A 57,671-nucleotide genomic window follows, 5' to 3' on the forward strand; every position below is an offset into this window, starting at 1 on the left:
CCGTTGAGCACATGGTGCGCGAGCGCATTGAGGGTGTTGAATTTTTCGCGGTGAACACCGACGCGCAGGCTCTGCGCAAAACGGCTGTTGGCCAGACTATCCAGATCGGTAGCGGTATTACCAAAGGTCTGGGCGCAGGCGCAAACCCGGAAGTCGGCCGTAACGCGGCGGATGAAGACCGTGAAGCGCTGCGTGCCGCCCTTGACGGCGCCGATATGGTGTTTATCGCAGCCGGCATGGGCGGCGGTACCGGAACCGGTGCTGCGCCAGTGGTGGCTGAAGTTGCAAAAGATTTAGGTATCCTCACCGTTGCCGTGGTGACTAAGCCGTTCAATTTTGAAGGCAAGAAGCGCATGGCGTTCGCTGAGCAGGGCATCACCGAGCTGTCCAAGCATGTGGATTCGCTGATCACCATCCCGAACGACAAGCTGCTGAAGGTTCTCGGCCGCGGCATTTCTCTGCTCGACGCTTTCGGTGCGGCCAACGACGTGCTGAAAGGCGCGGTGCAGGGTATCGCTGAGCTGATCACCCGCCCAGGCCTGATGAACGTCGACTTTGCGGACGTGCGTACAGTGATGTCTGAAATGGGCTACGCCATGATGGGCTCCGGCGTGGCGAGCGGTGAAGACCGTGCGGAAGAAGCGGCTGAAATGGCGATCTCTTCTCCGCTGCTGGAAGATATCGATCTGTCCGGCGCGCGTGGCGTTCTGGTCAACATCACTGCGGGCTTCGACCTGCGTCTGGATGAGTTCGAGACCGTAGGTAACACTATCCGCGCATTTGCTTCGGATAACGCCACCGTGGTTATCGGTACCTCTCTGGACCCGGATATGAACGACGAGCTGCGCGTCACCGTCGTTGCTACCGGTATCGGTATGGACAAACGTCCGGAAATCACCCTGGTCACCAACAAACAGGTGCAGCAGCCGGTGATGGATCGTTACCAGCAGCACGGTATGTCTCCACTGACGCAAGAGCAGAAACCGGCCGCAAAAGTGGTCAACGACAATACGCCGCAGGCCGCGAAAGAGCCAGATTATCTGGATATTCCAGCCTTCCTGCGTAAGCAGGCCGATTAAGAATTGGCTGGAAGTTGGGCATCTGCGCTCTTTGTGCTAAACTGGCCTGCCGAATGTATAGTACACTTCGGTTGGATAGGTAACTTGGCGAGATTATACGATGATCAAACAAAGGACTCTTAAACGTATCGTTCAGGCGACTGGCGTCGGTTTGCATACCGGCAAGAAAGTCACCCTGACGTTACGCCCTGCGCCGGCAAATACCGGGGTCATCTATCGTCGCACCGACTTGAATCCACCGGTTGATTTTCCGGCTGATGCCAAATCTGTGCGTGATACCATGCTCTGTACTTGCCTGGTCAATGAGCATGACGTGCGGATATCGACGGTTGAGCACCTCAATGCCGCGCTGGCTGGCTTGGGTATCGACAACATTATTATTGAAGTCGATGCGCCGGAAGTCCCAATTATGGACGGTAGTGCGGCTCCGTTCGTTTATCTGTTGCTGGATGCCGGCATCGATGAACTGAACTGCGCTAAGAAATTTGTGCGTATCAAAGAGACAGTTCGCGTTGAAGATGGCGATAAATGGGCCGAATTCAAACCGTATAATGGTTTTTCACTGGACTTCACCATTGATTTTAACCATCCGGCGATTGACTCCAGCAGCCAGCGCTACGCAATGAACTTCTCGGCTGATGCGTTTATGCGCCAGATTAGCCGCGCGCGTACCTTCGGTTTTATGCGTGATATCGAATATCTGCAGTCCCGCGGCCTGTGCCTGGGCGGCAGCTTCGATTGTGCCATCGTTGTTGACGATTATCGCGTACTGAACGAAGACGGTTTGCGCTTTGAAGATGAGTTTGTCCGTCACAAAATGCTGGATGCCATTGGCGACCTCTTTATGTGTGGTCACAACATTATCGGCGCATTTACGGCGTACAAATCCGGTCACGCGTTGAATAACAAACTGCTGCAGGCTGTTCTGGCAAAACAGGAAGCCTGGGAGTATGTGACCTTCGAGGACGACGCAGAAATGCCGCTGGCGTTCCGCGCCCCGACGCTGGTTCTGGCATAAGTCAGACCCGGCAGTAAATTCGACTGGTAACCTGGTACTCTCTCCGGCCAGGGAGCCAGTCGTTTTCTTTTTTATATTCCCGCTGAGTCCTGCTTTGATTTTTAACTGCATTTTTTGCGCGTTCGTTCCTTTTTTAAACGTTTTTCCCCCGCCTGAGACCTCATTCCTGCTGCCGTGACGGCGTATTAATGTTAGTATTTGGACGCAAAATATTTCTTAGGGTTGCTACCAACAAAAGGTAACGTAAGTGAGTGGATTGCTGACGCGCTGGCGACAGTTTGGCAGACGGTATTTCTGGCCGCATCTCCTGTTGGGGATGGTCGCGGCTAGCCTCGGCCTGCCTGCGCTTAGCAATGGTCATGAGCATGAGACCGCGTCACCCGCTAAAACGACGTCCAGCAACCATAATCCTGCTAAAGTTAATTTTTCTCAGCTAGCGCTGCTGGAATCTTCCAGTCGTCGGCCCAATTTCACGGTTGATTACTGGCATCAGCACGCCATTCGTACGGTCATTCGCCACCTCTCTTTTGCGATGGCCCCGCAGGCGCTGCCGGTAGCGGAAGAGTCTTCACCGCTTCAGGCGCAGCATCTGGCCCTTCTCGACACGCTTAGCGCGCTGTTGACGCAGGAGAGTAAACCTCCGGCCATTGTTCATCTGGCGGCATATAACCCCTCTATTTCCCACTGCGCGTTTCGCGTCTGTACCTGGATTAGCCAGGTGGCCGGCATACGCGCAGGGCCTCAACGTCTCAGCTAAACCAAAAACGGACCATTCTATTTTTTTGTGACTCCGCACCGCGGGGCGTTTGAGATTTTATTATGCTAATCAAATTATTAACTAAAGTATTCGGTAGTCGTAACGACCGTACGCTGCGTCGTATGCGCAAAGCCGTCAACGTGATCAACGCCATGGAACCGTCCATGGAAAAACTGTCCGACGACGAACTGAAAGGGAAAACCGCTGAGTTCCGCGCTCGCCTGGAAAAAGGCGAAGCCCTGGAGAGCCTGATCCCGGAAGCCTTTGCCGTCGTGCGTGAAGCCAGTAAACGCGTCTTCGGCATGCGTCACTTTGACGTTCAGCTGCTGGGCGGCATGGTTCTCAACGACCGCTGTATTGCAGAAATGCGTACCGGTGAAGGTAAAACGCTGACCGCAACTCTGCCTGCCTATCTGAATGCGCTGACCGGTAAAGGCGTTCACGTGGTGACCGTCAACGACTATCTGGCGCAGCGTGATGCCGAGAACAACCGCCCGCTGTTTGAATTCCTGGGGATGACCGTTGGCATTAACATGTCCGGCCTGCCTGCGCCGGCCAAGCGTGAAGCCTACGCAGCCGATATTACTTACGGTACCAACAACGAATACGGCTTTGACTATCTGCGCGACAATATGGCCTTCAGTCCTGAAGAGCGCGTACAGCGCAAACTGCACTATGCGCTGGTGGATGAAGTCGACTCCATTCTGATCGATGAAGCGCGTACCCCGCTTATTATTTCCGGCCCGGCTGAAGACAGCTCGGAAATGTATAAGAAGGTGAACAAGATCATTCCGCACCTGGTGCGTCAGGATAAAGAAGACTCCGAGACCTTTACCGGCGAAGGGCACTTCTCCGTCGATGAGAAAGCGCGTCAGGTAAACCTGACCGAACGCGGCCTGGTGTTGATTGAAGAGCTGCTGGTGAATGAAGGTATTATGGAAGAAGGCGAGTCGCTGTACTCACCGACCAATATCATGCTGATGCACCACGTGACCGCCGCGCTGCGCGCGCATGTGCTGTTCACCCGCGATGTTGATTACATCGTGAAAGATGGCGAAGTGATCATCGTCGACGAACACACCGGCCGTACGATGCAGGGGCGCCGCTGGTCCGATGGCCTGCACCAGGCCGTTGAAGCGAAAGAAGGCGTTGATATTCAGAACGAGAACCAGACGCTGGCTTCAATTACCTTCCAGAACTATTTCCGCCTGTACGAGAAGCTGGCAGGGATGACCGGTACCGCCGATACCGAAGCGTTTGAATTTAGCTCAATCTATAAGCTGGATACCGTTGTGGTTCCGACCAACCGTCCGATGATTCGTAAAGACATGGCGGACCTGGTCTATATGACCGAAGCGGAAAAAATTCAGGCCATTATCGAAGATATTAAGCAGCGTACCGCCGCGGGTCAGCCGGTGCTGGTGGGTACCATTTCTATCGAAAAATCAGAAGTGGTCTCTAATGAATTAACGAAGGCGGGCATCAAGCACAACGTGCTGAACGCGAAATTCCACGCCAGCGAAGCGGACATCGTTGCGCAGGCGGGCTATCCGTCTGCGGTAACCATTGCGACCAACATGGCCGGCCGTGGTACCGACATTATGCTTGGCGGTAGCTGGCAGGCCGAGGTCGCCCAGCTGGAAGACCCGACTCCAGAACAGATTGCGCAGATCAAAGCCGACTGGCAGGTTCGTCACGATGCGGTACTGGCTGCGGGCGGTTTGCATATCATCGGCACCGAACGCCATGAATCCCGCCGTATTGATAACCAGCTCCGCGGTCGTTCAGGCCGTCAGGGGGACGCCGGTTCTTCCCGTTTCTATCTGTCGATGGAAGATGCCCTGATGCGTATCTTCGCGTCTGACCGCGTGTCCGGCATGATGCGTAAACTGGGTATGAAGCCGGGTGAGGCTATCGAGCATCCGTGGGTGACCAAAGCGATTGCCAACGCGCAGCGTAAAGTCGAGAGCCGCAACTTCGATATTCGTAAGCAGCTGCTGGAATATGACGATGTGGCTAACGATCAGCGTCGCGCTATTTACACCCAGCGTAATGAGCTGCTCGACGTGACCGACGTGAGCGAGACGATTAACAGCATTCGTGAAGACGTATTTAAAGCGACCATCGATGCCCATATTCCTCCGCAGTCTCTGGAAGAGATGTGGGATATTGAAGGCCTGCAGGAGCGTCTGAAAAATGACTTCGACCTCGAGCTGCCGCTCAAAGAGTGGCTGGATAAAGAGCCGGAGCTTCATGAAGAAACGCTGCGTGAGCGCATTCTGCAGAGCGCCATTGAAACCTATCAGCGTAAGGAAGAAGTGGTTGGCGCTGAGATGATGCGTCACTTTGAAAAAGGCGTCATGCTGCAAACGCTGGACTCCCTGTGGAAAGAGCACCTGGCGGCGATGGACTACCTGCGTCAGGGGATCCACCTGCGCGGCTATGCGCAGAAAGATCCGAAGCAGGAATATAAGCGTGAATCTTTCTCCATGTTCGCTTCAATGCTGGAATCCCTGAAATATGAAGTGATCAGTACCCTGAGCAAAGTTCAGGTGCGGATGCCGGAAGAGGTTGAGGCGATGGAGCAGCAGCGTCGTGAAGAAGCTGAGCGTCTGGCGCAGATGCAGCAGCTGAGCCATCAGGACGATGATAGCGCAGCCGCGGCCGCGCTGGCTGAACAAACCGGCGAGCGTAAAGTGGGTCGTAACGATCCTTGCCCGTGCGGTTCTGGCAAAAAATACAAGCAGTGCCACGGTCGCCTGAGCTAAGCTTTTACAATATTGAATACCAGGGCGCAGATATCTGCGCCTTTTTTATGGAATGAAGACAATGAAAACGCTGCAAATTTCAGTGGGTATTATCCGTAATTCGCAAGGGGAGATTTTTATCACTCAGCGGGCCGCCGATGCGCATATGGCGAACAAGCTTGAATTCCCGGGCGGTAAAATTGAAGAGAGCGAGTCGTCCGAACAGGCCTTAGTACGCGAGCTGCAGGAAGAGGTCGGCATTACAGCCAAAGCTTACAGCCTGTTTGATAAGCTGGAGTACCAGTTTCCCGATCGCCATATCACGCTATGGTTCTGGCTGGTGAACAGCTGGGAAGGCGAGCCGTGGGGGAAAGAAGGGCAGCCGGGCCGCTGGATTGCGCAGAGCGCGCTCGTTGCTGAGGATTTTCCGCCGGCAAACGAACCCGTCATTACGAAGTTAATTCAAGGTTCTCTGATCGGGTAGGGGGCGCCTGCATCCGGCAAATCAGGGCGGGCCTGTACATGCCCGCCCGAAATCCGTTACTCTTTTTCTTCGCTCCAGCCGTCGCTATCTGACAGATCGCTGCTGCTTGGGATACGTTTCTCTTCCGCTGCCCATTCGCCTAAATCGATAAGCTGACAGCGTTTGGAGCAGAACGGGCGATGCGGGCTCTGCTCATTCCAGACTACAATTTTGCCGCAGGTTGGGCAGTTGACGGTTATCTCTTCTGACATATTGACTCCTTAACAGCAGGCCAGTTCAAAATCAAAACGCTCCGGCACGATGCCGTGCTCGCTGTCCAGCGGCATAAAGCGGATGGCAAAGCGGCTCTTGTGGCCTGATATTTGGGGGTAGAGCTGGCTGGCAAGATCCAACCGCAGACGCAGCAGATCGGCATCTTCGCCGTTGTCCTGATAAAAACCGTTCAGGCTGGTCTGCTTACGGAAGGGGGCCGAGTTACGGATGAGATCGAGAATGAGCATCAGCGATTGCGTCAGCGGTTCCAGGCTGGCCAGCCACTTACCGACCTGCTCATCGCGATATTCCTGCGGCATATGCAGCCAGATGTGCAGCGTCGGAAGATCGAAGCTACAGCAGCCGCCCGGGATACTCAGGCGTTGGCGTACCAGGGCGATCAGGCGATCCTCTCGCAGGTACTGGCCGATACGCGGCGCCGACATTAACGTACTGCCTGATTGCTTCAGCTGCTGACGCAGTTCGTTGATACGATCCTGATCAACCCCAGGGACTTCCGCCCAGGATTGCAGCTTCCTCTGTTGGCGATCCAGCTCTTTCATCAGATCGGTACGTACTTCACCGCGTTCAAAAACATCTAAAAGATCGCCGATATTGCGGAAAAAATGCAGCGCATCCGCATGGCTGGTAATGGCGGGATGTACGGTCAGCTGCTGGAGCAAAAACTCAATACGCAGCCAGGTGCGCATTTTTTCATTAAGCGGATGTTCAAATAGAACAGGGGTAGACATTACGGTTTTTCCTGTGAGGCGGCCTGCGCTGCCAGCTGTTGATACTTTGCATGCAGGCGGGCGACAGCTGATGCGATGGCATCAGGTGAACCCATATTTTCAATAACATCATCCGCAACGGCAAGGCGCTGTTCGCGCGTTGCCTGAGCGGCAAGAATATGTTCCGCATGTTGCCGACTGACCCGATCGCGAAGCATCGTGCGCGCTATCTGCGTCTCTTTCGGCACATCGACAACAAGGACCCGATCGGCTTTGGCGGACAAACGGTTTTCGACCAGTAAAGGTACAACCCAGAGAATATAAGACGAGGTGGCAAGCTGCATCTGGCGACGCGTTTCCTGCTGAATTTGCGGGTGCAGCAGCGCGTTTAGCCAGTTCTTATCCTCTGCATGAGCGAAAATATGTTCACGCAGAGCGCGACGGTTAAGGGTGCCATCTTTATTCAGGATCTGCGGACCGAAGCGTTGAGCAATCGCGTTTAGCCCCGGAGTACCGGGCTCGACCACCTGGCGCGCGATAATGTCAGCATCAATAACGTTAACCCCGAGGTGTGAGAATGCGTCGGCTACGGTACTTTTACCGCTACCGATGCCGCCTGTTAACGCTACCGTGTATGTCATACACCTCAATCCTGAAACTGACTACATGCACATTTTTCAATAACAGAGCCGTGATTTACGACGCGACGACGCCACTGCGACAGTGGTTTTATCGACGTGATATCAACCAATAAATGGCTGTCACCACGTACCCTGGTTCTTTTTGCGCATGTAAATCAAATGGTTAAAAATGATACGCCTGCGATGGGATATCGCAAATTCGCTTTTGGCTGTTCACCAGGTAAATTTATACGATTGTAGCGTAAAAAAAGTGAAAATCGCAGTCTTGCGCGGCCATGATTCGTGCGTATGATAACGTCACTGGAGTTGTGCTCTCACAATAATGCAATTAACCCCAGGAATTCGCACATGCGTATTGAAGAAGATTTGAAGCTTGGTTTTAAAGACGTTCTTATCCGCCCGAAACGTTCTACCCTCAAAAGCCGTTCTGACGTACAGCTGGAACGTGAATTCACTTTCAAACATTCTGGCCAGACCTGGTCTGGTGTGCCGATCATTGCTGCTAACATGGACACCGTTGGCACGTTTGCCATGGCTAAAGCCCTGGCTTCATTTGGCGTTTTGACCGCCGTACATAAGCATTACAGCGTGGAACAGTGGCAGGCGTTTGTTCAGAGCGTATCGGCAGATGTCGTGCAGCACGTCATGGTCTCTACCGGCACCTCCGATGCGGATTTTGAAAAAACAAAACAGATTCTGAGCCAAAATCCGCAGCTTAGCTTTGTGTGCATTGACGTGGCGAATGGCTATTCAGAGCACTTCGTGCAGTTTGTCGCGAAAGCCCGCGAAGCCTGGCCGCAGAAAACCATTATTGCGGGCAACGTTGTGACCGGCGAAATGTGCGAAGAGCTGATTCTTTCGGGGGCTGATATCGTTAAGGTGGGTATCGGTCCGGGCTCCGTATGTACAACCCGCGTGAAAACCGGCGTCGGCTATCCGCAGCTTTCCGCAGTGATTGAGTGTGCCGATGCGGCGCACGGCCTGGGCGGGCAGATTATCAGCGACGGCGGATGTACTATGCCGGGCGATGTGGCTAAAGCCTTCGGCGGCGGCGCGGATTTCGTGATGCTTGGCGGTATGCTGGCCGGTCACGAAGAGAGCGGCGGTACCGTGGTTGAAGAAAACGGCGAAAAATTCATGCTGTTCTACGGCATGAGCTCGGAGTCGGCGATGACCCGTCACGTTGGCGGCGTAGCCCAGTACCGTGCGGCTGAAGGCAAAACCGTTAAGCTGCCTCTGCGCGGCCCGGTTGAAAACACCGCGCGCGATATTCTTGGCGGCCTGCGTTCCGCATGCACCTACGTAGGTGCTTCGCGGCTGAAAGAACTGACTAAACGCACGACTTTTATTCGCGTACAGGAACAAGAGAACCGCGTGTTCAACAGCCTGTAATGCCGTTCGCTGGCGCGTTTGCGCCAGCGTTATCCCCCCATCCCGCTAATGGCGTCGCCCAGATGAAAAATGGGTAAATACATCGCCACCACCAGCACGCCGACAATCGTTCCGGTCACTACCAACATCATCGGTTCCAGCAAGGTCGCCAGATTATCTGCCTGCTGATGCGTCAGCTCACTATGGTGACGAGCCAGATTTTCCAGCATGGTATCCAGCGAACCCGAGGCTTCACCGGTACGGATCAGTTGTAGGCAAAGCGGCGTAAAGCCTCCGCCGTTGGCGAGCGCCTGCCAGATGGGATCGCCGTGGGTAATTTGCCGGCAAACCTGCTGGAGCCTCTGCCGCCATAGCGGGCAGCTCAGGGTTTCCTCCACGCTTTGCAGACCTTGCAGAAAGCTGATTCCGGCGCTTTGCGTCAATGCGAGTACGGTAAAAATCTGGCTAAGCCGCTGGCCGCATAGCAGTTTGCCAAACACCGGCAGCGTATGGAGCAGCTTCTGACGGTACAGCAGCCAGCCTGGCCGCTGGCAAATCAGCCGGTTGAGTATTGCAGGTAAAATACCCAGGGCAGCGAGCAGTGGCCAACAGCGAGTTAACCCTTCGCCAATGCTTATTACCGCGCGGGTCAGCCACGGCAGCGGGGTGTTGAAGGTTTGATATATAGCAGCGAATTCCGGTAAGACAAAGCACAGCATTCCCATAACCACCAGCAGCGCCAGGGATAAGATAATCAACGGGTAGCGCAGCGCTGTTTTCACTTTTTCGGTGAGGAGCAGCTGCTCTCGCTGCTGCCTGGCCAACTGAGCGCAGCAAAGTTCCAGTTTACCGGTAAGTTCACCGGTGCGAATCATGGCCAGATAGAGCGGAGGGAACGCCTCAGGCCATTTTTCCAGGGAGCCTGAAAGCGAAATGCCCTGCGCCAGATCCTCCGCCAGGGTTTGCAGCAGCGCCTGCCATTGCGCATTGGGCTGCTGCTGCGCCAGCAGTTCCAGCCCCTCGGCCAGGGGGAGACCGGCCTGAAGAAGCGCGGCCAGCTGGCGGATGATTTCGCCACTGTAGCGCGGATGCCAGAGGGCGCTTTGCACGCTACAGCGGCGCAGCGTCAGCGGGATAATTCGCTGCCGCTGCAGAGCCTGCAATGCCTCAGGGCGATTATCCTGCCAGAGCGTTCCCTGGCAGGGAATGCCCTGGAGAGAGAGACCGCGCCAGCGCCACAGTCGTTTAGTCGCCATGCGGTATTCCCAACACGCGAACGACCTCTTCCAGACTTGTCATCCCACGTTCGACGGCCAGACAGCCGCTCTCAAACAGCGTCATCATGCCGGATTCGCGCGCCAGGGACTCGATCTCTCCGGCGCTAAGACCCTGAGTAATCGCCTGCCGTAACGCGGTGGTGACGGGGAGCAGCTCAAATAGCGCCAGGCGACCGTAGTAGCCGTGATAGCAGTGCTGACAGCCCGGAGCCTGCCAGCGAGGAAGCGCCCGTGGCCACAGGCTGTGTGGAACATCGGCCGAACTGCCGGTTTCCCGGCGGCAGTGCGGGCACAGTTTGCGTACCAGGCGTTGAGCAACCACCAGAGAAAGCGCGGATGAGATCATCCAGCGCGCAACGCCCATCTGCTGCAGGCGAACCAGCGTTTCACTGGTTGAATTGGTGTGCAGCGTTGAGAGAACCAGGTGCCCGGTTTGCGCTGCTTTTATCGCAATTTCAGCGGTTTCTGCATCGCGTATCTCTCCGACCATCACGATATCGGGATCCTGGCGTAGCAGGGCGCGCAGTACGCTGTGAAAGGTTAAGCCCGCCCGCGGATTAATCTGCGTCTGATTCATCCCCACGATGGGGATCTCCAGCGGATCTTCAACGCTGCATATATTGACCTCGTCGCGATTCCGCGCCTGCAGCGCACTATACAAAGTGACGGTTTTCCCACTTCCCGTCGGGCCGGTGACCAGCATCAGCCCCTGAGGTTGGTTAAGCGCCGAGCGAAAGGCGGCAAGCTGCTGAGACGATAGCCCCAGCGCTTCGAGGTCCAGCGCTTGTTCGACCTGGTGTAATAAGCGAAGGACGATTTTTTCCCCGCCGCGGCAGGGAAGCGTGGCGATCCGAAACGAGATCGGGCGGTCTGCGAGCGTGAGGGTAAACTGACCGTCCTGCGGTACCCGGTGTTCAGCGATATCCAGATTGCTGAGCACTTTAAGTCGGGCGGTGATGGGGGCGGCGAGTTCCGGCGCAAGCGGCGCAAGAGAATGGAGAACGCCATCTACCCTCAGGCGAATTCTCAGGCGATCGTCACCGGGTTCAATATGAATATCCGATGCGCGCTGGCGCAGGGCCTGTTCCAGAAGGCTATTTACCTGTTCAACGATGCTGGCCGAGGCTTCAACAGGCGGGGTGAGGGTTGATATTCCCGGCGTCTGCAGCCGCTTGTCCATCTGGTCCTGGCTCCAGCACTCGATATCAATCCTTTTCTGCGTCGCGAAACGTAACGCTTCCAGCAGCTCCGGGGCGGGGGCGTCAACCACGGCGATAGCGATGGTGTGTTCATTACTATCGAGCAGTAAGGCCTGATAGCGCTGGCAAAGAGGCATCAATTGTTCAGTTTTCATTGCCGCGCCCTCAGTTAAAACGGAACACGTCTTCACAGGCCTGCTTGAGTGCGCTATCGCCGGTAATGTTGCACACTCGCTGCCAGCCGGTGATGCCGTTAGCGTTATCCCAGGTCGGCGTCAGCGTGACGCTTAAGCCATTAAGGCTTTCCTGCCCGGTGAGCGTGACAACGCCTGTGGCGACGGTCATAGCCGAGACGTAGCGGGTTGTGGCGGGCGAGGGAATACCGTTGCTGCCGCCATCGCAGGTGGTTAATCCGCCGTGCTCCAGCGCGCACAGCTCAATGGCGGTGCGGAACGGGACGAAGGTTTGCAGCATATCGGTAAGCGCCGCTTTTCGCAGATAGTTCTGATAAGCCGGAATGCCGATTGCGCTGAGAATGGCGATGATCCCAATGACCACCATAAGTTCGATGAGGGTAAAGCCGCGTTGTTTGTCCATAAGTTGCTCCTTGTTATCTTCGGGAGCACTTTGCCGGGGTTTGTTTAGCGATACGAGCGGCAGATCGCGCCTGGAGAAGCACGCTTCCAGGCTTTTTTTGCGGGTTGCATTGAGGGATTATTGGCGTGCGAGCCGGCTCGCAAAAGTGCGCCCCGGCATCAACGACGAACCGGGGCAGGGGGATTAGCGGAAGCGCATAGAGAGATCGAGAGCGCGGACGTGCTTGGTCAACGCGCCAACGGAGATGTAATCGACGCCGGTTTCAGCAAATTCACGAATAGTCTCGAATGTGACGTTGCCGGAGACTTCCAGCGCCGCCTGGCCGTTGGTGTGTTTGACCGCTTCGCGCATCAGGTCGGTAGTGAAGTTGTCGAGCATAATGATGTCAGCGCCGGCTTTCAGCGCTTCATCCAGCTCTTCAAGGGTTTCGACTTCCACCTCAACCGGCACATCCGGGTGCAGCCAGAACGCTTTTTCAACCGCCTGCCGTACCGAGCCGGAAGCGAGAATATGGTTCTCTTTAATCAGAAAGGCATCGGAGAGGCCCAGGCGATGATTGCCCCCGCCGCCGCACAGGACCGCATATTTCAGCGCCGTGCGCAGGCCCGGCAGCGTTTTGCGCGTATCGAGCAGTTGAGTTTTGGTGCCTGCCAGCAGGTCGACATAGCGGCGGACTTCGCTGGCCACCCCGGAGAGCGTCTGCACGAAATTGAGTGCGGTACGTTCGCCGGTGAGCAGGATCCGCGAAGGGCCTTCCAGCTCGAATAGCGGCTGATTGGCTTTTACCGCGTCGCCATCGGCAACGTGCCAGGTGAAGTTAACGTCGTCGCCCGCAAGCTGAATAAAGACTTCTTCTACCCAACGTTTACCGCAAAACACGCCGTCTTCACGGGTGATGACGACGGCATGCGAGCGCGCATCCTGCGGCAATAATTGCGCGCTAATATCGTTGTTCGCATCCACTTCACCGCCTAAATCTTCCCGCAGGGATTGAGAGACGGCATCGGTAATATCAAGATTAATACGCTCCAGCAGCGCGTCACGGCGGCGGTCGGGATTGTAGCGACGAGGCGTCATGATAAAGCTCCAGATAGATAAGATTCAGAAGTGGGAAACATGCTAACCTGAACGACGTTTCTGTACCACATCCGCGTCCTTTCGTCGGCGGCGCCAGCGTGAAGTTTTGGCGTTAGCCAGCCGAGCGAGCGTGGGTATGATGCCGGGGATTGTTTGGTCACGGTGCCGCGAATGCATAAGCTAGTAAAAGGAGACTCAACATGCAGTTGAACGGGGGATGGCTGGAAGAGGCGCGTCGGGTTCCTTCGCCGCACCACGATAGCCGCCCGGATAATGAAACCCCCTCTTTGCTGGTGGTGCATAATATAAGCCTGCCGCCCGGCGAATTTGGCGGGCCATGGATTGATGCCCTGTTCAGCGGTACGCTCGATCCCCATGCCCATCCTTTCTTTGCTGAAATCGCGCATCTTCGCGTTTCGGCACACTGTCTGATTCGCCGCGACGGTGAAATCGTGCAGTATGTGCCTTTCGACCAGCGCGCCTGGCACGCGGGGGTTTCCAGCTATCACGGGCGCGAGCGCTGTAATGATTTTTCGATAGGCATTGAGCTGGAAGGGACCGACGAGCTGGCCTATACCGACGCGCAGTATCAGCAGCTGGTTGCCGTTACCCGTCAGCTTATCTCGCGCTATCCGGCGATAGCTGACAATATCACCGGCCATAGCGATATTGCGCCAGTGCGTAAAACGGATCCCGGCCCGGCTTTTGACTGGGTCAAATTTCGCGGTCTGTTAACCCCGTCGTCAGAATAAGGAGATGCCATGACGTTGTTCACTACGCTGTTAGTCCTCATTGCCGAGCGTTTGTTTAAGCTGGGCGAGCACTGGCAGCTCGATCACCGGCTGGAAGTGCTGTTTCGCCGGGTAAAGCATTATTCCCTGCTCACCACCCTACTGATGACGGTCGCGGCGGCGGCGGTCGTGTTTATTATTCAGCGTCTGCTGCAGGGGCAGCTGTTTAACATTCCTCTGCTGGTGTTCTGGATCCTGCTGGGCCTGCTGTGCATCGGCGCGGGCAAAGTCCGTCTGCACTATCACGCCTACCTGAAGGCGGCGGCGCGCGATGATAGCCGCGCCTGCGACGCCATGGCCAGCGAGCTCACCCTGATCCACGGCGTGCCGCCCGGCTGCGACCAGCGTGAATATCTGAGCGAGCTGCAAAACGCGCTGCTGTGGATTAACTACCGCTACTATCTCGCTCCGCTGTTCTGGTTCGTTGTCGGCGGGCCGTGGGGACCGTTAACCCTGATTGCCTACTGTACGCTGCGGGCCTGGCAGACCTGGCTGGCGCGTTATCAGACGCCGCGTCATCGCTTACAGTCGGGTATTGACGGCATTCTGCACGTGGTCGACTGGGTTCCGGTACGTCTGGTCGGCGTGGTGTACGCGCTGGTTGGGCACGGGGAAAAGGCTTTGCCTGCGTGGTTTGCCTCGCTGGGCGACCGCCACTCTTCGCAGTATCAGGTGCTGACGCGCCTGGCGCAGTATTCGCTGGCGCGCGAGCCGCACGTGGATAAAGTGGCGACGCCGAAGGCGGCGGTCTCCATGGCGAAAAAAACATCGCTGGTGGTGGTGGTGATTATGGCGCTGCTGACGATTTACGGTACGCTGATCTAAGCACCTGCCCGCTGGCGGGCAGGTTTCGCTTTTAATCCGTATCTGCTGCCGGGATGCCAAAATCAGGCATCCCGTTTTCCTGCCAGCGAATCCGCTTCAGGCGGGTATGGCGATTCGGATCGTACAGCGGGTCGCCTTCGATTTCGGTGTAGTTGCGCGCGTGGTACACCAGCACATCTTCTCCCTCCGGCGTCTGCGTAAAGCTATTGTGGCCGGGCCCATACTGACGATTCTCATAGCTGGTACGGAACACCGGCTGCGGCGCTTTATACCAGTTTTCCGGCCGCAGCGGGTCGGCGTTAACGTCTATCCACAATAAGCCCATGCAGTAGTTTTCGTCGGTGGCGCTGGCGGAGTAGCTGACGAACAGCTTGTCGCCGTGGAACAGGACCGCCGGGCCTTCGTTCACCAGAAAACCCCGGCACTCCCAGTCAAACTCGGGTTGACTCAGCCTGACCGGCTGACCTTTTAGCGTCCACGGATTTGCCAGTTCAGCCAGATAGAGGTTGGTATTGCCCTTAATTTCAGGATCTTTTTGCGCCCACAGGTACCACCGTTTACCCTGATGGCGGAAGGTGGTGGCATCCAGCGCAAAGGTATCAAGCGGCGTTTTAATCTGGCCTTTTTCCTGCCATTTACCGGTTAACGGGTCGCTGTCCGCGCATTCGAGCGCGAACATGCGGTGCTGGAACATGCCCTGCGCATCCAGATCGTGGGTGTGGCTGGCGGCAAAGTAGATATACCATTTGCCGTCAATCTCATGCAGCTCCGGGGCCCATATGAGCTGGCTCATCGGGCCGCTGTCCGGTTTACGCCAGACGACCACCGGCTGCGCGTGGCGTAAACCTTCAAGGGTTGCTGAGCGGCGGATTTCCAGACGGTCATACTCCGGCACCGAGGCAATAAAGTAGTAGCTATCCTGATGGCGCAGAATATACGGGTCCGCGCGTTGTTCAATAAATGGATTCGGCCAGTTTTTCATTACGCTTTCCTTACCTGTTCGCCGGTTTTCAGTTCCTGATAGTCGTTGAGCTCGCTGTAGTTGATCCGGCGTTTCTCGAGGTCGGACTGAATTAGCCGCATAAATTCGCGGTTTACCTTCAGCATACGCACCACCCCGGCGGTAATCAGATAGCCGATGCCGGGGATAACGCTGAATAACAATACGATACCGTTAATCGCGGAGGCGCTTTGCTGCTTCGCAGCGGCATCGTAACCGTACCAGGAGAGCAGGAAGCCAACCATCGCGCCGGCGATGGCCAGACCGACCTTCAGGAAGAACAGGTTGCCTGAGAAGCTGATGCCGGTGATGCGTTTGCCGGTCTTCCATTCGCCGTAGTCATCCACGTCGGCCATCAGCGACCAGTGCAGCGGCGAGGGGATCTGATGCAGAATGTTCAGCAGGAAATAGAGCACCATAATCATCATGGTGGCGTGCGGGTCGAAGAAGTAGAAGGCGCAGGAGAAAATCGCCAGCACGATGTTGGTCCAGAAAAACACCTGCAGTTTGCACCAGCGGTCGGTCAGGACTTTAGCCAGCATACTGCCGATCATCATGCCGACTACCCCGAGGCTGATAAACAGCGTGGCGAAGTGGGTGCTTTGCTGCATCACCCAGGTGACGTAGTACATGGTGGCGGCCATGCGAATAAAGCCCGGACAAACGTTGCACAGCGTTAGCAGCAGGATGCGAACCCACTGGTCGTTTTTCCAGACGTCTTTCAGATCTTTTTTCAGCTCGTCGTTGGTCTGGACGGCGGGTTTTACGCGCTCACGAACGGTGGCAAAGCAGAACAGGAACATGCACATACCGATAATCGCCAGCACGGTCATCGCCATCTGATAGCCTTTGGCTTTATCCTCACCGCCGAACCAGTCCGCCATCGGCAGCAGCGTCAGGGAGAGCAGGAGCGTGGCGATACCGACCATCACGAAGCGATAGGACTGGCAGGCCACGCGTTCCTTCGGGTCATTCGTAATCACGCTACCCAAGGAGCAGTAGGGGATGTTGATCGCGGTGTAGGTCAGCGAGAGCAGGAAGTAGGTGACGAAAGCATAGATAACCTTGCTATTGTACGACCACTCCGGGGTGGTAAACATCAGCACGCTGAACAGCGCGTACGGGAAGGCAATCCACAGTAGCCATGGGCGAAAGCGCCCGTATTTACTGCGGGTACGGTCGGCCATCGCCCCCATGATCGGATCGGTGACGGCATCAATAACGCGTACGGAAAGCAGCAAAACGCCCACCAGCGCCGGCGCGAGACCAAAAATATCCGTATAAAAATAGTTAACAAACAACATGATGGCGCCGAATATGATATTGCATCCGGCATCACCCATCCCGTAGCCTATTTTTTCTTTAACTGAAAGCTTATTGCCATTCATCGCAGCGATCTCCCCGTGGCGGTATGGAGAGAATTATTAGCCGGGTAATGGACTAATGCGTTGCAGGATAGGGTTAACGATATGGATAAATCGGTTATCAGGGGGAAAGTGTGAAGCAGATAACAATGCGCCGTGTCCGCCCAGCGGCGGGCGGACACAGCTTGTGGAGATACAGGATTATGCTTTAATGGCGCTGGCGGTTTTCTGTTTAAACAGGTAGCCGACGCCGAGAACGGCAATCCATACCGGGATAAGGTAGACGGAAATCGCCATGCCAGGGGTCATCAGCATGATCACCAGCACTCCCGCCATAAACAGCAGGCAGATCCAGTTGCCCAGCGGATAAAGCAGCGCCGGGAAGCGGGTGACCACGCCCTGCTGCTGCTTAGCGCGACGGAACTTCATGTGCGCCAGGCTAATCATCGCCCAGTTGATCACCAGGGCTGAAACCACCAGCGCCATCAGCAGACCAAACGCGGATTCCGGCGCGAAGTAGTTAATCAGTACGCACAGCGCGGTGACCACCGCGGAGACGAGAATGGTGTTAACCGGCACGCCGCGTTTATCGACGCTCATCAGCGCTTTTGGCGCGTTACCCTGCTGGGCCAGACCGAACAGCATCCGACTGTTGCAGTATACGCAGCTGTTGTAAACGGAGAGCGCCGCGGTTAATACCACAATATTCAGCGCATTCGCGACGAAGGTATCGCCCAGTTCGTGGAAAATCAGGACGAACGGGCTGGTATCGGCGGTTACGCGGCTCCACGGCAGCAGCGAAAGCAGAACGGCCAGCGAGCCCACATAGAAAATCAGGATGCGGTAGATGACCTGGTTGGTGGCCTTCGGAATGCTCTGCTCCGGGTTATCCGCTTCGGCTGCGGTAATACCGACCAGCTCCAGCCCGCCGAAAGAGAACATAATAATCGCCATCATCATTACCAGCCCGGTGAAGCCGTGCGGCAGGAAACCGCCCTGCTCCCACAGGTTGCGTACGGTGGCCTGCGGGCCGCCGTTGCCGCTGAACAGCAGCCAGCCGCCGAACAGGATCATCGCCACGACGGCGACGACTTTGATGATCGCGAACCAGAACTCCATCTCGCCGAACACCTTGACGTTCGTCAGGTTGATGGCGTTGATAGCGATAAAGAAAACGGCCGCAGAAACCCAGGTAGGGATTTCCGGCCACCAGAACTGGACGTATTTCCCGACCGCGGTCAGCTCGGCCATCGCGACCAGCACGTAAAGCACCCAGTAGTTCCAGCCGGAAGCGAAGCCTGCAAAGCCGCCCCAGTATTTGTAGGCAAAATGACTAAATGAGCCGGCTACCGGCTCTTCGACGACCATCTCGCCCAGCTGACGCATAATCAGGAAAGCAATAAAACCGGCAATTGCGTAGCCCAGAATAATACCGGGACCCGCGTTTTGGATGACGGATGCGCTACCCAGAAACAAACCGGTACCGATAGCGCCTCCCAGCGCAATAAGCTGAATATGGCGGTTTTTAAGGCCGCGCTTTAGCCGATCGCCATGCTGTTGACCTTCCATCATGAAACCTCGTGTGTGGTTATGGTTATTATGTTTGTCCGCGTCATCCATCAGGTGACTTCTTCGCTGTCCATCCCTGCCTGATAGCATAGTCAGCGAAATTTCACTGAGCCTGCGGCCCGTTTTGCCCCGAGTGATGTAGCGCACATATTGTTGTGTTTGTGTAATTATCAAATTCCGTAGATGTACTTATTTCTTTACGCAAGGCGGAGAGGGAATTCATGAAAAGGCCTTTCGTATCATGGAGAATAGTGATAAGCGCCGCTGAATGCACCTGCTTTATGAAGGGATGATGACGAAGCGAGCAAAAAGACGCCATTTGTAAATCCCACCCCCATGCGCCAGTGCCTACCCATTATTTGTCATCCATGCAAATTTATTGAATTTATATTCACTTCATAAGGCGTTGAATCGGTTCAGATAGCGTAATTTTTCGTTTCTATTACGTTAACACTACCTCTTTGTGAGTAAACACAACATTTGTGCAAGGTTACATTTTTGAAATGTTATTTCTGTAAGGTTGTTAAAACGTGCCGGGTTTAATGATTTCAATCAAAACCTGTATGGACAGAAGGTGAATACTTTGTTACTTTAGCGATACGAACTATGAATTGGTAAGACCAATTGACTCCGGGCTAATGGCAGAGACAGGGAATATGGCCTACAGCAAGATCCGCCAACCAAAACTATCCGATGTGATAGAGCAGCAGCTGGAGTTTTTAATCCTTGAGGGGACGTTGCGCCCCGGTGAAAAACTCCCGCCAGAACGTGAACTGGCAAAACAGTTCGACGTTTCCCGTCCCTCGCTCCGTGAGGCTATTCAACGCCTCGAAGCTAAGGGCTTGTTGCTTCGTCGCCAGGGGGGCGGAACGTTTGTACAAAGCCGCCTGTGGCAGAGCTTCAGCGACCCGCTGGTAGAGCTACTGTCCGACCACCCTGAATCCCAATTTGATCTGCTGGAAACCCGTCACGCGCTTGAAGGCATCGCGGCTTATTACGCGGCGCTGCGCAGCAATGATGAAGACCGCGAACGCATTCGCGAGCTGCATCAGGCCATTGAGCGGGCTCAGCAGTCCGGCGATCTCGACGCCGAATCCGATGCCGTCGTCCAGTATCAAATCGCCGTCACCGAAGCGGCGCACAATGTGGTGCTGCTCCATCTACTACGCTGTATGGAGCCGATGCTGGCCCAGAACGTTCGCCAGAATTTTGAATTGTTGTACGCCCGTCGGGAGATGCTCCCGCAGGTCAGCAATCATCGTACTCGCATTTTTGAGGCGATAATCGCCGGGGAACCGGAGCAGGCGCGTGAAGCGTCGCATCGTCACCTGGCGTTCATTGAGGAAATTTTGCTGGATCGTAGCCGTGAGCAGAGCCGTCGTGAACGCTCACTGCGTCGTTTACAGCAACGAAAAGATGAGAACTCCGGTTCTTAAGCGCCATTTTTAGAGCGCGGCAACTAAACGCAGAACCTGTCTTATTGCATTCTCTGACGAGAATTCAATGGGACAGGTTCCAGATTAATCAACGATTAGATAGATAAGGAATACCCCCCATGTCAGAACGTTTACCAAATGACGTGGATCCGATCGAAACTCGCGACTGGCTACAGGCGATCGAATCGGTCATCCGTGAAGAAGGTGTTGAGCGCGCTCAGTATCTTATTGACCAACTCCTTTCTGAAGCCCGCAAAGGCGGGGTGAAAGTGGCTGCTGGCGCATCGACCGGCGGTTACGTGAACACTATTGCCGTTGAAGATGAGCCGGAATACCCGGGTAATCTGGATCTGGAACGTCGTATCCGTTCTGCGATCCGCTGGAACGCGATTATGACCGTTCTGCGCGCATCGAAAAAAGATCTCGAACTGGGCGGCCACATGGCTTCCTTCCAGTCTTCCGCAACCTTCTATGAAGTGTGCTTTAACCACTTCTTCCGCGCACGCAACGAGCAGGACGGCGGCGACCTGGTTTACTTCCAGGGCCACATCTCTCCGGGCGTCTACGCGCGTGCTTTCCTGGAAGGTCGTCTGACTGAAGAGCAGATGAACAACTTCCGTCAGGAAGTTCACGGTAAAGGTCTGTCCTCTTATCCGCACCCGAAACTGATGCCGGAATTCTGGCAGTTCCCGACTGTCTCTATGGGGCTGGGTCCAATCGGTGCGATTTATCAGGCTAAGTTCCTGAAGTATCTGGAACACCGCGGCCTGAAAGACACTTCCAAACAAACCGTTTACGCTTTCCTCGGCGACGGCGAGATGGACGAGCCGGAATCCAAAGGCGCGATCACCATCGCGACCCGTGAGAAGCTGGACAACCTGGTCTTCGTTATCAACTGTAACCTGCAGCGCCTTGACGGCCCGGTTACCGGTAATGGCAAGATCATTAACGAACTGGAAGGCATCTTTGGCGGTGCTGGCTGGAACGTTATCAAGGTTATCTGGGGCGGACGCTGGGATGAGCTGCTGCGTAAAGATACCAGCGGTAAACTGATCCAGCTGATGGAAGAGACCGTTGACGGTGACTACCAGACCTTCAAATCCAAAGATGGCGCTTACGTGCGTGAGCACTTCTTCGGTAAATATCCGGAAACCGCAGCGCTGGTTGCCGACTGGACTGACGAGCAGATCTGGGCCCTGAACCGCGGCGGTCACGATCCGAAGAAAGTCTACGCTGCGCTGAAAAAAGCACAGGAAACCAAAGGCAAAGCCACCGTAATCCTCGCCCATACCATTAAAGGTTACGGCATGGGTGACACCGCTGAAGGTAAAAACATCGCTCACCAGGTTAAGAAAATGAACATGGACGGCGTTCGCTACGTCCGCGATCGTTTCAACGTGCCGGTTGCCGATGCTGATATCGAAAAACTGCCGTACGTGACCTTCCCGGAAGGTTCTGAAGAGCACACCTATCTGCACGCCCAGCGTCAGAAACTGCATGGCTATCTGCCGAGCCGTCAGCCAAACTTCGATGAGAAGCTGGAGCTGCCGACCCTGGAAGATTTCGGTCCGCTGCTGGAAGAGCAGAATAAAGAGATCTCTACCACTATCGCGTTCGTTCGTGCCCTGAACGTGATGCTGAAGAACAAATCCATCAAAGACCGCCTCGTGCCGATCATCGCCGATGAAGCGCGTACCTTTGGTATGGAAGGCCTGTTCCGTCAGATTGGTATCTACAGCCCGAACGGTCAGCAGTACACTCCGCAGGACCGTGAGCAGGTTGCTTACTACAAAGAAGACGAGAAAGGCCAGATTCTGCAGGAAGGTATCAACGAACTGGGTGCCGGTGCATCCTGGCTGGCTGCTGCGACCTCCTACAGCACCAACAACCTGCCGATGATCCCGTTCTACATCTACTACTCCATGTTCGGGTTCCAGCGTATCGGTGACCTTTGCTGGCAGGCCGGCGACCAGCAGGCTCGCGGCTTCCTGATCGGCGGGACTTCCGGTCGTACCACGCTGAACGGCGAAGGTCTGCAGCACGAAGATGGCCACAGCCACATTCAGTCTCTGACTATCCCGAACTGTATCTCTTACGATCCGTCTTACGCGTACGAAGTTGCGGTCATCATGCACGATGGTCTGGAGCGTATGTACGGTGAGAAACAAGAGAACGTTTACTACTACATCACCACGCTGAACGAAAACTACCACATGCCGGCAATGCCAGCAGGCGCCGAGGAAGGTATCCGTAAAGGTATCTACAAACTCGAAACCGTTGAAGGTAGCAAAGGTAAAGTTCAGCTGCTGGGCTCCGGTTCTATCCTGCGTCACGTCCGTGAAGCAGCGCAGATCCTGGCCAAAGACTACGGCGTAGGCTCTGACGTTTATAGCGTCACCTCCTTCACCGAACTGGCGCGCGATGGCCAGGATTGTGAACGCTGGAACATGCTGCATCCGCTGGAAACGCCGCGCGTTCCGTACATCGCTCAGGTGATGAACGACGCTCCGGCAGTCGCATCTACTGACTATATGAAACTGTTCGCTGAGCAGGTTCGTACTTACGTACCGGCCGATGATTACCGCGTACTGGGTACCGACGGCTTCGGTCGCTCTGACAGCCGTGAAAACCTGCGTCACCACTTCGAAGTTGACGCTTCCTACGTGGTGGTAGCAGCGCTGGGCGAACTGGCTAAACGTGGCGAAATCGATAAGAAAGTGGTTGCGGAAGCCATCACTAAATTCAACATCGATGCAGATAAAGTTAACCCGCGTCTGGCGTAAGAGGTAAAAGAATAATGGCTATCGAAATCAAAGTACCGGACATCGGGGCTGATGAAGTTGAAATCACCGAGATTCTGGTCAAAGTGGGCGACAAAGTTGAAGCTGAACAGTCGCTGATCACCGTAGAAGGCGACAAAGCCTCTATGGAAGTCCCGTCTCCGCAGGCTGGCGTCGTTAAAGAGATCAAAGTCTCCGTCGGCGACAAAACCGAGACCGGTAAACTGATCATGATTTTCGATTCCGCCGATGGTGCAGCAGCAGCTGCACCTGCGCAGGAAGAGAAGAAAGAAGCGGCTCCGGCCGCCGCAGCACCGGCAGCCGCCAGCGCGAAAGAAGTTCATGTACCGGATATCGGCGGTGATGAAGTTGAAGTCACGGAAATCATGGTAAAAGTGGGTGACACCATCGCCGCTGAACAATCCCTGATCACCGTAGAAGGCGATAAAGCCTCTATGGAAGTGCCGGCGCCGTTCGCCGGTACCGTGAAAGAGATCAAGATTAACACCGGCGACAAAGTGTCCACGGGTTCCCTGATCATGATCTTCGAAGTGGCGGGCGCAGCGCCTGCCGCGGCGCCGGCGAAAGCGGAAGCCGCTCCGGCTGCTGCTGCACCGGCAGCTTCAGGTTCTAAAGAAGTTCACGTGCCGGATATCGGCGGCGATGAAGTTGAAGTGACTGAAGTGATGGTGAAAGTGGGCGATAAAATTGCCGCTGAACAGTCACTGATCACCGTTGAAGGCGACAAAGCTTCCATGGAAGTGCCTGCGCCGTTCGCGGGTACCGTGAAAGAGATCAAAATCAGCACCGGCGACAAAGTTTCCACCGGCTCCCTGATTATGGTCTTCGAAGTGGAAGGCGCTGCGCCTGCCGCAGCTCCGGCTGCTCCAGCACCAGCTGCTGCACCGGCTCAGGCTGCTAAACCAGCTGCACCTGCTGCAAAAGCAGAAGGCAAATCTGAGTTCGCTGAAAACGACGCTTACGTTCACGCCACCCCGCTGATTCGTCGCCTGGCGCGCGAGTTCGGTGTAAACCTGGCGAAAGTGAAAGGAACTGGTCGTAAAGGCCGTATCCTGCGCGAAGACGTTCAGGCCTACGTGAAAGAAGCGGTTAAACGCGCTGAAGCCGCGCCTGCTGCTACCGGTGGCGGTATCCCGGGCATGCTGCCGTGGCCGAAAGTGGACTTCAGCAAGTTTGGTGAAGTGGAAGAAGTTGAACTGGGCCGTATCCAGAAGATCTCTGGTGCTAACCTGAGCCGTAACTGGGTGATGATCCCGCACGTTACGCACTTCGACAAAACCGATATCACCGATCTGGAAGCGTTCCGTAAACAGCAGAACGCCGAAGCTGAGAAGCGTAAGCTGGACGTGAAATTCACTCCGGTGGTCTTCATCATGAAAGCCGTTGCCGCGGCGCTTGAGCAGATGCCGCGCTTCAACAGCTCCCTGTCTGAAGATGCACAGCGTCTGACGCTGAAGAAATACATCAATATCGGTGTGGCGGTTGATACCCCGAATGGTCTGGTTGTTCCGGTCTTCAAAGACGTGAACAAGAAGAGCATTACCGAGCTGTCTCGTGAACTGACCGTGATTTCCAAGAAAGCGCGTGATGGTAAGCTGACCGCTGGCGAAATGCAGGGTGGTTGCTTCACTATCTCCAGCATCGGCGGCCTGGGTACCACCCACTTCGCACCGATTGTGAACGCGCCGGAAGTGGCTATCCTCGGCGTGTCCAAGTCCGCGATGGAGCCGGTATGGAATGGCAAAGAGTTCGTGCCGCGTCTGATGATGCCGATCTCTCTGTCCTTCGACCACCGCGTGATCGACGGTGCTGATGGTGCGCGCTTTATCACCATCATCAACAATATGCTGAGCGACATTCGCCGCCTGGTGATGTAAGCAAAAAGCCGGCCTGACGGCCGGCTTTTTTCTGGTAATCTCTTCTGCGTTTTGAAGTTACCAGCAATAAAGGACAAAATCGTTTGCCGTTTGTTGTTTCAAAATTGTTAACAATTTTGTAAAATGCTTGCGGATAGAACGTCCCGGTGGACATGGGCGTAAAAACAATAGCGTCAGACCCGCCGGATACAAATAACAGAGGTCATGATGAGTACTGAAATCAAAACTCAGGTCGTGGTACTTGGGGCAGGCCCCGCAGGTTATTCTGCTGCCTTCCGTTGCGCTGATTTAGGTCTGGAAACCGTCATCGTAGAACGTTACAGCACCCTCGGCGGTGTTTGCCTGAACGTCGGCTGTATCCCTTCTAAAGCACTGCTGCACGTTGCTAAAGTTATCGAAGAAGCGAAAGCGCTGGCCGAACACGGCATCGTTTTCGGTGAACCGAAAACTGACATTGACAAGATTCGCACCTGGAAAGAAAAAGTCATCACTCAGCTGACCGGCGGTCTGGCTGGCATGGCCAAAGGGCGTAAAGTGAAGGTGGTTAACGGTCTGGGTAAATTTACCGGCGCTAACACCCTGGAAGTGGAAGGCGAAAACGGTAAAACCGTCATCAACTTCGACAACGCTATCATCGCGGCGGGCTCCCGTCCGATCGAACTGCCGTTCATTCCGCATGAAGATCCGCGCGTATGGGACTCCACCGATGCGCTGGAGCTGAAAACCGTACCAAAACGCCTGCTGGTTATGGGCGGCGGTATCATCGGTCTGGAAATGGGTACCGTATACCATGCGCTGGGTTCAGAGATTGACGTGGTTGAAATGTTCGACCAGGTTATCCCGGCTGCCGATAAAGACGTGGTGAAAGTCTTCACCAAGCGCATCAGTAAGAAATTCAACCTGATGCTGGAAACCAAAGTGACCGCCGTTGAAGCGAAAGAAGACGGTATCTACGTTTCCATGGAAGGCAAAAAAGCCCCGGCTGAAGCGCAGCGCTACGACGCCGTGCTGGTAGCTATCGGCCGCGTACCGAACGGTAAAAACCTCGATGCCGGTAAAGCAGGCGTTGAAGTTGACGAGCGTGGCTTTATCCGCGTTGATAAACAGCTGCGTACCAACGTGCCGCACATCTTCGCTATCGGCGATATCGTCGGTCAGCCGATGCTGGCGCACAAAGGCGTTCACGAAGGCCACGTTGCTGCCGAAGTTATTGCCGGCATGAAGCACTACTTCGACCCGAAAGTTATCCCGTCCATCGCCTATACCGAGCCGGAAGTTGCGTGGGTTGGTCTGACTGAGAAAGAAGCGAAAGAGAAAGGCATCAGCTACGAAACCGCCACCTTCCCGTGGGCTGCTTCTGGCCGCGCCATCGCTTCCGACTGCGCTGACGGTATGACCAAACTGATTTTCGACAAAGAATCTCACCGCGTTATCGGCGGGGCGATTGTCGGCACCAACGGCGGCGAGCTGCTGGGTGAAATCGGTCTGGCGATCGAAATGGGCTGTGACGCTGAAGACATCGCGCTGACCATCCACGCTCACCCGACTCTGCACGAGTCCGTTGGCCTGGCAGCAGAAGTCTTCGAAGGCAGCATCACCGACCTGCCAAACGCGAAAGCGAAGAAAAAGTAAATTTTTCTTTCAGGCAAAATCCAAAAAGCGGCTCAGTGAGCCGCTTTTTTTATCGGTGATGTTTAGAACTGTGTCGCCGTTAATAAAATTGCATATCTTATTAATACTTGAAAAATAGTTACTCATAAACTTATAGGTAGTTAACTATATGTGAGGTGTGTGATGAAAAAAGTTTTAACGACGACGCTGCTGGCAGCAACGCTGGTCTCGGGTATGGCCTGCGCGGCCGATGCCGCTATTCCCTGGGCTGATAACAGCGGCGGGACCGAAAGCACCCATATTGCGGCGATGGGCCAGGATTTGAATATGCAGCATCAGCAGATAACAAAGACCAGCGAAGGGGTATGGGCGGCGAATTCCGGCAGCATCAGCTCTGATGAAGCGGCGTTGACCAGCACTAAACCGGCTTTTGCGGGTGACCCGTCTCTGATGCCCCATCAGGGCTAAATCAGCACACAGATATGGCCCGGCGGCGTTATCGCACGCCGGGCTTTTTTCTATTGATTGATGGCCTGCCAGGCTGAATCCGGCGAAAACTGCGAAATGGCGCGCGCTTTGCTCTGCGTCTCATCCCCTAAATTAGCCTGATAAACCTCATCATTCTGGTTGACCATAAAGCTCATGATGCCGGTTTTTCCCCATTCCACAGGCCACGCCAGCAGGGCGAAGCCCTGACCCTCGCCATCTTGAATGATGCGAAAACGGTAGCCGTGATAGCCTTCGCCGGGTTCGGCGGGGCTAAACGCGGGCCCTAGCGGGCTGGGCGCTTCGCCGGGAGCGGCAGGCCAGTAGAGGCCGTCTTTCTTACCATCGCTGCTGATAATCCGCTGCGCCCAGGTGTGGTTTAGCCGATAAAAATCCTGCTGGGCATCAACGTAAGCGTGCATCGCCTGAATGGCTGACAGCTCATTGCGGCCAATCGCGCGAGTCAGGATCTCATCTTCAGCAGCGGCCATATCAAAACGCCAGCCGCTCTTATCCTTAATGATGGGGATCGGTAGCCGCCATGCTTCCTGTCCCACCTCCAGCCAGGCGCTATTCTGCTGCTGAACGATACGATGGCTGACTTTCCAGTCGCGCTGAAAGCGAGCGACGGCATCTGGGTCGATGCCCTCCGGCGGTAAAAATTGCTGCCAGCTATCGCCGAGCAGCCCGTTTAGGGCAGATTCATCATGCCTGCCGATTGCCGCAGCCAGCGCACTTGCGGCCTGTTCCGGAGAGGAAAACTGCTGCTGAGCCAGCGCCATGGCGGGCGTCAGGGCCAGCGCCAGCAGCGTCATTTTTAATAATTTTTTCATCTGATTATCCTCAACGGCGGCGCAGTTCACGGTGTTCGGAAAGATGTTCTCTGGCCGCGCTGCGCTGCTCGCTGCTTAAACCCGAGATATGGCGGCTCTGCAGGCCGCGCTCCTGCTGAGACTGCCAGGAGGGAGAGCGAATATCGTTACCGCTCAGGGCGTTGGCGTGCAGATTATTCAGCTTCTGCTGACGTTGTTCGGGCGTTGCGGCCCGGACCTGTTCACGGCGCTGTTGCTGCTGCGCCGTCGGATGCTGAATTTGCGTTTTGACCGCTTCCCGATGCTGCTGTTGTACGGCGCTATTTTTTACCGCCGGCGTGGCGTCATAGCCGCGATAGTTATTGCGCTGGGTCACCTGATGGAGCTGCTGCGACGCGGCCTGGCGCTGGGCATCGCGGGAAGGCGCGTGATTAAGCGCGTTATCCGCAGGCCCGGTACGCTGCTGTAGCTGCGTCATGGCCGCCTGACGCTGCGCGTTGCGATCGGCGGGCTGATGTTGGGTCGCGCTAAGCCCGCCGGGAACATTGGTCTGATGGTAATGCTGCGCAATCGTATTGTTCGGATAGGGAATATTGCCGCGGTAGGCCGGATTATGCTGCCAGCTGGCGTGGTTTCCCGGCAGGTTCTGCCCGGTAATATGGTTGAAATTATTGACGTTGATGTTGATGTTATCGCCGTTGTGCGCGTAGCCGCCGTGATGATCATCATCGTGATGGTGATCGTCATCGTCATGGTGGTGATGATCGTCATCATCCCAGTCGATGCTGCTGAACAGAGCGTAGGTTGTGGCGACGCCGAGGCTATAGCCAAACCCCTTGACGAAGCTGTCGGTAAACTGCTCCCCCGGAGGCGGCGGCAGGTAGACCGGCGGATAGGCGGTGTCAGGCCAGGCGCCGTAAACAACTGAAGGGTTATAGGCCGGCACGTACACCACATTTGGATTGGTTGATTCGATTTTAATCACCTGCGCCGGGGCGGAGGATGTCACGGCGCTGCTGCTGCGGGAAGCGGTGGCCGTGGACGTTGCCGGAGCCGGTGCCGGTGCCGGTGCCGCGGAGCGGGTGGCGGTGATGACTTTCTGCTGCGGCGTGGATTTTAACGTTCCGGTCTGCTGGGCGATGGCGCGTAAGCGCTGCACCGAATCCATGACGTCCTGCGGCTGGGCGAGAAATGCGTTACCCAGGTTTTCCACCCACGGCGCATTTTCTCCCATTAACGCGAGCAGGGAAGGGAAGGCGACCAGCGATTTTACGCTGGGATCCCAGGGCTGATTTGCCACCGCTTGCACCGCCGCGTCGCCCTTCATTGTGGGGTTATCCTGCGACCACTCTACCGCCTGGACAACGTTACTCGGGTAGGTCGAAGCCATCAGCACCTGCGACAGCAGATTGTCCGGATAGAGCGCGATTGGCGCGACCCACTGGTCTATCTGCGCGGGTGTATAGGTCGTGGTCACCGGCTGGGCGGCGGCGGTTGCCTGCGCCGTTTGCGCAACGGCGGGGGGCTCGGGAACCGTTTGCGGCTCCCGGCTTTTGACGTAGAGCGTACCCGCGGCGGCTAATAGCCCGGCGCTACAGAGCAGCGCGAGCAGATGGGGTTTGAAAGGCAGTGTCATGAGAACTCCCGGCACAATAATTGGCCCGTTTTGACAGAGTATTGTCGAAAAGCGGGGGATTGCCTGAGTATAGAGAGCGCGTATTTGCGTTTTTGATTTTAGTTGGGATTTTGCTCAATTATGTGTAACAGAATTAATTTTATATACCGCTAAATTGACAGAAAACCTGCATTATTCTGCCCTTAACGATTCAGCTAATTTTTAATGTTGCTTTTTTGTAAACAGATTAACACCCCGCCAAAATCCTGCTATGCTGCCGACGCGGTATCGGGCATTTACCCTACAAACTGCTGTCTCACAGGAGCGTGAAGAGAATCGCCTACCGCATTTTACAATGAGAGCGAGGAGAACCGTCGTGCTAGAAGAATACCGTAAGCACGTAGCTGAGCGTGCCGCCGAGGGGATTGTACCGAAACCCTTAGATGCAACCCAAATGGCCGCGCTGGTAGAACTGCTGAAAAACCCGCCAGCGGGTGAAGAAGAATTCTTGTTAGACCTGTTAATTAACCGCGTACCGCCGGGCGTCGACGAAGCCGCCTATGTTAAAGCCGGATTCCTTGCCGCGATCGCCAAAGGCGAAGCGACTTCTCCACTGGTTACCCGTGAAAAAGCTGTCGAACTGCTGGGCACCATGCAGGGCGGTTACAACATCCATCCCCTGATTGACGCGCTGGACGACGCAAAACTGGCGCCGATCGCCGCGAAAGCGCTGTCCCACACCCTGCTGATGTTCGACAACTTCTACGATGTAGAAGAGAAAGCCAAGGCGGGCAATGCCTACGCCAAACAGGTTATGCAATCCTGGGCCGACGCTGAGTGGTTCCTGAGCCGTCCTCAACTGGCTGACAAAATCACCGTGACCGTTTTTAAAGTCACCGGCGAAACCAACACCGATGACCTGTCTCCGGCCCCTGACGCCTGGTCCCGCCCGGACATTCCGCTGCACGCGCTGGCAATGCTGAAAAACGCCCGCGAAGGCATCGACCCGGATCAGCCCGGCGCCGTTGGCCCGATTAAACAAATTGAAGCACTGCAGCAAAAAGGTTTCCCGCTGGCGTACGTCGGCGATGTCGTGGGTACCGGCTCATCGCGTAAATCCGCCACCAACTCGGTGCTGTGGTTTATGGGCGACGATATTCCGAACGTGCCGAACAAGCGCGGCGGCGGTCTGGTTCTCGGCGGCAAAATTGCGCCTATCTTCTTTAATACCATGGAAGATGCCGGCGCGCTGCCGATTGAAGTGGACGTAAACAACCTGAACATGGGCGACGTGATCGACGTTTATCCGTTCAAAGGTGAAGTCCGTAACCACGAAACCGGCGAACTGCTGGCGACCTTCGAGCTGAAAACCGACGTGCTGATCGACGAAGTGCGCGCCGGCGGCCGTATCCCACTAATCATCGGCCGTGGCCTGACCACCAAAGCGCGTGAAGCGCTGGGCCTGCCGCACAGCGATGTGTTCCGTCAGGCGAAAGACGTGGCGGAAAGCAGCCGCGGATACTCTCTGGCGCAGAAAATGGTGGGTCGCGCCTGCGGCGTGGCCGGGGTTCGTCCGGGCGCTTACTGCGAACCGAAGATGACTTCCGTAGGCTCTCAGGACACCACCGGCCCGATGACCCGTGATGAGCTGAAAGACCTGGCGTGCCTGGGCTTCTCTTCCGACCTCGTGATGCAGTCCTTCTGCCATACCGCCGCCTATCCGAAGCCGGTGGACGTCACCACACACCACACGCTGCCGGACTTCATCATGAACCGCGGCGGCGTATCGCTGCGTCCGGGCGATGGCGTTATCCACTCCTGGCTGAACCGTATGCTGCTGCCTGATACCGTGGGTACCGGCGGTGATTCGCATACCCGTTTCCCGATCGGTATCTCCTTCCCGGCAGGCTCAGGCCTGGTGGCGTTTGCCGCCGCAACTGGCGTCATGCCGCTGGATATGCCGGAATCGGTACTGGTACGTTTTAAAGGCAAAATGCAGCCGGGCATCACCCTGCGCGATCTGGTACACGCCATCCCGCTGTATGCGATCAAACAGGGTCTGCTGACCGTGGAGAAGAAAGGTAAGAAAAACATCTTCTCCGGCCGCATTCTGGAAATTGAAGGTCTGCCGGATCTGAAAGTTGAGCAGGCGTTTGAGCTGACGGATGCCTCCGCCGAGCGTTCCGCTGCGGGCTGTACCATTAAGCTGAACAAAGAGCCGATCGTTGAGTATCTGACCTCCAACATCGTCCTGCTGAAGTGGATGATCGCCGAAGGTTACGGCGATCGTCGTACGCTGGAGCGTCGCGTTCAGGGCATGGAAAAATGGCTGGCGGATCCGCAACTGCTGGAAGGCGACGCGGATGCGGAATATGCGGCGGTGATCGATATCGATCTGGCCGATATCAAAGAGCCCATCCTCTGCGCGCCGAACGATCCGGACGATGCGCGTTTGCTGTCCGACGTGCAGGGCGAGAAGATCGATGAAGTGTTTATCGGTTCCTGCATGACCAACATCGGCCACTTCCGCGCGGCCGGTAAGCTGCTGGACAACCACAAAGGCCAGCTGCCGACTCGTCTGTGGGTGGCGCCGCCAACCCGTATGGATGCCGCGCAGCTGACTGAAGAGGGCTACTACAGCGTGTTTGGTAAGAGCGGTGCGCGTATTGAAATCCCTGGCTGTTCCCTGTGTATGGGTAACCAGGCGCGCGTTGCCGACGGTGCGACGGTGGTCTCTACCTCAACCCGTAACTTCCCGAACCGTTTAGGTACCGGCGCTAACGTCTTCCTGGCCTCTGCGGAGCTGGCGGCCGTGGCCGCGCTTATCGGTAAACTGCCGACGCCGGAAGAGTATCAGACCTATGTTGCTCAGGTGGATAAAACCGCAGCGGATACCTATCGTTACCTGAACTTCGACCAGCTCGGTCAGTACACCGAGAAGGCCGACGGGGTTATTTTCCAGACCGCGGTGTAATGCGCTAACTCAGCGCTGTACATAATCCCGCCAATGCCCGGTGAACTTTGCATCACCGGGCATTTTTATTTCCCGTCCCTCCGTCCACCACGCTTTTTTTCTCTTCCACTGCTGCGATAATGACTGTATGGGTACAGTGCAGCGGTGACGCACTGCCCTTGCAGAGGAAAAGACTATGGATTACGAATTTCTGCGCGATATTACCGGAGTGGTAAAGGTGCGAATGTCGATGGATCATGAGGCGATCGGCCACTGGTTCAACGAAGAGGTTAAAGATAACCTTGCCCTGCTGGACGAAGTCGAGCAGGCCGCGCGCACCGTTAAAGGCAGTGAACGTTCCTGGCAACGCGTCGGCCATGAATACACGCTATGGCTGGACGGAGAAGAAGTGATGATCCGCGCTAACCAACTGGATTTTTCCGGCGATGAGATAGAAGAGGGGATGAGCTACTATGACGAAGAAAGCCTCTCGCTATGCGGCGTGGAAGACTTTCTTCAGGTCGTCAACGCCTATCGAAAATTTGTAGGTCAATCCTGAGCAACGTTAATCATTTCCACGGCCGGACAGTTATGTCCGGCTTTTTTTTGGCCTTAACGGCCTGGTTTGATTTTTATTAATCATTTTAAAACTGTGATCTGGCGCGTTTGTGAAGTTTATTTGATTGAATATAATCTTTATGATTTTATTTAATCACAGCATAACAACAGGCGGGAAGACCATGAACATCAAAAAGGCTATAGAACGTGTACCTGGCGGCATGATGGTTGTGCCACTGGTGATCGGCGCCATTATCAATACCTTTGCCCCGCAAGCGCTTGAGATCGGCGGGTTCACCACCGCGCTGTTTAAAAACGGCGCAGCGCCGCTGATTGGCGCCTTCCTGCTCTGTATGGGAGCGGGAATTAGCGTCAAGGCAGCGCCACAGGCTCTGTTGCAGGGCGGTACCATTACGCTGACCAAACTCCTGATCGCCATTGCGATTGGCCTCGGCGTGGAACAGCTCTTTGGCGCTGAAGGGATCTTCGGCTTAAGCGGCGTGGCGATCATCGCCGCGATGAGTAACTCGAATGGCGGGCTTTACGCCGCGCTGGTTGGCGAGTTTGGTAACGAGCGTGATGTGGGAGCGATCTCCATCCTGTCACTGAATGACGGGCCATTCTTTACGATGATCGCGCTGGGCGCGGCGGGGATGGCCAACATTCCCATTATGGCGCTGGTCGCCGTGCTGGTGCCGCTGGTGGTGGGAATGATCCTGGGTAACCTCGATCCCAACATGCGCGACTTCCTGACCAAAGGCGGCCCGCTGTTGATCCCATTCTTCGCTTTTGCGCTGGGCGCAGGGATCAACCTTGAAATGCTGCTACAGGGCGGTCTGGCGGGCATTCTGCTCGGCGTGCTGACGACCTTCATCGGCGGTTTCTTTAACATTCGTGCCGACCGTCTGGTGGGCGGAACCGGGATTGCCGGCGCGGCGGCGTCCAGTACCGCCGGAAACGCCGTGGCGACGCCGCTGGCGATTGCCCAGGCCGATCCCTCTCTGGCAGAGGTTGCCGCCGCGGCCGCGCCGCTGATTGCCGCATCGGTGATCACCACCGCGATTCTGACGCCGGTCCTCACCTCATGGGTGGCTAAGAAGCAAGCGCGTCAGGTTGCAGAGGAGAAAAAAGCATGAAAATGATCGTTATCGCCGACGACTTTACGGGTTCTAACGATACCGGCGTGCAGCTGGCAAAGAAGGGGGCGCGCACGGAAGTGATGCTAACGCCGGATCAAAAACCTTCGCGTCGCGCTGATGTGCTGGTGATCAACACCGAAAGCCGCGCGATGCCTGCAGCTGAGGCCGGGAAAGCGGTAGCGCAGGCGTTAGCGCCGTGGTGCGATGGTGATGCGCGTCCGCTGGTTTACAAGAAAATCGACTCTACTTTCCGCGGCAACGTGGGGGCTGAAGTGACGGCGGCAATGCGTGCTGCAAACCGGAAGCTGGCCGTAATTGCGGCGGCTATCCCCGCAGCCGGGCGCACCAACCGCGACGGATTATGCCTGGTCAACGGTACGCCACTGCTGGAAACCGAATTCGCCAGCGATCCGAAAACGCCCATTATCTCCTCACGCATTGCGACGTTGATCGCCCTGCAAAGCGATATCCCGGTTCATGAAGTGTCGCTCGAAGACGTTCGTCGGGGGCAATTGAGCGCCCTGTTGACGGCTTTTTCAGCCGAGGGGGAGTGCATGGTGGTGGTGGATGCCGTGGAAGATCGCGATCTGTTGCTGATTGCCCAGGCTATTTGTGAACAAAAGGAGATGCCGCTGTTGGTGGGCGCTGCCGGGCTGGCGAACGCGCTACCGGTCAGCACCTTCATGCAGGAAAAGCAGGAGCTACCGGTACTGGTGGTGGCCGGATCGATGAGCGAGGCCACGCGGCGGCAGGTTGAAAAAGCGCTCTGCCAGGCGCGCGCCAGCGTCGTGGATGTTGACGCCTCGCGGCTGGCCTCGGCGCAGTACGAGCAGGAAATGGCCGCGGCGGTTGAACAGGCCTGTGCGCTGCTCAGTCGCCAGCAGCACACCATTTTACGTACCAGCCGGAGTGCGGACGATCGGCAGATGATCGACGGCCTGTGCGCTCAGGCTGGCCTGAGCCGCCAGCAGCTCGGTGAGATGCTTAGCGAACGCCTCGGGATGATTACGCTGCGCATTATCGAACAGGCTCGTATTGGCGGGCTGTTCCTGACCGGAGGAGATATCGCCACCGCGGTCGCCGCCGCGCTCGGGGCGGAAGGCTATCGCATTCAGAGTGAGGTGGCGCCCTGTATTCCCTGCGGGACGTTCGTTAACAGTGAAATCGACGATCTGCCGGTTATCACTAAAGCCGGCGGATTCGGTTCAGACAGCACCCTTTGTGATGCGCTTTATTTTATTGAGGAGATGTACAGTGGTAACTAAAACAATTGCGATTACGATGGGCGACCCGGCGGGCATCGGTCCGGAAATTATTGTCAAAGCGCTTTGTGAAGACGAGCTCAACGGCGCGCCGCTGGTGGTGGTCGGGTGTCTGAAAACCCTGAAACGTCTGCAGGACAAAGGGCTGGCGGAAGGCGTTACCTTTCGCGCGATCGCCGAGGTCGCGGAGGCGCGATTTGCTCCTGGCGTGATTCATGTCATCGACGAGCCGCTGGCCCAGCCGGACGCGCTGGAGCCGGGTAAAGTGCAGGCCCAGGCGGGCGATCTGGCCTACCGCTGCGTGAAGCGGGCGACGGCGCTGGCGATGAAAGGCGACGTACACGCCATCGCGACCGCACCGCTGAATAAAGAAGCGCTTCATCTGGCCGGGCACAATTATCCTGGTCATACCGAGCTGCTGGCGACGCTGACTGAAAGCCGCGATTACGCCATGGTGCTCTACACCGACAAGCTGAAGGTCATTCATGTCTCGACCCACATTGCGTTGCGTAAGTTCCTCGATACGCTTAATGGCCAGCGCGTGGAGACGGTCATCGGCATCGCGGATCGCTTCCTGAAACGCGTCGGATTCACCCAGCCGCGCATTGCCGTTGCCGGGGTCAATCCCCATGCGGGCGAAAACGGTCTGTTTGGCGATGAAGAAATACGCATTGTGTCGCCGGCCATTGAAAACATGAAAGCGAAGGGAATCGATGTTTATGGGCCTTGCCCGCCGGACACCGTGTTTCTACAGGCGTACGAGGGGCAATATGACATGGTGGTGGCGATGTACCACGATCAGGGACATATTCCGCTCAAACTGCTTGGCTTCTACGATGGGGTGAATATCACCGCGGGTCTGCCGTTCATCCGCACCTCTGCCGATCACGGCACCGCGTTTGATATAGCCTGGACGGGAAAAGCAAAATCTGAGAGCATGGCCGTATCGATTAAACTGGCAATGCAACTGGCGTAATTTCCTGTTATGAAAGGACAACACCGTCTGGATAAGATTGTGGCGTATTTGAAAAATCATACGCTGGTGACCGTGGAACAGCTGGTGGATGCGGTAGAAGCATCGCCTGCAACGATACGACGCGATCTGATCAAACTGGATGAGCAAGGCGTGATCAGCCGCAGCCACGGCGGTGTTGCCCTGCGGCGCTTTGAGCCTTCTCAGCCTACCACCAATGAAAAGCAGCTACGATCGCCTGCGGAAAAGCGGGCGATTGCGCGTTTTGCCGCCTCGATGGTGCAGGCGGGCGACGCGGTGGTACTGGATGCCGGCACCACCATGCTGGAGCTGGCAAAATGCCTGACCCATCTTCCGCTCAGGGTGATCACAGTCGATCTGCATATCGCTCTGTTTTTATCCGAGTTCCGCCAGATAGAAGTGACCATCGTCGGTGGCCGCATTGATGACAGCAGCCAGTCCTGTATCGGCGAGTTTGGTCGTAAGATGTTACGTAGCGTCTATCCCGATATCGCTTTTATGAGCTGTAACAGCTGGAGCGTGGAAAAGGGCGTGACGACGCCGACGGAAGAAAAGGCGGGACTGAAGCAGGAGATCATTGCCAACGCCCAGCGTAAGATCTTACTGGCCGACAGCAGCAAATATGGCGCCCACTCGCTGTTCAACGTCGCTCCGCTGAGCCGCTTCACTGACATTATTACCGATGGGGGGTTGCCTCTTCTCGTTCAGGCTGAGCTGAAAGCGCAGTCCGTTGCCCTTACGCTGGTACAGCCTGAACGTTAAGGATACCGCCAGCCGATACGGTGTTACACGCTCGGGATATTGCGTCCGTAGTAGATTTCGCGCATCTCTTTCCAGAGCAGGTCGGTAATCACCTTACGCTCCTCTTCGCTCAAATCTTCCGGCTTCGTGTGGAACATATAGTGCTTAAGGTCGAACTCCTTAAGCAACATCTTGGTATGGAAAATATTTTCCTGATAAACGTTCACGTCCACCATGTCATACAAAGACTTAATATCCTCGGACATGAAGTTCTGAATGGAGTTAATTTCATGATCGATGAAGTGCTTCATGCCGTTCACATCGCGGGTAAAACCGCGAACGCGATAATCAATCGTGACGATATCGGATTCTAGCTGGTGAATCAGATAGTTCAGGGCCTTCAGCGGTGAAATGACCCCGCAGGTTGAGACTTCAATATCGGCGCGGAAGGTGCACAGTCCGCCCTCAGGATGGCTTTCCGGATAGGTGTGAACGCAGATATGGCTTTTATCGAGATGCGCCACCACGGTTTCCGGTAGCGGACCCGGGTGTTCTGTCTGATCGATAAGCTGCGGATCGACAGGCTCTTCGCTGACCAGGATCGTCACGCTGGCGCCCTGCGGTTCATAATCCTGGCGGGCAATGTTAAGAATATTGGCGCCGATAATCGAACAGGTCTCTGACAAAATTTCCGTCAGGCGGTTGGCGTTGTAGAGTTCGTCAATATAGGCGATGTAGCCATCGCGCTCCTCTGCCGTTTTTGCGTAGCAGATATCGTAAATGCAAAAACTCAGGCTTTTGGTCAGATTGTTAAAGCCGTGCAGCTTCAATTTTTTCAATTTAGATCACCTCCTTACTTAACGGTGGATAGCGCATCCAGTAAATACTGCGGTAAAGCAAATGCCGCCGCGTGAATGGCCGGATTGTAATAACGGCACTTCAGGTTCGACTTGTGAAAACGGGCCTGGATGATTTCACTGGAAAGATGGCGCAGCGCTTCGTTGTCCGTGGCCCATGCGAAGGTCATGATGCCGCCGTAGTAGGTGGGAATCGCCGCCTGATAGAAGCTTACGTCGCTAAAGTAATGGCTGAGCTTGCGATGGCTATCGACGGCCTCATCCTGTTGCAGGAAGCTGACGCCGTTCTGAGCGACGAAGATCCCGCCTGGGTTGAGGCAGCGCTTGCAGCCTTCATAGAAGGCGGAAGTAAACAGGCTCTCGCCGGGACCGATAGGATCGGTGCAGTCGGAGATAATGACGTCAAACGTTTGCGCCGTCTGGTTAACAAAATTGACGCCATCGTCAATCACCAGGGTAAAGCGCGGGTCGTCGTACGCACCCGCGTTATGGTTGGGGAGGTACTGGCGACAGAATGAAACCACGCCAGCGTCAATTTCTACCATGGTGATGGTTTCGACGCTGCGGTGACGGGAGACTTCGCGCAGCATGGCGCCATCGCCGCCGCCGATAATTAACACATGTTTCGCCTGGCCGTGGGCCATCAGAGGAACATGAGTCATCATTTCATGGTAGATAAACTCATCACGTTCGGTGGTTTGTACCACGCCGTCCAGCGCCATCACGCGGCCAAAGGCTGCGTTTTCGAAAATAATTAAATCCTGATGATCGGTTTTCTCATGATACAGAACGTTATCAACGCTGAAATACTGACCAAAATGGTCGTGCAGCGTTTCATGCCACAGATTGCTATCGGCCACGGGCAGATCCTCCTTTGTTAACACCTGTTACACCCATTAAAAATGAGCGCAACATCATAGCCAACTATAGAAGATGATGCACGGTGGATATTTCAGCAAATGAAGCGTGGGGCATTACCCGTTCACAAAGAGGGGAAAGCGCCTCCCCGATGGGAGGCGCCAGGATCAGGGTTTTTTAGCCTGTGGTTCTGCCGCAGTGGCGTCAACGATTCTGACGGTATATACCATGGTCGCTCCCGGCGGGATTTTAGGCGGCTTGCCTTCGCTGCCGTAGGCGAGATTGGGAGGGATCACGACCGTTATCGCTCCGTGGTTTCCCAGCCGCTTGAGTGGCCCAAGGAAGATGGGAGGATAAGATTTCAGAGGCTGGGACCAGACTTTCCCCTCCGCTTCCATATCGTTAATGACGGTTCCGTCGGTAAGCGTTTCCTTGATGGTGACGGTAACGATATCGCTGTCGAGAATCTTGCCCTTGCCGGCATAATCTATGCGACTGTAAATGCCGTCTTTCAATACCACCCCTTTTTGCTTCGCGAAGTTTTGTTGATATTTCTTTCCTTCGCTAAGGGTTTGCTGTTCGAGCTTCTTTAGGTTCTGAAAGACTTTTTTAGACACATCGAATAAGGCTTTATTGCGCGCTTTCTCATCAAGGGCGATATCCCCTGAAAAAGAATCCATAATCCCCTGTAAAACGGTATCTTTACTGGTTTTTACGCCCTGAGATGCCCGGGTAGATAAGAGCTGCAGCACCTCCTCGCCCATCGATACGCCGATAGCGTAAGCCTGCCGCAGAGGCTCTTTTGCAAAGTCGATAGCCAGCGGCTTTTTCGCCTCGGCGTCAGCAAGCCTGGCCTTTAGCCGGGTAATTTCATCGGCGCTGGCCTGCTGTAGGGCGTTGTCCTGACCGGCCTGCTGACGGCCAGCATCCGCCTGAAGGGACGTCTGCGGCGTACTGATGATAACGGCGTCCAGTTTAGCCGTGAGCGCCTGTTTTTCTACTGCCGCGGCCGCCAGCTTTGTCGTTAAATCTGTTTTTTCCGCTTCACTGGCGTTGAGCTTCGCTATCGCTACTTTCTGCTCGGTTTGAGACGCATCCAGTTTCGTTTGCAGCGCCCGCTGTGCGGCGTCAGCCGCGGCGAGTTTTGTTAGCATTTCCTGCTGAGCTGCCTCTGCAGCAGCGAGCCTTGTTGCGAGAGCTTGCCTCTCTTTCGCCTCTGTCGTGAACTTACCGGTGAGCGCTTGTTTCTCCGCTGCGGCCGCCGCCAGCTTTAAGAGCGTATCTTGCTTTTCTGTTTCCAGCGCCGCGAGCTTCTGCTGCAGGGATTGCTTTTCGGCGGTTGCCTCAGCCAGCTGAAGCTCAACTTTTTGTTTCGCGGATTCTACTAATGCCACTCTTTTTTCCTGCTGCAGCGTTTTATTTTCTGTGGCATTACGCTGGCCCTCTATCTGTTTTATTTCAGCCGCGGCGGATAGCGCGTTATCTATTAATTGTTGTTTTTCGGCTACGGCAGTCGCTAACTTTTTCTCAAGCAGCTGAATTTTATCTTTCAGCGCTTTTTGGTTGTCTGCTTCGGCGTTCACCGTGGCCGGCTTCGCATCAAGCTGCTGCCGAAGTTGGCGGATGAGTTTATCTTTTTGAGCAATGATTGCAGCCTGACGGGAAACTTCATGGGTATTCAGGACGGTTTTTTTATTCGTTGTTTTTGTATTATTGCTTTTCTCCTCAACGGGCTTTACCGGCTCGCTGATTTTTTGCGCCTGATGCTCTTTAGCATAATTTAAAAATGCCGGGCCTGAGGCATCGCTATTTGAGCTCGCCGTGACGCTGATAAGGGCGTCTTTTTCCGCATAGGCATCCGGCGATAGCGCCAGCACAAAAACTGCTGCCAGCGATACCGGATTGAAGTTTTTGGCTATTTTCCCGTTCATGGCTGAACATTTTCACCACGTTTAACAAGGCTATCGATCAGTTCCTTTTCAATATCAGCGCACAGCTTGATTGATTTGAACTGGTACATCGAATCGATCCCCTGTTTTGTCGGTTCTGCCACTTTACTGCGCACAGAATTATATTGTGATGCCGCGCTAAGCAGGGCAGTGAACTCATTGCCGAGTTTGTCCGCCTGTTTGGGGTTCACTTCTTTCAGCGACTCCAGCGCTTTACGGCAAGTGTCTAAACGCGCTTGCTCATCGGCGATTCTCTGCTGTTCGGTTTGCTGTTGGCTTAATGTCGACTCAGATAAGGGTTTCACTAATCCGGCGGATTGCCTGGGTTGTATTGAATTACAACCCGCTAATAAAATGAGGGCCAGAGGGGCTATGCTTGTAAATAAGGATCTGTTCAAGGTTTCATTCCATTGATAAAAAGAGGTGTTATCGGGCGATAATAGTGTGCGAAAAAGAAGAATGCAATAATAGAGTTTATGATTTTTGATGGCGTACTTTTAATATTAGTTATACCCGTCATATTTCACGCTGCTTATGCGTTGGCTACGCTCGCTTACCCCTTGCCGCCTTCAAGTAACTCTAATTATTTAGGGTATATATTAATATGTTGAATGCTTAATGAATTATCATTGAATTCTATGAATTGAGATATAAATTAAGTGCTGTTGTTAATTGAATTGCTATTATTACGCGGCGCCATAGCCGTATTCGCACGGCTACCGTATTATGAAATGAAGGGGGGGGTTATTTCACGTAAGCGAGCAGGCTAAGCGAATCGCGGGCCAGCGCTTTGCATTTTTTAGTGGTGGGAATCTGGATTCCGCTAAGGTCCCGGTAGCTATCTTCGCCGAGCGCTTTCATATTGAAGCTGTCGTAATTGCTTAAATCCCATTGATTCTGCTGAGCAAAAAAGACCAGGGCACGGCGAATCTGCGTGTTAGGCAGATTTTGATAACCGCAGTCGTTCTTCAGGAAGACGAATACTGCCGTTAAATCAGCCATATCTTCCGCTTCGGACTCGCTTAATGCATAGCTATTGGCGGAGAGAGTCAGCAGGCTGCCAAGCACTATTGTTCTGAAAAGCGTCTTCATTTTTTCTACCATTGAATCACGGACAAACAAAGTTAGCACACTTCGTTACAGTGCGCCGAGCTTTATTCTTACTCTTCTGCTTGACCTTCCTGTTGGGGGAGGGTTTAAGCTCAATTATTCACCAGCAGAATAAAAAGGATGTGAAAATGCAACGTCGTGAGTTTCTTAAACTAACCGCTGCGGTCAGCGTGGCCAGCGCATTGCCGCTATGGAGCCGCTCGGTTTTTGCCGCCAGCCGCCCATCTTTGCCTGTACCCGAACTGCTTACCGCCGACGCGCGCAATCGCATCTCGTTAATCATCCAGGCTGGAAAAACGCAGTTCGGCCCTCATCTGGCGACCACCTGGGGCTATAACGGCAATCTGCTGGGCCCGGCCCTACAGCTTAAGCAGGGTGAGGAGGCGACCATCGACATTCATAACCGTCTGGCGGAGGAGACCACCGTGCACTGGCACGGTCTGGAGGTTCCCGGCGCCGTGGACGGCGGTCCCCAGGGCGTGATTGCCGCCGGAGGCTCCCGCACGGTGACCTTTACCCCAACGCAGCGGGCGGCGACCTGCTGGTTCCATCCCCATCAGCATGGTAAAACCGGCAGACAGGTCGCGATGGGGCTGGCAGGGCTGGTGCTGATTTCTGATGCAGAAAGCGAAAAGCTGCTCCTGCCAAAGCAGTGGGGAATTGATGATGTCCCGGTGATTGTGCAGGATAAAAAATTCACCTCAGCGGGAGAGATTGATTATCAGCTCGATATTATGAGCGCAGCCGTGGGCTGGTTTGGCGATACGCTGCTCACTAACGGCGCGCTGTACCCGGAGCACGCTGCGCCTCGCGGCTGGCTACGTTTACGTCTGCTGAACGGCTGTAATGCGCGTTCTTTGAATTTCGCCACCAGCGATAAGCGGCCCATGTACGTCGTGGCAAGCGATGGTGGTCTCCTGGCTGAGCCGGTGAAAGTTAACGCGCTGCCGGTGCTGATGGGCGAGCGTTTCGAAGTGCTGGTAGATACCACTGACGGGAAGCCCTTCGATTTAATTACGCTCCCGGTCAACCAGATGGGGATGGCGATCGCTCCGTTTGATCGGCCGCAGCCAGTGTTACGCGTGCAGCCGCTGACTATCCAGGCTTCCGGTAAGCTGCCGGATGTGCTGGCCGCTATGCCAGCGCTGCCCTCGCTTCAGGGCCTGACTCAGCGTACTTTGCAGCTCTCGATGGATCCGATGCTCGATATGATGGGCATGCAGGCGCTGATGCAAAAATATGGCGACCAGGCCATGTCCGGCATGGACCATGGCATGATGATGAATCACGGAGAGATGGGGAATATGAACAATATGAACCACGGTGACATGGGAAGCATGAATCATGGCGGCACGGCGCAGATGAAGCACGGTAATAAGGAGTTTGATTTCCATAATGCGAATCGGATCAACGGTAAAGCCTTTGATATGAATGTTCCCCTGTTTGCGGCGGCGAAAGGGCAGTATGAGCGGTGGGTGATTTCTGGCAAAGGCGACATGATGCTGCATCCGTTCCATATTCACGGCACTCAGTTCCGTATTTTGTCCGAAAACGGTAAAGCGCCGGCACCCCACAGGAGCGGCTGGAAAGATACCGTCAGGGTTGAAGGCGATGTCAGTGAAGTACTGGTGAAATTTGATCACGATGCGCCGAAAGAACATGCCTATATGGCGCACTGCCATCTGCTGGAGCATGAAGATACGGGAATGATGCTGGGATTTACTGTGTAGAATTCGCTTCCCGTCTAAGGGCAGGGCGTGTGACTTGCTTCGATAGAAAAGAGAGAGATGTACCATAGAGAGAAGGCCCGGAAACCGGGCCTTCTGTTTTTTACTTCGCGTCGTCCGGTAAAGCATAAGCGACGATATAGTCGCCCATCTTCGTGCCAAACGAACCGTGACCGCCCGCAGAGATGACAACGTACTGCTTGCCATTCACTTCATAGGTCATCGGCGTCGCCTGGCCGCCCGCCGGCAGACGTGCCTGCCATAATTTTTCACCGTTGCTCATATTGTACGCGCGCAGGTAGTTATCCGCGGTCGCGCCGATAAACAGCACATTGCCGGCCGTCGAAATTGGACCGCCCAGCATCGGCATACCCATTGTGAACGGGAGCTTAATCGGCATCGGGAACGGCAGGCTATCCTGCGGCGTACCGATACGTTTTTTCCACACCACTTCGTTGGTTTTCAGATCCAGCGCGGAGATATAGCCCCAGGCTGGCTGTTTGCAGGGCAGACCAAACGGTGACAGGAACGGATTAAGCGTAACGCCGTAAGGGACACCGTACTGTGGCTGAATACCGGCTTCGGTACCGGAACCCTTGGCGTCTTTTGGCTGCTCCATCGGGTTACCTGGGCCGCGAGGGATCAGTTTTGAGACAAACGGCAGCGCCATTGGGTTAGCAATCGCCACCTGGCGGTTCGGATCGACGGAGATGCCGCCCCATTCGAACATCCCCAGGTTACCCGGGAATACCAGCGTGCCTTGTTCTGACGGCGGGGTGAAAATCCCTTCGTAGCGCAGCTGATGGAAGATAACGCGGCACACCAGCTGGTCGAACATGGTGGCGCCCCACATGTCCGCGCCGGTCAGGTCTTTCTTCGGACGGAAGCTCAGGTCGGAGAACGGCTGAGTTTTCGCGACGTAGTCACCTTTCGCCGCCCCTTGCGGAACCGGTTTTTCCGGCGCCGGGACAACCAGTTCACCGTTGCGGCGATCGAGGACAAAAATATTACCGGTTTTTGCCGGAGCGTAAATCACCGGCACGGTTTTACCGTTGACGTCGATATCCGCCAGCGTCGGCTGCGACGGCATATCCATATCCCACAGATCGTGGTGAACGGTCTGGTAGCTCCACGCCAGTTTACCGGTCGTCGCGTTCAGCGCCACGATGGAGCTGGCATAGCGCTCTTGTTCAGGCGTACGGTTGCCGCCCCAGATATCCGGGGTGGTTACGCCCATAGGCAGGTAGACCAGATCCAGCTTCGCGTCATAGGCCGCAGGCGCCCAGGAGTTTGGTGAATTCAGCGTGAAATGATGTTCATCATCAGGAATCGCGTTGGGATCTTTCGCGCCCGGGTCAAAGGCCCACAGCAGTTTACCGGTATTCACATCAAAGCCGCGGATAACGCCCGACGGCTCGCGGGTGGAGAAGTTATCGGTCACGGCGCCGGCAATGACGATAGTTTTGTCGGTAATAATCGGCGGTGATGTTGGTTCATACATACCCGGCGTAGTGACAGGCATGTTGGTTTGCAGATTGAGAATGCCTTTATTGGCAAAGGACTCGCATAGCTTACCGGTTTCGGCATTGAGGGCGAACAGACGACCATCGTTGACCGGAAGAATGATACGACGCGGGCAGTCGGCAACCACATCCGCCGGCGCGTTATCCGCTTTGGCTTCATGATATGAAACGCCGCGGCAGGTCACGTGCTGGAAAGAGGGGTCAGCGTTGAGCTGCGGATCGAAATGCCACTTTTCTTTACCGGTGGCCGCGTCAAGTGCGAACAGGCGCTGATGAGCGGTACACAGATAAAGCGTGTCGCCCACTTTAATCGGCGTGACTTCATTGGTGATTTCACCCGGATCGTTAGGCTGCTTGAGATCGCCCGTACGGAAGACCCAGGCTTCTTTCAGGTTCTTCACGTTATCGGCGTTGATCTGCTTCAGCGGCGAGTAGCGCTGGCCTTCCTGATTGCGGCCATACGCCGACCAGTCGCCATCGGCTACGTCGGAAATGGGGGCCGCTGGCGTTGCATCAGCGCTCAGCGTACCGTTGACTTCCTGCGGGTCGTTGAAGCCGGCCCAGGTCAGGATACCGCCGCTAATCAGCAGGGCGACAACCAGCCCGGCAACGGCGCCAGAGGAGGGAATCGGCAGGCGGCGCCAGACAAACGGCAGGATAAGCCAGATGCCGAAGAAGACCAGAATGTCGCTACGCGGGGTCAGCGCCCAGAAGTCGAAACCAACTTCCCATACGCCCCAGATCATAGTGGCAAGCAGCAGCGCGGCGTACAGCCAAAGCGCAGAACGCTTGCCGCGGAACAGCATAACGGTGACGCCCAGCATGACCAGGCCTGCGACAGGGTAGTACCATGAGCCGCCAAGAGCGACCAGCCAGGCCCCGCCCGCTAAAAGATACAGGCCACAGAACGCTGCAAAAAGAGCCGTCAGCGTCACGAGTAGCCGTGATTGTTGAGATTTTGTTTCTGCCATAGAAGGACACTCGTTTGTTTGTTAATTTTTTAACTGCAATTAATTATAGGATTTAACAAGTGTGATCGGAATCACAAAATGGGCTTTATTAATCACTGCATCGCATATTTCTTTTTACTGGTATACTGCGTGGCTTGCCGGTCAACGTCGGTGCAATCGCAGCGGCTTTGATGATTTACATTAAGAATCAAATGGTTAGTTTTATGAAACATACTGTAGAAGTGATGATCCCGGAAACTGAGATCAAAGCCCGTATCGCTGAGCTCGGTCGTCAAATTAATGAACATTACAAAGATAGCGGCAGCGAAATGGTGCTGGTGGGGCTATTACGCGGTTCATTTATGTTTATGGCCGACCTGTGCCGTGAGGTTCAGGTACCCCATGAAGTGGATTTCATGACCGCCTCGAGCTACGGCAGCGGCATGTCCACCACCCGTGACGTCAAAATCCTCAAAGACCTGGATGAAGATATCCGCGGTAAAGATGTGCTGATCGTGGAAGACATCATCGACTCTGGCAATACGCTGTCAAAAGTGCGTGAAATCCTCAGCCTGCGTGAACCAAAATCGCTGGCGATTTGTACGCTGCTCGATAAGCCAAGCCGCCGCGAAGTGAAGGTGCCGGTTGAGTTTGTCGGTTTTGCGATCCCGGACGAGTTCGTGGTGGGGTACGGTATCGACTATGCTCAGCGCTATCGCCACCTGCCGTATATCGGCAAAGTGACGCTGCTGGACGAGTAACGCGGAGTGTCTATCCCGGCTTATCCGGGATAGTTAAGAGGGGCGCGTGAATTATCTGTGATTGACGTGCTTGCTTTTAAGGTTGGAAATGCCCTGGCGATAGCGCTGCTCCAGCGTTTCGCGGCTGACGGCGGTCACGTCCAGATCGCGTAACATGCCATCGTGAATGCCATAGGCCCAGCCGTGAATTGTCACCTTCTGTCCACGCTTCCACGCCGACTGCATAATCGTTGAATGGCCAAGGTTGTAAACCTGCTCCATCACATTCAATTCACACAGCGTATCAAGGCGGCGCTCTTCGGGCATTTCCCCCAGCAGCGAGCTGTGCTTAAACCAGATATCGCGAATATGCAGCAGCCAGTTGTCGATAAGGCCAAGCTCGGTATTTTCAATCGCCGCCTGCACGCCGCCGCAGCCGTAGTGGCCGCAGATGATGATGTGTTCAACTTCCAGTACGTCGACTGCGTACTGCACGACGGAAAGACAGTTCAGATCGGTATGAATCACCAGGTTGGCGACGTTACGGTGTACAAACAGCTCGCCAGGTTCCAGGCCGGTCAAACGTTCAGCGGGGACGCGGCTATCTGAACATCCAATCCACAGAAAGCGCGGCTTCTGCGCCTGTGCCAGTTTCTCAAAGAAACCGGGGTCTTCCTCCACCAGCATTTTTGACCATAGTGCATTGTTGCTGATGAGTGTATCTATATCGTTCATGGATGTTTACGGGCCTGTAACCAAGTAAGTGCGTTGCGCTAATATAGGTTAACCTCACATTTTTTAAAACAACCCATCGCGTGTCACGACACGAGAAGAGACATTTAATGACCATTGCTCTGGAACTAAAACAGCTTAAAAAAACCTACCCCGGCGGGGTTCAGGCGCTGCGCGGAATCGATCTGCAGGTTGAGGCGGGCGATTTTTACGCGCTCCTGGGGCCAAACGGCGCGGGAAAATCCACCACTATCGGCATTATCAGTTCGCTGGTGAATAAAACCTCCGGCGAGGTCAACGTGTTTGGCTATGACCTGCAAAAGGATGTGGTGAACGCCAAGCGCCAGCTCGGCCTGGTGCCGCAGGAGTTCAACTTTAACCCGTTCGAAACCGTGCAGCAGATTGTGATTCACCAGGCGGGCTACTACGGCGTCGAGCGCAAAGAAGCGATCGCCCGTAGCGAAAAGTACCTTAAACAGCTCGATCTTTGGGAAAAACGCAACGAACGCGCGCGGATGCTCTCCGGCGGCATGAAGCGCCGCCTGATGATTGCCCGCGCGTTGATGCACGAGCCGAAGCTGCTGATTCTTGATGAGCCCACGGCGGGGGTGGATATCGAGCTGCGTCGTTCGATGTGGGGCTTCCTGAAAGATCTCAACGATAAAGGCACGACGATTATCCTCACTACCCACTATCTGGAAGAGGCCGAGATGCTGTGTCGCAATATTGGCATTATTCAGAACGGTGAGCTGGTGGAAAACACCTCGATGAAGTCGCTGCTTTCCAAACTGAAATCGGAAACCTTTATTCTCGATCTGGCACCTAAGAGTCCATTACCGGTACTGGAAGGCTATCAGTATCGTCTGGTTGATACGTCGACGCTGGAGGTTGAGGTGCTGCGTGAGCAGGGGATTAACAGCGTATTTACTCAGTTAAGCGCGCAGGGCGTACAGGTATTAAGTATGCGTAACAAAGCTAACCGTCTGGAAGAGCTGTTTGTCACGCTGGTCCATGACCGGAAAGGAGAATCAGCATGATGCAGCTTTATTGGGTCGCGCTGAAAAGCATCTGGACCAAAGAGATCCATCGCTTTATGCGTATCTGGATCCAGACGCTGGTGCCGCCGGTCATAACTATGACCCTCTACTTTGTTATTTTCGGCAATCTGATCGGCTCGCGCATCGGTGAAATGCACGGTTTCACCTATATGCAGTTTATCGTGCCGGGCCTGATTATGATGGCGGTGATCACCAACGCCTACGCCAACGTGGCGTCCTCGTTCTTCAGCGCGAAATTTCAGCGCAATATTGAAGAACTGCTGGTCGCGCCGGTTCCCACCCACGTGGTTATCGCCGGCTATGTGGGCGGCGGCGTTGCCCGCGGTCTGTGCGTCGGGATTCTGGTGACGGCGATTTCGCTGTTTTTCGTACCGTTCCAGGTTCACTCATGGATATTCGTCGCCCTGACCCTGGTGCTGACCGCCGTGCTATTTTCGCTGGCCGGTCTGCTGAATGCGGTGTTTGCCAAAACCTTTGACGATATCAGCCTTATTCCGACCTTCGTGCTGACGCCGCTGACCTATCTCGGCGGGGTTTTTTATTCGCTGACCCTGCTGCCGCCGTTCTGGCAAGGGCTGTCGCATCTGAACCCGATCGTCTACATGATCAGCGGTTTCCGCTACGGTTTCCTCGGCATTAACGATGTTCCGCTCGCCACCACCTTCGGCGTGCTGGTGGTGTTTATCGTCGCGTTTTATCTCTTGTGCTGGTATCTGATCCAGCGCGGACGCGGGCTTCGCAGCTAATTTAGTCAACCACGGCGCTTCGCTGCCCCGTTCAGCGAAGCGCCGGCAAACAATTTTGATTGTCATCACCGATATTCATCTCTTCCCTTGCTACATTGTTTGCCTGCTAAGGAGGTGGGCGATGTTAGGTTGGGTGATTACCTGTCATGACGAACTGGCGCAGGAGATGCTGGATCGTCTGGAGAAAAAGTTTGGGCCGCTGACGCAGTGTCGGGCGGTCAACTACTGGCGTAATCTCAGCAGCAATATGCTGAGCCGCATGATGTGCGACGCGCTGCACGAGACGGACGGCGGAGACGGGGTCATTTTTCTGACCGATAAAACCGGCGCGGCGCCTTATCGCGTGGCGGCGCTGCTGAGCCATAAGCACACCCACTGTGAAGTGATTTCCGGGATCGACTATCCATTACTGGAAAGCATGTATTTGCTGCGGCAGAACCTGAGCAGCGAAGCCTTCCGGCACGCCATTGTCAGCGCCGGAGGCCCGGCGGTGAGCAGCCTCTGGCATCAGCAGCAAAAAAATCCACCTTTTCGACTACTGCATGAGCCGTACGGGAATTAAGCGTTGGTATTGATGAGGCTTTTGTTACAATGACGGCAGTTCTTGTCTACCGGCTCGATGCGCATGTTTGCCCGAATTCTTGCTTTACTCCTCCTGTTCACGGCGCTAAGCGCCTCTGCCAGCCTGTTAAGCCAGCAGGGTGTGCCGGCACGTTATATGCAAACGACCGAAGATGCGGATATCTGGGCGCAGGTTGGCAATCAGGTGGTGAGCGTCGGCAACGTGCGGGCAGGGCAAATTCTGGCGGTAGTACCGACGGCGGCGGATTACTATGAGTTTAATTTTGGCTTTGCGACCGGCTTTATCGATAAAGGCCACCTGGGGCCGGTACAGGGTAAGCAGCGGGTGGAGGATAGCCTTGGCGATCTGCATAAGCCTCTAAGCAACCAAAACCTCATTACCTGGAAAGATACGCCAATCTATGATGCCCCCGCCGTGGGCAGCGCGCCATTTGGCACCCTGGCGAATAATTTGCGTTATCCGATTATCAGCAAACTCAAAGATCGGCTTAATCAAACCTGGTTTCAGATTCGTATCGGCAACCGCCTGGCGTGGGTGAGCAGTCTGGATGCGCAAGAAGATAACGGCATCCCAGTACTGACTTATCACCATATCCTGCGTGATGAAGAAAATACCCGCTTTCGCCATACCTCAACGACGACTTCCGTGCGCGCCTTCAGCAATCAGATGACCTGGCTACGCGACCAGGGCTACACCACGCTCAGCATGTATCAACTGGAAGGTTATCTGCGTAATAAAGTGAATCTTCCGGCGCGTGCGGTGGCGATCACCTTTGACGATGGGCTGAAGTCGGTCAACCGCTATGCCTACCCGATCCTCAAACAGTATGGCTTTCACGCCACGGCGTTTATTATCTCGTCGCGCATCAAGCGCCATCCGCAGAAATGGGCGCCGAAATCGCTGCAGTTTATGAGTATTTCCGAGCTAAAACAGATCCAGGACGTCTTTGACGTGCAGTCGCATACCCATTTCCTGCATCGGGTTGATGCTGAACGTCATCCGATTCTCCTCAGCCGCAGCTATCACAATATTCTGTTTGATTTTGCGCATTCGCGGCGGGCGCTGGCACAGTTTAACCCCCACGTACTGTATCTCTCTTATCCGTTTGGCGGCTATAACGCTAAGGCGGTCCAGGCCGCCAACGACGCCGGTTTTCATCTGGCGGTGACTACGGTGAGAGGGAAGGTAAAGCCGGGCGATAATCCGTTCTTGTTGAAAAGGCTGTATATATTAAGAACGGATTCGCTGGAGACAATGTCGCGGCTGATAAGCAACCAGCCGCAGGGGTAGATCAGGCAACCTGCACCGGAATAGCTTTGGCCTGGCGCTTCATTTCGTTTTCGCCTTCGAAATAGGCCACTTTCGGCTGCCAGGTGCGGGCTTCTTCGTCAGGCATGGTGACGAAGCTGGCGATAATCAGAATATCGCCGACGCTCGCACAGTGTGCCGCCGCGCCGTTCACGGAGATAATTCGCGAACCGCGCTCCGCGGCGATGGCGTAGGTGGAGAAACGATTACCGTTGGTCACATTCCAGATATGAATAGCCTCGTTTTCAAGGATGCCGGACGCATCCAGGAAATCCTGATCAATAGCGCAGGAGCCTTCATAGTGCAGGTCGGCCTGCGTGACTTTTACGCGGTGGAGTTTGCCCTGCAGCATATTACGAATCATAACGTCTACCTTTAAAGCTTAACGATAACAAAGCGGACGTGACGCCCGCCTTGAGGAAATTCCAGGCAGTATTGCCCGATTTTTAACCCGTGTCTACCGAACGAGCGCCACTATCTGGTTGTCGATCAAACGCGCTTCGCCGAGCCATGCCGCCATCAGGATCACCGCGCGCTGGCTGTTTTCCGTCAGGTCGAGCAGCGTGTCGGCATCGCGGATCTGGATATCATCGGCGCGGAAGCCTTTTTCGTTCAGCTCCTGCGCGGCAATCGCGATAATCTCGTCAAGATTGCGCTCGCCGGCCGCCAGCTTCTCCGCCGCGCCATTCATCACCTTATACAGCCCCGGCGCAACTTTGCGCTGGTCTGCGCTGAGATAGCCGTTGCGCGAACTGAGCGCCAGCCCATCTTTCGCGCGCATAATCGGCACGCCGATAATCTCGATGTCGTAGCCCATATCGGCCACCATTTTGCGGATCAGCGCCAGCTGCTGGAAGTCTTTTTCGCCGAAGCAGGCGACGTCCGGCTGGATCAGGTTGAACAGCTTGCTGACGATAGTGGAAACGCCGCGGAAGTGGCCTGGACGACTGGCGCCCTCGAGCATCGTCGACAGCCCCGGAACATCCACGTAAGTCTGATTTTCGAGGCCGTGCGAATAGATTTCCGCCGCGGCAGGGGCAAAGACAAAATCGACCTTACGCTTGTTCAGCTTTTCGCAATCGTCCTGCAGGGTACGCGGATAGCGCGCCAGATCCTCGGCGCGGTCGAACTGCATAGGGTTGACGAAGATACTGGCCACCACCACATCCGCGCTGGCTTTGGCGGTATCAACCAGCTTCATATGACCATCGTGCAGGTTGCCCATGGTGGGAACCAGCGCAATGCGCTTGCCTTCCTGGCGTAAACGACGGATATGCTGGCGCAGCAGCGGCAGGGTTTCAATAATCAGCACAACAACACTCCTTAATGGAAACTGTGTTCTTCGCCCGGATAGACGCCGGACTCCACTTCGGCAACATATTGCCGTACCGCGGCGCGCATGTCGCCCGCTGTGCTCAGGAAATTTTTGGCAAATTTGGGAATATGGCCGCCGGTGATGCCGAATGCGTCATGCATGACGAGGATTTGCCCGTCGGTGACGTTGCCCGCGCCGATGCCGATCACCGGGATGGTTAACGCCTCGGTGACGCGTTTCGCCAGCTCGACCGGTACGCACTCCAGCACCAGCAGCTGTGCGCCCGCCGCTTCTAGCGCCAGCGCGTCATCCAGCAGAACTTGTCCGGCATCGCCGCGGCCCTGAATTTTATAGCCGCCGAAGACGTTCACCGACTGGGGCGTCAGACCGAGGTGCCCGCACACCGGCACCGCGCGCTCGGCAAGCATTTTCACGGTGTCCGCCAGCCATGCGCCGCCCTCGATTTTGACCATATTGGCTCCCGCGCGCATCACGATGGCGGCGTTCTCGAAGGTCTGTTCCGGCGTGGCGTAAGCCATAAACGGCAGATCGGCGAGCAGCAGGCAGTTGGGCGCTCCGCGGCGCACCGCGCGCGTGTGATAGGCAATGTCTTCTACGGTCACCGGCAGGGTGGAGTCGTGGCCCTGCACCGTCATGCCCAGCGAATCGCCGACCAGCATCACGTTGATACCCTCATCGGCAAACAGCTTTGCAAAGCTGTAGTCGTAGGCGGTGATAGTGGCGAAGCGTTTCTTCTCCTGTTTGCATTTCTGCAGCAGGGCGATAGTGGTCGGTTTCATAACGTTTCCTGATGATGAAAGTCATTTTAACCGGCATTCTAGCAGCCGCATTCAGGGGGGCAATGGTTTTAGGCAACCGATTACCACGATCGCCGTAATTGCTAAAAAATGAAGGGGTATTACCAGCTCGCGGGTTTTTCCGCGCCGAGATTGGCCAGCACGTCGCGCAATGCCAAACCGTCGGGGAAACATAGCTCAGGCGCAATTTCAAACAGCGGCCACAGCATAAAGCCGCGGTTTTGCATATCGTAGTGCGGCACGGTCAGCCGCGGGGTGTTAATCACCTCATTGCCGAACAGCATGATGTCGAGGTCCAGCGTGCGCGGTCCCCAGCGTTCAGCTTTACGCGTGCGGCCCTGCTGCAGCTCAATGCGCTGAGTGTGGTCGAGCAGCGCCTCTGGGGCGAGAGACGTCTCCAGCGCCACGGCGGCGTTGAGGTAGTCAGGCTGATCCTGCGGCCCCAGCGGCGGCGTACGGTAGAAAGAGGAAACGCTTATCACCCGGCTGTCCGGTATCTCCGCCAGCGCGTTAACGGCAGCGTTGACCTGCTCCAGCGGCGAGGCCAGATTGCTGCCGATAGCGATATAAGCGAGCGTCATGCGCTGCCTTCGCGGCGCGGCGCGCGTTTACGCGGACGACGGTGGCGGCGGCGCGGAGCCGGATCGTCGCCTAAATCATCCAGCATATCTTTCTGATCCGGCGGCGCGGCGACCTGGAACTCGCCCCACCATTTGGTCAGACGCTGCAGTTCGCTGCTGTTTTCGGCGCCGGCGCGCAGCTCCAGCAGATCGTAGGCGGCGCGGAATTTGGGATGCTCCATCAGCTTCCACGCGCGTTTGCCCTGACGGCGGGACATCCGCAGCTGAAGCTGCCAGATATCGCGCACCAGAGTAGTGATGCGTTTCGGGATCGCCAGCGTGCGGCAGGCTTCGTCCAGCACGTCGTTCATCGCCAGCGCGAAGGCGTCGTAGTAGGCCAGCCCGCTTTCCTGGGCGATTTTCTGCGCCGTTTCCAGCAGCGGATACCAGAACATTACCGCGAACAGGAACGCCGGGTTAACGCGCATATCGTTGCGAATGCGGTTATCGGTATTCTTCAGCACCTGGCTGATGATGCGCTCCATCGGACTATCGCCGCGCTCGGTGAAGTAGCGGGTAATGGTCGGGAACAGCGGCTGGAACAGATTATATTCGCGCAGCAGAATATAGGTTTGATAGCCGTCGCCGGCCTGCAGCAGTTTTAACACCTCTTCAAACAGGCGCGCCGGCGGTACATCGTGCAGCAGCGTCGCCAGGCGCGGGATCGGCTCGGCGGTCTCTTCGCTGATGCTCATACTGAGCTTCGCCGCAAAACGCACCGCGCGCAGCATGCGCACCGGATCTTCGCGATAGCGGGTTTCCGGATCGCCGATCAGCCGGATGACGCCATCCTGCAGATCTTTCATGCCGCCGACGTAGTCGCGGACGGTGAAATCCGCCACGCTGTAATAGAGGCTGTTGATGGTAAAGTCGCGACGCTGGGCGTCTTCTTCAATCGAACCGAAGATGTTGTCGCGCAGCAGCATGCCGTTCTGGCCGCGCTGGGAGGTGACGCGATCGGTGGTGTGGCCTTCATGGTGGCCGCGGAAGGTCGCGACTTCGATAATTTCCGGCCCGAACATCACGTGCGCCAGGCGGAAGCGACGGCCGACCAGACGGCAGTTGCGGAACAGCTTACGCACCTGCTCCGGCGTGGCGTTGGTGGTGACGTCAAAATCTTTGGGTTTTTTGCCCAGCAGCAGATCGCGTACGCCGCCGCCGACCAGCCACGATTCGTAGCCCGCCTTATTGAGTCTGTACATGACCTTGAGGGCATTTTCACTGATATCTTTGCGGGAAATTGCATGCTGCTCGCGCGGGATAACCGTCATATGTAGTTGTTCGACGGCGGCTTCTGCCTCGCGCTCTTCACGGCTTAGCACCTTACGGCAAAAATTAGCGACTCGGGTAAAAATGGTACACCTCGTAGTGTCAGACGGACTTCAGGACAAAAAAATAGCGGCTAATCATAGCTCAGCAGAACGCATTTGAGAATGCTGGATTTGCTCCGGCCGCCAGTTCGCTACCGCGTACTTGAGTAAATCCTCAATGCTCAGCGTCTGCCATTCCTGAATGACATCCTGATTAAGAAACGTTAGCGCCCGCACAATTTCCGGGCGCGGATCGCCTGTAGATAACGCCGGAGCGTGGTTTTGCTTCGACAGTTTATTGCCCTGCGCGTTGAGGGCCAGCGGCAAATGGATATAGTCCGGCGCCTGCCAGCCAAAATGCTGATAGAGCGAAATTTGCCGCACCGTCGGCTCGATAAGATCGGCGCCGCGGACGATTTCGCTGACGCCCTGAAAATGATCGTCCACCACCACCGCCAGATTATAGGCGAACAGCCCATCGCGACGGTGGATAATAAAATCTTCACGCGCCAGAGGCTCGTCGGCGACGATCGTACCGCGCAACTGGTCATAAAATTCAAGGACCGGACGCGTTTGCCGCAGGCGCAGAGCGGCGTTTTCCGCGCCGAGGCGTAAATCACGGCAGTGGCCGTCGTAAAGGCCGCCAATAGCGTGGATACGCGCGCGGGTGCAGGTGCAGTAGTAGCAGAGGCCCTGCTCGCGTAGCCAGGCCAGGCGCTCACGATAGGCTTCGTGGCGTTTTGACTGCCAGAGTACCTCTCCGTCCCAGTGCAGGCCGAAGTGCTCTAACTGACGAAGAATAGTCTCGGCGGCGCCGGGGACTTCACGCGGCGGATCGATATCTTCAATGCGCACGCGCCAGATACCGTTCTGTGCCCGAGCCTGCAGATAGCTGCCAAGCGCGGCAATCAATGAGCCGAAGTGGAGTTCGCCGGAAGGTGAGGGGGCAAAGCGCCCGATGTAGTGGGAATCTGTCATCGTATGACTAAAGCATCAGGGCGGGAGAAAGCTCCCGCCAGAGATGCGTCAGCGAAGTGATTAGCCTGCCATCTGTTTTTCGCGAATTTCCGCCAGCGTTTTGCAATCAATGCACAGGTCGGCGGTCGGACGCGCTTCCAGACGACGGATACCAATCTCAACGCCACAGGATTCACAGAAGCCGAAATCTTCGTCTTCGACTTTTTTCAGCGTTTTCTCGATCTTTTTGATCAGTTTACGTTCGCGGTCGCGGTTACGCAGCTCCAGGCTGAACTCTTCTTCCTGAGCGGCACGGTCTACCGGATCCGGGAAGTTAGCAGCTTCATCCTGCATATGCGTTACGGTGCGATCCACTTCATCCCTAAGTTGGTTACGCCACGCTTCAAGAATGCGCTTGAAGTGCGCCAGCTGGGCTTCGTTCATATACTCTTCGCCCGGCTTCACTTGGTACGGCTCCACCCCAGCGATGGAGAGAATACTCAGGGACGATGTTTTACGGTTTTGCCCTTCTTGCATGTTGCTTCTCCTTAACACGCACTATCGATCCCCGTGTTGGGGGAAAAATCAGGCCGCTATAAATAGCAGATGCTTTTCCGGATAGCAATTATCTAAACGTTACACTTGACAACCCTGTGAGGAAAAGCGTATTTGCGCTCGCGACCCGAATACTATTTAGCCGTTTATTTACCGGGGGTTAACACCACGGTAATCGGCTTATTCAGAGTCATCATCTCGGTAGAAAGTTCCGCCTTGTAGGCGAGAATTTCCACCCCCTTTTTTTGCGCCTCAATCAATAGCTGTGCGTATCTGGCATCAATATGATGCGCGGGTGAGAAACGGTCTATCGCCGAGTGCAGCACGGCGAACAAAATCACCGCCCGATCGCCCGCTGCCGCCACGCTCATCAGCTCCCGCAGGTGCTTCTGACCGCGTGCGGTAACCGCATCGGGGAAGTAACCGTATTCCTTTTCCGCCAACGTAACCGATTTCACTTCAATATAGCAGTTTTGTTGGTCATCTGCTTGTAACAGAATATCAATGCGGCTGCTTTCATCACCATACTTCACTTCGCTTTTCAGCGTGTTATAGCCCAAAAGCTCGGGAATATTTCCTGCCAGAATCGCCTCTTTTGCCAACGTGTTAGCACGTAGAGTATTAACACAAATTGTCGCGCCCTCTACGGTTTCAGTTAATTCCCACGTGTGGGCATATTTACGCTTAGGATTATCTGAGGTGGAATACCAGACGGTATCGCCCGGCGCGGCGCAGCCGGTCATGGCGCCGGTGTTGGGGCAGTGCAGGGTCAGCTCGCGGCCGTCGGGGGTGACCACGTCGGCGAGAAACCGTTTGTAACGTTTAACCAGGGTGGCGGACTGCAGGGGAGGAGTGAACAGCATCAGCTTTCCTTGTCGAAGGGATAACGTT

General features: G+C 55.4%; 53 protein-coding genes (2 of these 53 cut by a window edge). 25 read left to right on the top strand and 28 right to left on the bottom strand.

Annotation, left to right across the window (positions count from 1 at the left end; translation table 11 throughout):
• The 5 genes from ftsZ to mutT all read left to right on the top strand — a co-directional run.
• A protein-coding gene (ftsZ, locus tag MKleb_RS04570; protein ID WP_004098597.1) for a cell division protein FtsZ crosses the window boundary here: on the top strand, window positions 1–1,079 show its 3' portion. Its footprint begins 73 nt before the window's first position; the window shows 1,079 of its 1,152 coding nt (coding positions 74–1,152); its start codon lies beyond the left edge, outside the window; its stop codon occupies window positions 1,077–1,079.
• A gap of 100 nt (window positions 1,080–1,179) precedes the next feature.
• Window positions 1,180–2,097, top strand: a complete 918-nt coding sequence (lpxC, locus tag MKleb_RS04575) for a UDP-3-O-acyl-N-acetylglucosamine deacetylase (protein WP_004098599.1) — start codon at window positions 1,180–1,182, stop codon at window positions 2,095–2,097.
• 247 nt (window positions 2,098–2,344) lie between these two features.
• Entirely contained in the window at window positions 2,345–2,854 is a 510-nt protein-coding gene (gene secM, locus MKleb_RS04580) for a secA translation cis-regulator SecM (protein ID WP_014837406.1), read from the top strand.
• 62 nt (window positions 2,855–2,916) lie between these two features.
• Window positions 2,917–5,622 (top strand): preprotein translocase subunit SecA, encoded by a 2,706-nt coding sequence (secA, locus tag MKleb_RS04585; RefSeq protein WP_004098603.1) that lies wholly within the window; start codon window positions 2,917–2,919, stop codon window positions 5,620–5,622.
• 61 nt (window positions 5,623–5,683) lie between these two features.
• On the top strand, window positions 5,684–6,085 hold the full coding sequence (gene mutT / locus MKleb_RS04590) for an 8-oxo-dGTP diphosphatase MutT (protein WP_025106494.1): 402 nt from the start codon (window positions 5,684–5,686) through the stop codon (window positions 6,083–6,085).
• A 56-nt stretch (window positions 6,086–6,141) separates the two neighbouring features.
• Here mutT and yacG read toward each other — a convergent pair whose 3' ends face one another.
• The 3 genes from yacG to coaE are packed head-to-tail and all read right to left on the bottom strand — an operon-like array spanning window position 6,142 to window position 7,709.
• On the bottom strand, window positions 6,142–6,336 hold the full coding sequence (gene yacG, locus MKleb_RS04595; protein WP_004098607.1) for a DNA gyrase inhibitor YacG: 195 nt from the start codon (window positions 6,334–6,336) through the stop codon (window positions 6,142–6,144).
• A 9-nt stretch (window positions 6,337–6,345) separates the two neighbouring features.
• Window positions 6,346–7,089, bottom strand: coding sequence for a cell division protein ZapD (zapD, locus tag MKleb_RS04600; RefSeq protein ID WP_014227927.1), 744 nt, complete (start codon window positions 7,087–7,089; stop codon window positions 6,346–6,348).
• Entirely contained in the window at window positions 7,089–7,709 is a 621-nt protein-coding gene (gene coaE / locus MKleb_RS04605; RefSeq protein WP_004098610.1) for a dephospho-CoA kinase, read from the bottom strand. The genes zapD and coaE overlap by 1 nt, the downstream gene beginning before the upstream one ends.
• Window positions 7,710–8,057: 348 nt before the next feature.
• Here coaE and MKleb_RS04610 point away from each other — a divergent pair, with 348 nt between their 5' ends.
• Window positions 8,058–9,101 carry a GMP reductase gene (locus MKleb_RS04610; protein WP_032747983.1) on the top strand — a complete coding sequence of 348 codons (1,044 nt, stop codon included), beginning with the start codon at window positions 8,058–8,060 and terminating at the stop codon, window positions 9,099–9,101.
• A 29-nt stretch (window positions 9,102–9,130) separates the two neighbouring features.
• Here MKleb_RS04610 and hofC read toward each other — a convergent pair whose 3' ends face one another.
• The 4 genes from hofC to nadC form a co-directional block, all read right to left on the bottom strand.
• Window positions 9,131–10,336 carry a protein transport protein HofC gene (gene hofC / locus MKleb_RS04615; protein ID WP_217076500.1) on the bottom strand — a complete coding sequence of 402 codons (1,206 nt, stop codon included), beginning with the start codon at window positions 10,334–10,336 and terminating at the stop codon, window positions 9,131–9,133.
• On the bottom strand, window positions 10,326–11,711 hold the full coding sequence (gene gspE, locus MKleb_RS04620; protein WP_217076501.1) for a type II secretion system protein GspE: 1,386 nt from the start codon (window positions 11,709–11,711) through the stop codon (window positions 10,326–10,328). The genes hofC and gspE overlap by 11 nt, the downstream gene beginning before the upstream one ends.
• 10 nt (window positions 11,712–11,721) lie before the next feature.
• Window positions 11,722–12,153, bottom strand: coding sequence for a prepilin peptidase-dependent pilin (ppdD, locus tag MKleb_RS04625; RefSeq protein ID WP_014227930.1), 432 nt, complete (start codon window positions 12,151–12,153; stop codon window positions 11,722–11,724).
• A gap of 183 nt (window positions 12,154–12,336) precedes the next feature.
• Window positions 12,337–13,230, bottom strand: coding sequence for a carboxylating nicotinate-nucleotide diphosphorylase (gene nadC / locus MKleb_RS04630; protein ID WP_217076503.1), 894 nt, complete (start codon window positions 13,228–13,230; stop codon window positions 12,337–12,339).
• A gap of 200 nt (window positions 13,231–13,430) precedes the next feature.
• On the opposite strand from nadC, the gene ampD reads away from it, so the two are divergent.
• Together ampD and ampE are read left to right on the top strand one after the other, a co-directional pair.
• Window positions 13,431–13,982 (top strand): 1,6-anhydro-N-acetylmuramyl-L-alanine amidase AmpD, encoded by a 552-nt coding sequence (ampD, locus tag MKleb_RS04635; protein ID WP_009654552.1) that lies wholly within the window; start codon window positions 13,431–13,433, stop codon window positions 13,980–13,982.
• Between the two features lie 9 nt (window positions 13,983–13,991).
• Window positions 13,992–14,846: a beta-lactamase regulator AmpE gene (gene ampE, locus MKleb_RS04640; RefSeq protein WP_004098628.1), complete on the top strand. Its 855-nt coding sequence runs from the start codon at window positions 13,992–13,994 to the stop codon at window positions 14,844–14,846.
• A gap of 31 nt (window positions 14,847–14,877) precedes the next feature.
• Here the strand turns inward: ampE and MKleb_RS04645 are convergent, their stop codons facing one another.
• The 3 genes from MKleb_RS04645 to aroP all read right to left on the bottom strand — a co-directional run bounded on the left by MKleb_RS04645 (window position 14,878) and on the right by aroP (window position 18,782).
• The gene (locus tag MKleb_RS04645) at window positions 14,878–15,828 is read right to left on the bottom strand and encodes a glycoside hydrolase family 43 protein (RefSeq protein WP_025106500.1); all 951 of its coding nucleotides are present in this window, start codon (window positions 15,826–15,828) and stop codon (window positions 14,878–14,880) included.
• A complete protein-coding gene (locus tag MKleb_RS04650; RefSeq protein ID WP_025106501.1) occupies window positions 15,828–17,234 on the bottom strand; it encodes a glycoside-pentoside-hexuronide (GPH):cation symporter in 1,407 nt (468 codons plus the stop codon). Before MKleb_RS04650 ends, MKleb_RS04645 begins: the two co-directional genes overlap by 1 nt.
• 177 nt (window positions 17,235–17,411) lie before the next feature.
• Window positions 17,412–18,782, bottom strand: a complete 1,371-nt coding sequence (gene aroP, locus MKleb_RS04655) for an aromatic amino acid transporter AroP (protein ID WP_086544283.1) — start codon at window positions 18,780–18,782, stop codon at window positions 17,412–17,414.
• Window positions 18,783–19,435: 653 nt separating this feature from the next.
• Here aroP and pdhR point away from each other — a divergent pair.
• The 5 genes from pdhR to MKleb_RS04680 all read left to right on the top strand — a co-directional run bounded on the left by pdhR (window position 19,436) and on the right by MKleb_RS04680 (window position 26,972).
• Window positions 19,436–20,215, top strand: a complete 780-nt coding sequence (gene pdhR / locus MKleb_RS04660) for a pyruvate dehydrogenase complex transcriptional repressor PdhR (protein ID WP_004098632.1) — start codon at window positions 19,436–19,438, stop codon at window positions 20,213–20,215.
• 119 nt (window positions 20,216–20,334) lie between these two features.
• Entirely contained in the window at window positions 20,335–22,998 is a 2,664-nt protein-coding gene (gene aceE / locus MKleb_RS04665) for a pyruvate dehydrogenase (acetyl-transferring), homodimeric type (RefSeq protein ID WP_004098634.1), read from the top strand.
• Window positions 22,999–23,012: 14 nt separating this feature from the next.
• Window positions 23,013–24,893, top strand: coding sequence for a pyruvate dehydrogenase complex dihydrolipoyllysine-residue acetyltransferase (gene aceF, locus MKleb_RS04670; protein ID WP_057173064.1), 1,881 nt, complete (start codon window positions 23,013–23,015; stop codon window positions 24,891–24,893).
• A 207-nt stretch (window positions 24,894–25,100) separates the two neighbouring features.
• The gene (gene lpdA, locus MKleb_RS04675; RefSeq protein ID WP_004098637.1) at window positions 25,101–26,525 is read left to right on the top strand and encodes a dihydrolipoyl dehydrogenase; all 1,425 of its coding nucleotides are present in this window, start codon (window positions 25,101–25,103) and stop codon (window positions 26,523–26,525) included.
• Between the two features lie 162 nt (window positions 26,526–26,687).
• Window positions 26,688–26,972, top strand: a complete 285-nt coding sequence (locus MKleb_RS04680; protein ID WP_014227938.1) for a hypothetical protein — start codon at window positions 26,688–26,690, stop codon at window positions 26,970–26,972.
• A gap of 50 nt (window positions 26,973–27,022) precedes the next feature.
• On the opposite strand, the gene MKleb_RS04685 is transcribed toward MKleb_RS04680, so the two are convergent.
• The gene (locus MKleb_RS04685; protein WP_025106502.1) at window positions 27,023–27,823 is read right to left on the bottom strand and encodes a DUF2950 family protein; all 801 of its coding nucleotides are present in this window, start codon (window positions 27,821–27,823) and stop codon (window positions 27,023–27,025) included.
• Between the two features lie 10 nt (window positions 27,824–27,833).
• Window positions 27,834–29,438: a DUF3300 domain-containing protein gene (locus MKleb_RS04690; protein ID WP_025106503.1), complete on the bottom strand. Its 1,605-nt coding sequence runs from the start codon at window positions 29,436–29,438 to the stop codon at window positions 27,834–27,836.
• Window positions 29,439–29,793: 355 nt separating this feature from the next.
• Between MKleb_RS04690 and acnB the strand changes: the two genes are divergently transcribed.
• The 6 genes from acnB (at window position 29,794) to MKleb_RS04720 (ending at window position 37,085) form a co-directional block, all read left to right on the top strand.
• Window positions 29,794–32,391, top strand: coding sequence for a bifunctional aconitate hydratase 2/2-methylisocitrate dehydratase (gene acnB / locus MKleb_RS04695; RefSeq protein WP_025106504.1), 2,598 nt, complete (start codon window positions 29,794–29,796; stop codon window positions 32,389–32,391).
• A gap of 175 nt (window positions 32,392–32,566) precedes the next feature.
• Window positions 32,567–32,929 carry a protein YacL gene (yacL, locus tag MKleb_RS04700; protein ID WP_004098646.1) on the top strand — a complete coding sequence of 121 codons (363 nt, stop codon included), beginning with the start codon at window positions 32,567–32,569 and terminating at the stop codon, window positions 32,927–32,929.
• 181 nt (window positions 32,930–33,110) lie between these two features.
• Window positions 33,111–34,064: a 2-keto-3-deoxygluconate permease 1 gene (locus tag MKleb_RS04705; protein ID WP_025106505.1), complete on the top strand. Its 954-nt coding sequence runs from the start codon at window positions 33,111–33,113 to the stop codon at window positions 34,062–34,064.
• Window positions 34,061–35,332, top strand: coding sequence for a D-threonate kinase (gene dtnK, locus MKleb_RS04710; RefSeq protein WP_025106506.1), 1,272 nt, complete (start codon window positions 34,061–34,063; stop codon window positions 35,330–35,332). Before MKleb_RS04705 ends, dtnK begins: the two co-directional genes overlap by 4 nt.
• The gene (locus tag MKleb_RS04715) at window positions 35,322–36,305 is read left to right on the top strand and encodes a D-threonate 4-phosphate dehydrogenase (RefSeq protein WP_014227943.1); all 984 of its coding nucleotides are present in this window, start codon (window positions 35,322–35,324) and stop codon (window positions 36,303–36,305) included. Before dtnK ends, MKleb_RS04715 begins: the two co-directional genes overlap by 11 nt.
• A 9-nt stretch (window positions 36,306–36,314) precedes the next feature.
• Entirely contained in the window at window positions 36,315–37,085 is a 771-nt protein-coding gene (locus MKleb_RS04720; RefSeq protein ID WP_025106507.1) for a DeoR/GlpR family DNA-binding transcription regulator, read from the top strand.
• A gap of 23 nt (window positions 37,086–37,108) precedes the next feature.
• On the opposite strand, the gene speD is transcribed toward MKleb_RS04720, so the two are convergent.
• The 5 genes from speD to MKleb_RS04745 form a co-directional block, all read right to left on the bottom strand.
• Window positions 37,109–37,903, bottom strand: a complete 795-nt coding sequence (speD, locus tag MKleb_RS04725; RefSeq protein WP_004098656.1) for an adenosylmethionine decarboxylase — start codon at window positions 37,901–37,903, stop codon at window positions 37,109–37,111.
• A gap of 14 nt (window positions 37,904–37,917) precedes the next feature.
• On the bottom strand, window positions 37,918–38,781 hold the full coding sequence (gene speE / locus MKleb_RS04730) for a polyamine aminopropyltransferase (RefSeq protein ID WP_004098658.1): 864 nt from the start codon (window positions 38,779–38,781) through the stop codon (window positions 37,918–37,920).
• A 165-nt stretch (window positions 38,782–38,946) separates the two neighbouring features.
• On the bottom strand, window positions 38,947–40,710 hold the full coding sequence (locus MKleb_RS04735) for an FKBP-type peptidyl-prolyl cis-trans isomerase N-terminal domain-containing protein (RefSeq protein WP_025106508.1): 1,764 nt from the start codon (window positions 40,708–40,710) through the stop codon (window positions 38,947–38,949).
• Window positions 40,707–41,126 carry a hypothetical protein gene (locus tag MKleb_RS04740; protein ID WP_025106509.1) on the bottom strand — a complete coding sequence of 140 codons (420 nt, stop codon included), beginning with the start codon at window positions 41,124–41,126 and terminating at the stop codon, window positions 40,707–40,709. Before MKleb_RS04740 ends, MKleb_RS04735 begins: the two co-directional genes overlap by 4 nt.
• Window positions 41,127–41,472: 346 nt before the next feature.
• The gene (locus tag MKleb_RS04745; RefSeq protein WP_014227947.1) at window positions 41,473–41,820 is read right to left on the bottom strand and encodes a YacC family pilotin-like protein; all 348 of its coding nucleotides are present in this window, start codon (window positions 41,818–41,820) and stop codon (window positions 41,473–41,475) included.
• A 146-nt stretch (window positions 41,821–41,966) separates the two neighbouring features.
• Between MKleb_RS04745 and cueO the strand changes: the two genes are divergently transcribed.
• On the top strand, window positions 41,967–43,568 hold the full coding sequence (gene cueO, locus MKleb_RS04750; protein ID WP_014227948.1) for a multicopper oxidase CueO: 1,602 nt from the start codon (window positions 41,967–41,969) through the stop codon (window positions 43,566–43,568).
• Window positions 43,569–43,668: 100 nt separating this feature from the next.
• Here the strand turns inward: cueO and MKleb_RS04755 are convergent, their stop codons facing one another.
• Window positions 43,669–46,059, bottom strand: coding sequence for a glucose/quinate/shikimate family membrane-bound PQQ-dependent dehydrogenase (locus tag MKleb_RS04755; protein ID WP_025106510.1), 2,391 nt, complete (start codon window positions 46,057–46,059; stop codon window positions 43,669–43,671).
• 203 nt (window positions 46,060–46,262) lie between these two features.
• On the opposite strand from MKleb_RS04755, the gene hpt reads away from it, so the two are divergent.
• On the top strand, window positions 46,263–46,799 hold the full coding sequence (gene hpt, locus MKleb_RS04760; protein ID WP_014227950.1) for a hypoxanthine phosphoribosyltransferase: 537 nt from the start codon (window positions 46,263–46,265) through the stop codon (window positions 46,797–46,799).
• Window positions 46,800–46,850: 51 nt separating this feature from the next.
• Here the strand turns inward: hpt and can are convergent, their stop codons facing one another.
• Window positions 46,851–47,513 carry a carbonate dehydratase gene (can, locus tag MKleb_RS04765; protein WP_004098666.1) on the bottom strand — a complete coding sequence of 221 codons (663 nt, stop codon included), beginning with the start codon at window positions 47,511–47,513 and terminating at the stop codon, window positions 46,851–46,853.
• A gap of 107 nt (window positions 47,514–47,620) precedes the next feature.
• On the opposite strand from can, the gene MKleb_RS04770 reads away from it, so the two are divergent.
• The 4 genes from MKleb_RS04770 (at window position 47,621) to MKleb_RS04785 (ending at window position 51,187) form a co-directional block, all read left to right on the top strand.
• Window positions 47,621–48,547 carry an ABC transporter ATP-binding protein gene (locus tag MKleb_RS04770; RefSeq protein WP_004098667.1) on the top strand — a complete coding sequence of 309 codons (927 nt, stop codon included), beginning with the start codon at window positions 47,621–47,623 and terminating at the stop codon, window positions 48,545–48,547.
• Complete coding sequence (locus MKleb_RS04775) at window positions 48,544–49,314, top strand: ABC transporter permease (protein WP_004098668.1); 771 nt, start codon at window positions 48,544–48,546, stop codon at window positions 49,312–49,314. The genes MKleb_RS04770 and MKleb_RS04775 overlap by 4 nt, the downstream gene beginning before the upstream one ends.
• Before the next feature lie 121 nt (window positions 49,315–49,435).
• Window positions 49,436–49,876 carry a PTS sugar transporter subunit IIA gene (locus MKleb_RS04780; protein ID WP_025106511.1) on the top strand — a complete coding sequence of 147 codons (441 nt, stop codon included), beginning with the start codon at window positions 49,436–49,438 and terminating at the stop codon, window positions 49,874–49,876.
• Between the two features lie 57 nt (window positions 49,877–49,933).
• On the top strand, window positions 49,934–51,187 hold the full coding sequence (locus MKleb_RS04785) for a polysaccharide deacetylase family protein (protein ID WP_025106512.1): 1,254 nt from the start codon (window positions 49,934–49,936) through the stop codon (window positions 51,185–51,187).
• Between the two features lies 1 nt (window position 51,188).
• On the opposite strand, the gene panD is transcribed toward MKleb_RS04785, so the two are convergent.
• The 9 genes from panD to thpR form a co-directional block, all read right to left on the bottom strand.
• Window positions 51,189–51,569, bottom strand: coding sequence for an aspartate 1-decarboxylase (gene panD / locus MKleb_RS04790; protein ID WP_004098675.1), 381 nt, complete (start codon window positions 51,567–51,569; stop codon window positions 51,189–51,191).
• 93 nt (window positions 51,570–51,662) lie between these two features.
• Window positions 51,663–52,517 (bottom strand): pantoate--beta-alanine ligase, encoded by an 855-nt coding sequence (gene panC, locus MKleb_RS04795; protein WP_025106513.1) that lies wholly within the window; start codon window positions 52,515–52,517, stop codon window positions 51,663–51,665.
• An 11-nt stretch (window positions 52,518–52,528) separates the two neighbouring features.
• Complete coding sequence (panB, locus tag MKleb_RS04800) at window positions 52,529–53,320, bottom strand: 3-methyl-2-oxobutanoate hydroxymethyltransferase (protein ID WP_004098680.1); 792 nt, start codon at window positions 53,318–53,320, stop codon at window positions 52,529–52,531.
• 119 nt (window positions 53,321–53,439) lie between these two features.
• The gene (gene folK / locus MKleb_RS04805; RefSeq protein ID WP_025106514.1) at window positions 53,440–53,919 is read right to left on the bottom strand and encodes a 2-amino-4-hydroxy-6-hydroxymethyldihydropteridine diphosphokinase; all 480 of its coding nucleotides are present in this window, start codon (window positions 53,917–53,919) and stop codon (window positions 53,440–53,442) included.
• Entirely contained in the window at window positions 53,916–55,313 is a 1,398-nt protein-coding gene (pcnB, locus tag MKleb_RS04810; RefSeq protein ID WP_071846143.1) for a polynucleotide adenylyltransferase PcnB, read from the bottom strand. Before pcnB ends, folK begins: the two co-directional genes overlap by 4 nt.
• A gap of 51 nt (window positions 55,314–55,364) precedes the next feature.
• Complete coding sequence (gene gluQRS / locus MKleb_RS04815; RefSeq protein WP_014837424.1) at window positions 55,365–56,246, bottom strand: tRNA glutamyl-Q(34) synthetase GluQRS; 882 nt, start codon at window positions 56,244–56,246, stop codon at window positions 55,365–55,367.
• Window positions 56,247–56,306: 60 nt separating this feature from the next.
• On the bottom strand, window positions 56,307–56,762 hold the full coding sequence (dksA, locus tag MKleb_RS04820) for an RNA polymerase-binding protein DksA (RefSeq protein ID WP_004098689.1): 456 nt from the start codon (window positions 56,760–56,762) through the stop codon (window positions 56,307–56,309).
• A gap of 164 nt (window positions 56,763–56,926) precedes the next feature.
• A complete protein-coding gene (gene sfsA / locus MKleb_RS04825) occupies window positions 56,927–57,643 on the bottom strand; it encodes a DNA/RNA nuclease SfsA (RefSeq protein WP_025106516.1) in 717 nt (238 codons plus the stop codon).
• Window positions 57,643–57,671, bottom strand: the end of a protein-coding gene (gene thpR / locus MKleb_RS04830) for an RNA 2',3'-cyclic phosphodiesterase (RefSeq protein WP_014837425.1). 508 nt of this gene lie beyond the right edge of the window; 29 of the gene's 537 nt are visible here — the last part of the coding sequence; the start codon falls outside the window, past its right edge; its stop codon occupies window positions 57,643–57,645. Before thpR ends, sfsA begins: the two co-directional genes overlap by 1 nt.

The sequence above is a fragment of the Klebsiella sp. PL-2018 genome, assembly GCF_019048985.1.
Classification (GTDB): Bacteria; Pseudomonadota; Gammaproteobacteria; order Enterobacterales; family Enterobacteriaceae; genus Klebsiella; species Klebsiella michiganensis.

Coding starts and splice junctions, on each gene's coding strand:
- zapD (WP_014227927.1), bottom strand. CDS start 7,089: ATGTCTACCCCTGTTCTATTTGAACATCCGCTTAATGAAAAAATGCGC.
- ampD (WP_009654552.1), top strand. CDS start 13,431: ATGCAGTTGAACGGGGGATGGCTGGAAGAGGCGCGTCGGGTTCCTTCG.
- MKleb_RS04685 (WP_025106502.1), bottom strand. CDS start 27,823: ATGAAAAAATTATTAAAAATGACGCTGCTGGCGCTGGCCCTGACGCCC.
- MKleb_RS04745 (WP_014227947.1), bottom strand. CDS start 41,820: ATGAAGACGCTTTTCAGAACAATAGTGCTTGGCAGCCTGCTGACTCTC.
- folK (WP_025106514.1), bottom strand. CDS start 53,919: ATGACGCTCGCTTATATCGCTATCGGCAGCAATCTGGCCTCGCCGCTG.
- panD (WP_004098675.1), bottom strand. CDS start 51,569: ATGATTCGTAATATGCTGCAGGGCAAACTCCACCGCGTAAAAGTCACG.
- secA (WP_004098603.1), top strand. CDS start 2,917: ATGCTAATCAAATTATTAACTAAAGTATTCGGTAGTCGTAACGACCGT.
- hpt (WP_014227950.1), top strand. CDS start 46,263: ATGAAACATACTGTAGAAGTGATGATCCCGGAAACTGAGATCAAAGCC.
- MKleb_RS04690 (WP_025106503.1), bottom strand. CDS start 29,438: ATGACACTGCCTTTCAAACCCCATCTGCTCGCGCTGCTCTGTAGCGCC.
- aceF (WP_057173064.1), top strand. CDS start 23,013: ATGGCTATCGAAATCAAAGTACCGGACATCGGGGCTGATGAAGTTGAA.
- ppdD (WP_014227930.1), bottom strand. CDS start 12,153: ATGGACAAACAACGCGGCTTTACCCTCATCGAACTTATGGTGGTCATT.
- MKleb_RS04775 (WP_004098668.1), top strand. CDS start 48,544: ATGATGCAGCTTTATTGGGTCGCGCTGAAAAGCATCTGGACCAAAGAG.
- mutT (WP_025106494.1), top strand. CDS start 5,684: ATGAAAACGCTGCAAATTTCAGTGGGTATTATCCGTAATTCGCAAGGG.
- sfsA (WP_025106516.1), bottom strand. CDS start 57,643: ATGCTGTTCACTCCTCCCCTGCAGTCCGCCACCCTGGTTAAACGTTAC.
- can (WP_004098666.1), bottom strand. CDS start 47,513: ATGAACGATATAGATACACTCATCAGCAACAATGCACTATGGTCAAAA.
- pdhR (WP_004098632.1), top strand. CDS start 19,436: ATGGCCTACAGCAAGATCCGCCAACCAAAACTATCCGATGTGATAGAG.
- gluQRS (WP_014837424.1), bottom strand. CDS start 56,246: ATGACAGATTCCCACTACATCGGGCGCTTTGCCCCCTCACCTTCCGGC.
- MKleb_RS04610 (WP_032747983.1), top strand. CDS start 8,058: ATGCGTATTGAAGAAGATTTGAAGCTTGGTTTTAAAGACGTTCTTATC.
- MKleb_RS04650 (WP_025106501.1), bottom strand. CDS start 17,234: ATGAATGGCAATAAGCTTTCAGTTAAAGAAAAAATAGGCTACGGGATG.
- MKleb_RS04705 (WP_025106505.1), top strand. CDS start 33,111: ATGAACATCAAAAAGGCTATAGAACGTGTACCTGGCGGCATGATGGTT.
- MKleb_RS04785 (WP_025106512.1), top strand. CDS start 49,934: ATGCGCATGTTTGCCCGAATTCTTGCTTTACTCCTCCTGTTCACGGCG.
- cueO (WP_014227948.1), top strand. CDS start 41,967: ATGCAACGTCGTGAGTTTCTTAAACTAACCGCTGCGGTCAGCGTGGCC.
- aceE (WP_004098634.1), top strand. CDS start 20,335: ATGTCAGAACGTTTACCAAATGACGTGGATCCGATCGAAACTCGCGAC.
- yacL (WP_004098646.1), top strand. CDS start 32,567: ATGGATTACGAATTTCTGCGCGATATTACCGGAGTGGTAAAGGTGCGA.
- hofC (WP_217076500.1), bottom strand. CDS start 10,336: ATGGCGACTAAACGACTGTGGCGCTGGCGCGGTCTCTCTCTCCAGGGC.
- panB (WP_004098680.1), bottom strand. CDS start 53,320: ATGAAACCGACCACTATCGCCCTGCTGCAGAAATGCAAACAGGAGAAG.
- MKleb_RS04720 (WP_025106507.1), top strand. CDS start 36,315: ATGAAAGGACAACACCGTCTGGATAAGATTGTGGCGTATTTGAAAAAT.
- MKleb_RS04780 (WP_025106511.1), top strand. CDS start 49,436: ATGTTAGGTTGGGTGATTACCTGTCATGACGAACTGGCGCAGGAGATG.
- coaE (WP_004098610.1), bottom strand. CDS start 7,709: ATGACATACACGGTAGCGTTAACAGGCGGCATCGGTAGCGGTAAAAGT.
- gspE (WP_217076501.1), bottom strand. CDS start 11,711: ATGAAAACTGAACAATTGATGCCTCTTTGCCAGCGCTATCAGGCCTTA.
- MKleb_RS04755 (WP_025106510.1), bottom strand. CDS start 46,059: ATGGCAGAAACAAAATCTCAACAATCACGGCTACTCGTGACGCTGACG.
- MKleb_RS04770 (WP_004098667.1), top strand. CDS start 47,621: ATGACCATTGCTCTGGAACTAAAACAGCTTAAAAAAACCTACCCCGGC.
- MKleb_RS04735 (WP_025106508.1), bottom strand. CDS start 40,710: ATGAACGGGAAAATAGCCAAAAACTTCAATCCGGTATCGCTGGCAGCA.
- nadC (WP_217076503.1), bottom strand. CDS start 13,230: ATGACGCCTCGTCGCTACAATCCCGACCGCCGCCGTGACGCGCTGCTG.
- yacG (WP_004098607.1), bottom strand. CDS start 6,336: ATGTCAGAAGAGATAACCGTCAACTGCCCAACCTGCGGCAAAATTGTA.
- MKleb_RS04680 (WP_014227938.1), top strand. CDS start 26,688: ATGAAAAAAGTTTTAACGACGACGCTGCTGGCAGCAACGCTGGTCTCG.
- lpdA (WP_004098637.1), top strand. CDS start 25,101: ATGAGTACTGAAATCAAAACTCAGGTCGTGGTACTTGGGGCAGGCCCC.
- ampE (WP_004098628.1), top strand. CDS start 13,992: ATGACGTTGTTCACTACGCTGTTAGTCCTCATTGCCGAGCGTTTGTTT.
- lpxC (WP_004098599.1), top strand. CDS start 1,180: ATGATCAAACAAAGGACTCTTAAACGTATCGTTCAGGCGACTGGCGTC.
- aroP (WP_086544283.1), bottom strand. CDS start 18,782: ATGATGGAAGGTCAACAGCATGGCGATCGGCTAAAGCGCGGCCTTAAA.
- MKleb_RS04645 (WP_025106500.1), bottom strand. CDS start 15,828: ATGAAAAACTGGCCGAATCCATTTATTGAACAACGCGCGGACCCGTAT.
- dksA (WP_004098689.1), bottom strand. CDS start 56,762: ATGCAAGAAGGGCAAAACCGTAAAACATCGTCCCTGAGTATTCTCTCC.
- dtnK (WP_025106506.1), top strand. CDS start 34,061: ATGAAAATGATCGTTATCGCCGACGACTTTACGGGTTCTAACGATACC.